Source organism: Sphingomonas sp. DC5200-1 (assembly GCF_049897245.1).
Lineage (GTDB): Bacteria > Pseudomonadota > Alphaproteobacteria > Sphingomonadales > Sphingomonadaceae > Sphingomonas > Sphingomonas aquatilis.
In genome coordinates, this window is the sequence record NZ_JAFCVW010000003.1 from 56,375 (window position 1) to 110,621 (window position 54,247).

The window sequence follows — 54,247 nt, forward strand, 5'->3', positions numbered from 1 at the left end:
GTGCCGTCCGCACGCGCGCGAAGCCGTCGCCGGTCGCCACCATCGACTCAGGCATGCGCGAAGATGTCGATTTCGGGCCAGCCGGCGAGATCGAGCGCGGCGCGAGTCGGCAGGAAGTCGAAACACTGCTGCGCCAGCTCCATGCGGCCTTCGCGGATCAGGCGGCGGTCCAGCTCGGTCTTCAGGCGGTGGAGGAAGCGGACGTCGCTGGCCGCATAATCCTTTTGCGCGTCGCTGAGCTCGGGCGATCCCCAGTCGGACGATTGCTGCTGCTTGCTGAGTTCCTGCCCCAGCAGTTCGCGGACCAGTTCCTTCAGGCCATGGCGATCGGTGTAGGTGCGGACCAGGCGCGAGGCGATCTTGGTGTCGTATGCGGGCGCGGCGACCACGCCGAGATAATGCTGGACCGCGGCGATATCGAAGCGGCCGAAGTGATAGAGCTTCAGGCGAGCGGGATCGGCGAGCACCGCCTTCAGGTTCGGCGCGGCATAATCACTGCCGGGGCCGAAGCGCACGAGATGTTCGTCGGGGCCGCCATCGGACAGCTGCACGACGCACAGGCGATCGCGGGGCGTGATGAGGCCCATGGTTTCGGTGTCGACGGCGATCGATGCGCCGGGAGCGAAGACGTCGGCGGGGAGGTCTTCCTCGTGGAAGTGAACGGTCATGGCGCAGCCCTACGCGGCTCCGCGGCGCGGCTCAACGATTAACATTGTGTCACCGAAACATCGCGATACACGCGCACCGCAGCGATAAACGTGCTGTGGCGGCCACAATGGGCAAGTATCGGCACGACTTGCACCCAAGATACGACGAATTTGTTCGCGGGGACTTGTAATGTGCGCTATGGCAGGTCCCAAGGCGCAATAGGTTTGGCGCCCGGAGGCTCGCGTTCGTCGTCCGGCGCACGGGTTCTTCGACGGATTGGATGCGGGCGAACCGGGAAGACGAATAGGGTTATGAGTTACGACAAAGGTGGCCGCGGCAATCGTGGCGGACGTGGTCGCGACAAGCGCGACGGTTTCGGCGGCGACGATTTCGGTGGCGGCAGCAGCTACGGCGGCGGCGGCTTCGGTGGCGGCGGCTTTGGCGGCGGTGATCGTGGCGGCTTCGGCGGTGGTGGCTTCGGTGGCGGCGGCTTCGGCGGCGGCGACCGTGGCGGCTTCGGCGGCGGCGGCGGTGGTTTCCGCGGCGGCGGCGGTGGTGGCGGCTTCAGCGGCGGTGGCCGCGGCATGCCCCCGCAGGTCGTCGGCGAAGGCACCGGCGTGGTCAAGTTCTTCAACGCGCAGAAGGGCTTCGGCTTCGTCGTCCGTGATGACGGCGGCGAAGACGTGTTCGTCCACATCTCGGCGGTCGAGCAGGCGGGCCTCAGCGCGCTTGCCGAAGGCCAGCCGCTCGGCTTCACGCTGGTCGACCGTGGCGGTCGCATCTCGGCGACCGAGCTGAAGATCGACGGCGAGCCGATGGCGGTGACCGAGCGCGCGCCCCGCGAGCCGCGTGAAGGCGGCTTCGGCGATCGCGGTCCTCGCGCCGGCGGCGCCGGTGGCCCGCAGCGCCAGCTGACCGGTGAGAAGGCGACCGGCACGGTCAAGTTCTTCAACGCGATGAAGGGCTTCGGCTTCATTCAGCGCGACGACGGCCAGCCCGACGCGTTCGTCCACATCTCGGCCGTCGAGCGCGCCGGCATGGGCACGCTGAACGAAGGCGACAAGCTGCAGTTCGAACTCGAGGTCGACCGTCGTGGCAAGTATGCCGCGGTGAACCTGTCGCCGGCTTCGTAATCGTCCCGATTCGCTAATGTGAAAGGCCCGGCCCTGCGATCCGCAGGTGCCGGGCTTTTTGCGTTTCGGGGGCGGAGCGTGGGCAGTGTGGCGGCCGATCTGGTGTTCGGCGCGACCGCCGTCACGAGCAGGACCCACGGCTGATTGCATTCGGCCCATTGGCTTGATCATCCCCTCGCGAGGACGTTCGCATGCCGCAGGCATGACGGAGGGGGAGTGGGGTAGCGCTATGTTATCCGAACGCTCCTGTCCTCCCCCTCCGTCATCGCCTTTGGCGGCGCCACCGCATCGGGATGAACGGCCGGGGGCCGTTCATCCCGATGCGCCCTGGCGGGGGAGGACTGCCGGTCTGTTGGCAATGTCGTTCGAGCCGGGTTCATCACATCGGAAGGGTCGCCCCGGGCAAAGCAAATCCATGCCAGTGCTTCTTCTTTCATGAGCGACGGGCTGCATGTGGTAGGCGGCGCGGTGCTTGCCGGAGCGTAGCGACGAGCACCGCCCGCCTTTTGCGTTTTTCGGGCGGGCGTGCGACGGCATGTGCCGATGATGGCACGATCTTCTCTGGCGGCGATCGCCGCGGCGGTGGCGGTTCTGGGCGCGGCGGGGGCGGCCGTGTCGCGCCAGGCAGCGACAGCTCCGCAGGCTACCCGCACCAGCGCGCCGCGCACGCCTGCCGCACCTCCGGCGGGGCAGGCGGTGCCCACGGCTGCGGTGACCGACGCCGAATCGGGCGTGCCGGTCTATGCCGCCGATGTGGTGGCGCGCTTCCCGCATGATTCGGGGGCATTTACCGAGGGGCTGCTGTTCTGCGGCGGCGCGCTGTACGAAAGCACGGGCAAGGAAGGCGCGTCGGATATCCGGCGGGTGACGCTGGACGACGGCAGGGTGGTGGCGCGCGCGCGGCTGTCGCCCGACCTGTTCGGTGAAGGAATCGCCTGCTGGCAGAAGAACCTGGCCAGCGTGACGTGGAAGACGGGGATCGGATTCCGCTGGGCGCTGCCGGCGCTGACGCAGACGGGCAAGCCGTTCCGCTACGCGGGCGAGGGCTGGGGCATGACCAGCGATGCGACGTCGATCCTGCTGTCCGACGGCACGCCGGTGCTGCGGCGGATGGACCCGGTGCGTTTCGCCGAGCGCGGGCGGATCGCGGTGACGCTGAACGGGCGACCGCTGAAGAATCTGAACGAGCTGGAATATGTCGGCGGCAAGATCCTGGCCAATGTGTGGATGAGCGGCTTGATCGCGCGCATCGATCCGGCGAGCGGCAAGGTGGAGGCGCTGATCGACCTCAGGCCGCTGATCGCGGAGATCAACAATCCCGATCCCGACGCGGTGGCGAACGGCATCGCGTACGATGCGGCGCACGACCGCTTGTTCGTGACGGGGAAATATTGGCCGACGCTGTTCGAGATCAAGCTGGGCGACGAGGTTGGCCGGGCGCGGTAAGGGCGCGCGCCTTCTTCCGTCATCCCTGCCTTGAGCCGGGATCCCGCTTCTTCTTCTGCGGCGGCGGTGGAGAGCGGGACCCCGGATCAAGTCCGGGGTGACGAAGGGGAGTGGTGGTCGGTCGCTGCAAGACGCGAAGCGCGTGGAATGCCGGCAGCGATCACCGGCCGGCCAGATAGCGGGCGAGCGGGTCGATCATCTCTTCGGGAATGCGGCGGGCGATGACGGGCATGGTCGCGTGGCTCTTGCGCGCGTCGACCACGGTCTCGTCGCCGCGCCAGTGGCGCAGGCGCTGGGCGAGGTAGCTGGCGCGCTGGCCGGCGAGGACGGGATAGGGTTTGCCGGTGGCGTGGCAGCTGGCACAGGCGGGCAGTTGCTTCGCGGGCAGGCCCTGTTCGACGATGTGCGCGGCGGCGGCATCGCCCGCAGGCGCGGCGCCGAGGCCGGGCATGGCGGCATAGGCGCGGGCGGCGGCGCGCATCTGTTCGGGCGTCATGCGCATCGCGACCTGCTGCATCACCGCGCTGGAGCGGGTGCCGTTGGCATAGCCTTGCAGCGCGGCGAGCAACGCCGCCTGCGACTGGCCGCCGAGGATCGGCATGTCGGGCGCATTACGACCGCGTCCGTCGCTGCCATGGCAGCCGGCGCATTGCGAGAGCGGCGCGAGGGGGTCCGCTTCGCCGACTAGCGCCTGATATTGCGCGGGCGTCATGCCGGGCAGGCGGCGGACGAAGGCGACCATGCGGCGCACTTCGTCGGGGCGGTCCTGCACCGCCCAGGCCGGCATGCCGGTGTATTTGACGCCGTGCTGGAGGATCCAGAACAGCTGTTTGTCGGTCCATTCCTTCGCGTTGATCGCGAGGTCCGGCGCGGGCGGGGTGGCGGCCTGCATGACGGGCGAGGGCTTCACGCCGGGGGCGCCATGGCAGACCGCGCAGGAATTGGCGAAATGGCCCGCCGCGCTGACGAGGCTGCGCGCGTCGGCCGGGTCGTCGGGCGACGTGAAGGCGGCATGGGTGCGCACCGAGCTGCGCATCGCCCAGTGGAGGAACCAGTCGGTGATCTTCCAATGGCCCGACGAGGCGGCGAGGTTCATAACGCCCGACCAGGCGAACAGCATGCCGGCAGCGCCGAGCAGGATCGCGGCAAGGATGGCGCGCAGCCAGGTGATGCGGATCGTCATGCGGGCGCTCCCTCGCGCGGCTGGAGCAGGCGGCCGAGCATCGCCAGCCCGCCGATCAGATAGGCGATGCCGCCGACGAGCAGCATGACGACGCCGGCGAGTTGCTGGTCGGCGAGCGCGTCCGCGCCATGGTGCATGTAGAGCGGTCGCGGCGCGAGGCCGATCAGCGCGCCGAGCAACGTCATGTGCATCGAGGTGACGAGCAACGCCGCGACGCCGGCCGCGCGGTGGCGGGGGGCGAGGACGGCGGACCAGAGCAGCAGGCCGGCGGCGAGGAACATCGCTTGTTCGACCGCGAGCCACACTGGCGCGTGCGCGATGAGGCGGCGCAGCGCGGGGACATGCCAGCCCCATACAACCACCGCCTCGACGAGTGCGGCGGCGAGCGGGGTGGCGAGGCGGGGGAGCAGATGGGCGGGGTCGTAGCGGCTGCCCTGTACTCCCAGCGCGATCAGCGGCGCGGCGATGGCAACGGCGATCATGTGCGCCGCCATATGCCCGGTCATGCCGAACGGGCTGAGCGCCCAGCCGACCGGAACGAGGGCAAGGCCTGCGAACAGGGGCAGGCGGCTCATCGGCAATCGCTCAGCACGATGACGGGGGCGGCGGTGAAGATGACCGCGACGAAGCTCAATCCCGCAAGCAGCATCGTCGCGTACGCGAGGAAGCGCAGGCGGTCGATGTCGGTGCCTTCATTGTGCGGCGGCGGGTCGCCGGGCGTGCGCGATTGCTGCCAAGCGATCAGGCCTGACGCGACGATGACCATGAGCGCCGCCACCGTGCCAATCGCGAAGGCCGTAGGGAAGCGCGCCCATTGCCCGAGCTTTGCGCAGGAGACGGCGGCCCAGAGGTAGGAGAAGAGGAAGTGGACCGCCCAGGTGGTCGGGGGGACGATCAACGTCCACAGCGTGACGCGCAGGCTGCGCGCGCGGGTGAGGAGGCGCTTCACAGTCCTGCCTCCGGGAACAGGCCGACCGTCAGATAGGTGACGAGCGCGGTGAGCGCGAAGAAATGCTGGTAGACGGTGATGTTGCGCAGGTCGGCGTCATGCTTGGGGGTCATACGGCCGGCAAGGCTGCGCGCGAGCGTGTAGAGCTGCATGACGATGCCCACGCCGGCGTGGACGGCGGTCCAGATGACCAACACCCAGACGATCGCGGGATAGACGTTCGCTTTGGGATCGAGGCCGTCGAGCGATCCCAGCGCCGCGACGATGCTGGCGAGCGCGGCGGCGGCGCCCGCGACGAGCGCCACGCGGGCAAGCGTCACGGCGCCGCGGTGGTTGAGCTCACGGGCGGCGACGGTCGCGACCCAGCTGGCGAGGCTCAGGCCCAGCGCCAACAGCGGCCCACCGGCGCCCGGCCCGGCGAAGCCCGCGCCGAAATCGGGGTGGATCGTCCAGTAGAAATAATAGCCGAAGACGAGGCCCGAAAAGGCGGTGGCGTCGGCCATCATCGTGATGAACATCGCCCACCAGCCGGGCGCGGCGGGGCCGGATATGTAGAGCGGCATCGTCATGCCGTGGCCGATCGGCTTTTCGGGCTTTTCGGGGATTTCGGCGGTGTCCCACAGCCACCAGAGCACGCAAGCGAGCGTGACGACGCCGCTGGCCGCTGCCGCCAGGTAGAGGTGGTAGGTGGTGAGGATGAACACCGCGCCCAGCGCGACGGCGGTGATCATCGGCTTTACGCTGGGCGTGCCGAGGCGGATGACCGAGATGGGCTTGGCATCGAGCACGGAGGTGATGATCGTCTCGCGCCGGCCTTCCTCGGCGTCGGGCAGGAAGAAGCGGCCTTCGTCGACCTTCTGCACGAAATCCTTCTGGTCCCAAATCGGGTAGCGGCTCTCGATCAGCGGCACCGAACGGATGCCCCAATCCTCGTCGTCGGGGTGCGCCAGCCATTCGAGCGTGCCGGCATTCCACGGGTTGCGCGGCGCCTTCTTGCGGGTGGGCGACAGCGCGAGGTCGAGCACCAGCACCAGCACGCCGGTCGCGAATAGGTACGAGCCTGCGGTCGAGGCGAGGTTGAGCCAGCCGATATTGAGGTCGGCGGGGTAGGTGAAGACGCGGCGCGGCATGCCTTCCAGGCCCGACAGGTGCATCGGGAAGAAGGTCAGGTTCACGCCGACGAACATGATCCAGAAGGCGATGCGGCCCAACCGGTCGCTGAGTTTCTTGCCGGTGATGAGCGGCCAGTAATAATAGAGGCCCCCGAACAGCGGCAGCAACGTCCCGCCGATCAGCACGTAATGGAGGTGCGCGACGATGAAATAGGTGTCGTGCGCCTGCCAATCGAACGGTGCGATCGCGACCATCACGCCGGTGAGGCCGCCGATGACGAAGATCGCGAGCGAACCGCTGGCGTAGAGCAAAGGCGTCGACCATTTGACCTTGCCCGCCCACAAGGTTGCGATGAACGCGAAGATCTGCACGCCGGTGGGGATCGCGACGGCTTCGGACGCGGCGGAGAAGAAGGCGAGGCTGATCTTGGGCAGGCCGGTCGCGAACATGTGGTGGACCCACAGGCCGAACGACAGGAAGGCGGTGCCGACTGCCGCGAGCACGATCCACGGATAGCCGAGCAGGTGGCGCTGCGCGAAGGTGGGGATCAGCATCGCGAAGAGGGCGATGCTGGGCAGGAAGACGATGTAGACTTCGGGGTGGCCGAAGATCCAGAACAGGTGCTGCCAGAGCAACGGATCGCCGCCCTTTGCCGCGTCGAAGAATGGCCAGCCGAGCAGGCGCTCCATCTCGAACAACAGGTCGCCCGCGATCAGCGGCGGGAAGGCGAACAGGATCATCACCGCCACGACCAGGATGTACCAGGCGTAGAGCGGCATCAGGTTGAGGCGCATGCCGGGCGGGCGGCATTTGAGTACGCCGACGATCAGCTCTACCGCGGCGGCGACCGACGACACTTCGATGAAGCTGAGGCCCAGCATCCAGATGTCCGCGCCCAGCCCCGACAGGTCGGTGCGGGTGGTCAGCGGCGGATACATGAACCAGCCGCCATCGGGCGCGGCGTTGAAGAAGATCGAGCCGCCGACGAAGACGCCGCCGAGCAGGAAACTCCAGTATCCGAAGGCGGACAGCCGCGGGAACGGCAGGTCGCGCGCGCCGAGCAGCTGCGGCAGCAGGATGATCGACACCGCCTCGAACATCGGGACGGCGAACAGGAACATCATCATCGAGCCGTGCAGCGTGAACAGCTGGTTGAAGGTGTTCGCCGAGACGAGGTCGTTGTCGGGCACCGCCAATTGCGTGCGCATGATGAGCGCGAGCACCCCGGCGAACAGCATGAACCCGAAGGCGGTCAGCGTGTACCACACGCCGATGCGGTTGTTGTTGACGTCGGTCCAGCGGAAGAACCACCCCGTGGGGGCCTTCCACACCGCGCGCAGGCGCTCTTCCTGTGCGGCGCGGAGCTGCGGGTCGTCTTGCGCGTGGAGGCTCATTTCAGGCCCTCGAGATAGCGGGCGATGGCGGTGGCCTCGGCTGGGGTGAGTTGCGGGAAGGCCGGCATGCCGACGCCGGGCTTGGTCTTTTCCGGATGGCGGATGAAGGCGGCGACGTTGGCGGTCGTCATCGGCAGGATACCCGCGGCGAGCGTCGGGCGGCTGCCGAAATGGGTGAGGTCCGGCCCGATGCGGCCTGCGGGGCCGGCGCCGCGGACGGTGTGGCAGGCGTTGCAGCCGTTCTGCGCAAACAGGCGGGCGCCGTCGCTTTGGGACGTGGCCGGGCGGCGTTGGTCGGCGAGCCAGGCGTCGAACGCCGCAGGCTCCATTGCGATGACATCGAGCGCCATCAGCGCGTGGCTGAGGCCACAGAACTCCGCGCACTGGCCGCGGTAGCGCCCCGCCTTGTCGGCGCGCACGACCAATGTGTTGGTGCGGCCGGGGATCATGTCCATCTTGCCGGCGAGGCCGGGGATCCAGAAGCTGTGGACGACGTCCGCCGCGGTCAGGCGGAAGGCGACGGTGCGACCGACGGGGACGCGGATTTCGTTGGCGGTTTCGACCGGGGCGGTGCCGGCCGGGCGATAGGTGACGCGCCACCAGAATTGCTCGCCATCGACCGCGACCTGCAGATCGGCGGGCGCGATGGGGCGGGGACGCATGAAGGGCAGCGAGTAGACGAGCAGGCCGAGCAGCAGAATTGTGGGGATGATGCCGCCGAGCCACAGGACGAGGCGCATGCCGCCGCGCAGGCCCAGCTCGCCTTCGGGCGCGCGCACGGCGTGGCGCATCAGCAGCGCGAGCGCGACCGCGATGACGACTGCGCCGGCGAGCATCAGCAGGAACAGGTGGCGGATGTCGGCGGCGTCGGCGCCGAAGGGCGCAAGCGTCGACTGGTGCGTGTTGCAGCCTGTCAGCAGGATGCAGCCGCCGGTGATGATGAAGCCCCTGATCCCCCGCATCGACGCCGAACGCTTCGGGGCCGAAACGGTTCGAGTTCAATCGTGTAAGGAAAGATTGCTGGGTTTGGGCGGGTATGATCGAGGGCGCGTGCGGGTCCTATCGCTCCGTCATTCCCGCGGAGGCGGGAATCCAGAACCTCTGACGGTGCGGCTCCATCGAAGACCTGCGCGTCTGGATTCCCGCCTGCGCGGGAATGACGGAGTGGGGGTGGCGAGGTTCCACATATCGGGCGGGCTGAATCGGCGGACGACGTCGTTGGAGCCGAGACGCAACGGCTTGACCCCTGCCGCCGCGCGGACGATGCGCCCGCGGCATGACTGCACATACGCTCGGCCTCGATTTCGGCACCACCAATTCCGTCGCCGCAGTGGCGCGCGGGGGGCAGGCGGAGCTGGTGACGCTTGACGCGCCCGACGGCGCCGACGCGGTGTTCCGGTCGGCACTGTGCTTTTGGGAAGACGAGCGCGGGCGCGGCGGCGTGCTGTCGGAGGCGGGGCCGTGGGCGATCCGCGAATATCTCGACTTTCCGCAAGGGAGCCGCTTCCTCCAGTCGTTCAAATCGGTCGCGGCGAATGCGAGCTTCGATACCGCGCCGGTGTTCGATCGGCGGATGCGCTTCGAGGAGCTGGGCCAGCTGTTCGTCGCCAAGATGGCGGCGCGGGCGAAGGGCGCAATGGCACGCGCCGATCGAGTCGTCATCGGCCGGCCGGTGACGTTCGCGGGCGCCAAGCCGGACGAGGCGCTGGCGAAGGCGCGCTACGATGCGGTGTTCGCGCAATTGGGCGCGGAGGTGCATTACGTCTACGAGCCGATCGGCGCGGCGTTCAGCTATGCCGAGCGGCTGGCGGACCCGGCGACGATCCTGGTTGCCGACTTCGGCGGCGGCACCAGCGACTTTTCGGTGGTGCGGATCGCCGCGCCGGGCGCGGGGCGGCGGTGCGAGCCGCTGGGCCATGCCGGCGTCGGCATCGCGGGCGACCGCTTCGACCGGCGCATCGTCGAACATCTGGTGATGCCGATGCTGGGCAAGGGCGGCACCTATCGCTCGTTCGACAAGGTGCTGGAGATTCCGGGCGGCTATTTCGCCGACTTTGCGGACTGGTCGCGCCTCGCGCTGATGCGCAACCGCAAGACGCTGGCCGAGCTGGAGAAGCTGCGCCGCACTGCGACCGATTCGGAGGCGATCGGGCGGATGATCGCGGTGATCGAGGAGGAAGAAGGATACCACCTCTACGACGCGGTCGGACGGCTGAAGCGCGCGCTGTCGGCGGCGGAGGTGGCGGAGTTTCGCTTCGAAGGCGCGGGGCTGAACATCGCGGCGGAGGTGCGGCGCGCGGATTTCGAGGATTGGATCGCGCCCGACGTCGCACGGATCGATGCGGCGGTGGATCAGGCGCTGGTGGCGGCGGGCGTTGCGGCGGAGGGGATCGACCGGGTGTTCCTGACCGGCGGTACGTCGCTGACGCCGCGCATCCGGCGGTTGTTCGCCGAGCGGTTCGGCGAGGACAGGCTGGCGACGGGCGGCGAGCTCACGTCGATCGCGCATGGCCTGGCGCTGATCGGGCAGCAGGCGGACGTGGGGGTGTGGGCGGTGTGATCCTCCCCAAGTCCTCCCCAAGTCCTCCCCCGCCAGGGGGAGGTGGCGCCGGCGAAGCCGGTGACGGAGGGGGAGGTCAGCAGCGTACCTCGTAAAGGCGTCCACCGCCGTCCTCCCCCTCCACCATTCGGCTTGCGCCGAACGGTCCCCCTCCCCCTGGCGGGGGAGGAATTTGGGGGCGCGGCTTGTACCGTGCCGCGTTCCCGCCCTAGCATGCGGCAACATCCCTGCCGGAGATCCCCGATGCGTCGTTCCGTTCTGCTGCTGTCCTCGATCGCGCTTCTGTCGGTGGGGGTGCAGGCCCAGACGCAGACGAACCCGAACTTGCCGCCGCCGGGGGGCGATATCCCGGCGAAGTTCGTGCTGCCGACCGCGGACCATGATTACATCAAGCGCGACGTGATGATCCCGATGCGCGACGGGGTGAAGCTGCACACCGTCATCGTCATCCCGAAGAATGCGACCAATGCGCCGATCGTGCTGACGCGCACGCCGTACAACGCCTCTGGCCGTGCCAACCGCAGCGATTCGCCATCGATGGTCAATGCGCTGCCGCTGTCCGACGAGATCTTTTCGAAGAACGGCTATATCCGCGTCTATCAGGACATCCGCGGCAAATACGGGTCGGAGGGCGACTATGTCGTGACGCGGCCGGTGATCGGCCCGCTGAACCCCACCAAGGTCGATCACACCACCGACGCCTATGACACGATCGATTGGCTGGTGAACAAGGCGAACCTGCCGCAGTCCAACGGACGCGTCGGGATGATCGGGTCGAGCTATGAAGGCTTTACCGTCGTCATGGCGCTGCTCCATCCGCATCCCGCGCTGAAGGTCGCGGCGCCGGAAAGCCCGATGATCGACGGCTGGATGGGCGACGACTGGTTCCATTATGGCGCGTTCCGTCTCGCCAATATCGCCTGGATCGGCGGGCAGACTGGCTACAAGTCGGGCGGGCCGCTGCCGCCGACCGGCGGCTGGGACGATTACGACAATTTCCGGACCGGTTCGGCGGGGGATTGGGCGAAGAAGTCGGGCTACGACCAGCTGCCCTATTGGAAGCGGATGTCGGACCATCCGGCCTATGACGCCTTCTGGCAGGGACAGGCGCTCGACAAATTGCTCGCCGCCAACCCCTCCAATGTGCCGACGATCTGGGAACAGGGCCTGTGGGACCAAGAGGATATGTATGGCGCGATCACCAGCTGGGAAGCGCTGAAGGCCAAGGGGAAGACCGGTAACAACTTCCTCGTCATGGGGCCGTGGCGGCACAGCCAGATCAACCGCGAAGGGCGCAGCCTGGGGCCGTTCCAGTGGGATGGCGACACCGCGGCGCAGTTCCGCGAGCAGATGGTGCTGCCGCTGTTCGACCAGTATCTGAAGGACGGGCCAGCGGCGAACCTGCCGACCGCGGCGATCTACAACACCGGTGAGAACCACTGGGATCGGTTCGCGAACTGGCCGCTCGCCTGCGACAGCGGCTGCGCGTCACCGCTAAAGCCGATGTACCTGCAGGCGAATGGCGGGCTGGGCTTCGACACCGCGGCGGCGGGGGGTGACAGCTATGTCTCCGATCCGTCCAAGCCGGTGCCGCACCTGCCGCGGCCGGTGAATTTCGACGACGGGCGCTGGGGCGACTGGCTGGTCAGCGACCAGCGCCACGCCGATGGGCGGCCCGACGTGATGACCTACATGACGCCGGTGCTGACCGAACCGATGCGCGTATCAGGCGCGCCGATCGCCGACCTGTATGCGACGACGACGGGGACGGACGGCGATTTCGTCGTGAAGGTGATCGACGTCTTGCCCGCGCAGAATGCGACCGATCCGAAGATGGGCGGATACGAGCTGCCGATCAGCCTCGACATCTTCCGCGGGCGCTATCGCGACAGCTTTGCCACGCCTTCGGCGATCCCGGCGGGCAAGGTGCAGCATTACCGGTTCCGCCTGCCGACGGTGAACCACGTGTTCCAGCCGGGGCATCGCGTGATGGTGCAGGTGCAGTCGAGCCTGTTCCCGCTCTACGACCGTAACCCGCAGACCTACGTGCCGAACATCTTCTTCGCCAAGCCGGCGGACTACAAGAAGGCGACGGTGACGATCGAACGCGGTGGCAAGACACCGAGCGCGGTGCTGTTGCCGGTGGTGCCGGTGGAGCAGTCGCAGGCGAAGTAATCCCTCGTCACCCCGGACGTGATCCGGGGTCCCGCTTCTGCCGCCGCTGAAAGACGAAGCGGGACCCCGGCTCTTCGGCCGGGGTGACGGCGTGGGTTAGAGGAGGGGTAGCGTCACGCGGAACGTGGTGGGGTGCGCCTCGACCAGCAAGATCGTGCCGCCGCCTGCCTCCAGCAGCGAGGCTGCGATGGGGAGGCCGAGGCCGGTGCCGCCCTGTCCGCGGCGGGTGGTGAAGAAGGGTTCGAACAGGCGCGCGGCGTCGGCGGGCGCTATGCCGGGGCCGTCGTCGCGGATGGTGAGGACGACCTGCGTCGCGCCCATGGAGGCATCGATGCGGACCGCGTGGGCGCCCGCTTGCCGCGCATTGTCGAACAGCGTCGCCAGCCCCGTTTCGATCGTCGTGGCGGGCAGCGCGACCGGCGGGATCGGGCCAGGTGCCACCTCGACCGCGAAGCTCGCCCCCCGCACCGCATCCGCCGCGCGGGCGATCACCCCGGTGGGATCGGCACAGGGCTTGCCCGGCCCGGTCATGTCGGCGCGGGCGAGGTCGAGCAGGCGCGTCGTCAGCAGCGTCAGCCGCTGCGCATCGGCATCGACATTGGCAAGGAAGCGGGTGCGGTCGGCCGCGGCCATGTCGGGATGGTCGTGCAGCAGCTCGATCGCGCCGCGGATGCCGGCGAGCGGCGTCTTGAATTCGTGGCTGACGGCGTAGGCGAAGTCGCGCAGGTAGCGGGAGCGATGCTCGATCGCGGCGGTCATCGCGGCGAAATCGGCGTAGAGGCCCTGGATCTCGATCGCGGCGGTGGGCGGCACCTCCGGCACGCTGCCGCGGCCGCTGGCGACGGCGCGGGTCGCCTGGCCGAGGCGCTCGATCGGGCGGGTGACGCCGCGTGAGATGACGCCGCTGATGACGATCAGCAGGCCCAGAATCGCAGCGATGCCGATCGCGATCTTGCCGCGATCCTCGTACAGGCCGCGGAACAGCGCGCGCGCCGTTCGCGACAATAGCAGCACACCGACGACGCGGCCGTTCACGACGATCGGGCGGGTATGGTGGATGCGGATCGCGGCGGCGCGGCTGAGCCATTCGAAGCGATAGACCGCGCGATAGGCGCCGTTGCGGCGGAGCGTGGTGGCGGGCCGGCCGTGCAGCGCGGCGGCGACTTCGGGCAAGGTCGCGAGGCTGCCGCCGCCATTGACGAGGCGGCCATTGCGGTCGAGCAGCAGGATCGAGGCAAGCGTCGTCATCTGCGTCGCGCGCAGTACGGGGGCGAGGGTGCGCGCGGCGGCGACCGCATCCGGGGCGGGCGCGGGCGCGGCCGTCGGAGCGGGGCGTTCGGGCAGGATCGGGGTGAGGCTGAGGTCGACACCATATCCGGGCACGACGATACGAGTCGGATAGAGCGGCGTGCCCGGCGTCGCGCCCGGCCAGTCGGCGGCGGCGGCCGCAGCGAGCGCGGCGCCTTGCGCGACCAGCTCCGCTTCGGTCTGGCGGACGAGCGTGTTTTCGTAGACCCGCAGGAACACCGCACCGAAGCCGGGCAGCGCCGCGACCACGAACAACGTCGCGAACAGGATCGTGCGCAGCCGCAGACGCGGCCAGTGGCGCTTCGCCCAGTCCTTCAGCGCGGTGATCACGCGCCCGTGCAGGGGCCGAGGCGGTAACCGATGCCGGCGCGCGTTTCGATCAGATCGGCAGCGCCTGCCGTCGCGAACTTGTGGCGCAGGTTGCGGATGTGGCTGTCGATCGTGCGGTCGGTGATCGCAAAGCCGGGGCCGTGCAACCGATCGATGATCGCGTCGCGGCTGAAGACCTTGGCAGGCATCGAGGCGAGCAGGCGCAGGATCGAAAATTCGGTGACGGTCAGCGCGACCTCCGCGCCGTCCCAGGCGGCGCACCAGCCGTCGAGGTCGAGGGTCAGGCGGCCGTGGCCGAGCATGCGCCCCTCCTCGACTTGCGGCGGGCGGGCGGCGGTGCGGCGCAGGATCGCCATGACGCGCGCCACCACCTCGCGCGGCGAGAAGGGCTTTACGACATAATCGTCGGCGCCGAGTTCGATGCCGAGCACGCGGTCGATCTCGTCGTCGCGACTGGACAGGAACAGGATCGGCGTGTCGCCATCGGTTCGAAGCCGGCGGCAGACCTCGAGCCCGTCCATCCGCGGCATGTTGATGTCGAGGATGACGAGGTCGGGCTTATGCGTCTGCGCCATCGCGAGGCCCGCCTCGCCGTCCGCCGCCTCGACCGGCGACAGGCCGGCCTTGTCGAGCGCGAAGGCGAGCAACTGGCGGATATGGGGATCGTCGTCGACGATCAGCACGGTGCGGGGCATCGGGCACAGGATCATCGTTGCGGGGCCTTCGTCAATGGGGCGGGTGCTGGCGCTGGCTCGGGCGGTGGCGCGATGATGCCGCACCGGCGGCCGTTCGGCGCGGGGCGAAGGCGCGGCGGCGTGGCGCCCATCATCGCTTGCACCCGGGCGAGGCGACGCGCGCCCCGCCACGACCAGCCATAGGGGCCGTCCTGCCACATGAGCGTCTGCTGCGCCTGCCAGCGGAGCGCGGCGATCGCGTCGCGCGCGGCGGGATCGTGGGTCGCCTGCTCCAGCCGGGCAAGCGGCAGGATCGCGGACGGGCCGAGCGTGTCGAGGTAGCATAGATCGAGGTCGGCGAGCGGCGTGTGGCGCCGGATCGCGGTGTCGACATTCCAGGCGGCGGCGGTGGCGCGCAGGTCGACGAGAGTGCAGCCGGTCAGCACGACCGCGGCGGCGAGCGCGTTGGCGTTGACCAGCCATGTCGCCGATCGCTCGCCGAGCAACCGCCACAGGATCAGGATCAGCCCGGTCGCGACCAGCGCCATCCAGATCAGCGCGGACAGGCGCAGCACCGTCATCGAATAGGCATCGACATAATCGAGCGTGCGCAATGCGCTGGACGCGACCAGCAGCACATTCTGGAGGATCCACAATGTCACCAGCCGGCGTACCGCAGGGCTCGCCGCACCGGGGCTGCCCGGGCGGAGCGTCACCAGCACGAACAGCCCGGCGAGCAGCGCGGTGACGATCAGCGCATAGGCGCCGCGATGCGCATAGTCCGCCATCGTCACGCCGGCGGGTAGGGGCGCGCCGCTCCACAGGAAGGCGAGGTCGAGCGCGTTCTGGATCGCGAAGATCGTGTTGAAGGTGGCGAGCGACAGGATCAGCGTCGCGCTACCCACTTGCGGCAGGGCCAAGGTGGGCAGCGTCCCGTCCCAGCCGGTGCCGCGCGGATCGGGGCGCAGCGTCGTCCACACCGGCAGCAGCACGACGATCGCGATCACGCCGCGGAACAAGACGACGCCGATATCGGGCAGGACCACGCCGGCGAAGGCGGATTCGATCAGCGGATTGGCCTGGGCGAACAGCGTCAGGAACAGCGCGCCGCCGGCGATCGGCAAGGCCAGCATGGCGGCAACGGCGCCGGGGCGGATGCCGGGACGGGCGCGGCGCGTGCGGGCGCGCGCGGTGAGGGCGACGTCACGAATCGGCAGCAGCAGCGCGGTCAGCCCGGTCCAGGCAAGGCGCAGGCCCCAGGCGATCGCGGTGTCGAAGCGTCGCCGCGGCAACAATGCGGCGAGCACGATCGCGACGAGGAACAGCAGCACGGCGAGCTCGCTGGGATCGTCGAACAATGCGGCGACGAACAGCGTGGCGGCGGCAAGTGCGACCAGCGCGGCGCGGCTGCGGCGAAGGGCGGGCCGCGTGGCGATCAACGCGACGATCCAGCCGAGCGCGGCGGTCCACAGGAAGGCGGCGGCGTCGAGCACCAGCGCTTCGACGAGGCAGATCACGGCGGCGGTCGCCGCGATCTTGGCGGACAGGGTGGAGAGGCGGTGCGGCATGCGGGCATCCTGTGCGAGGGGCGCGGCAGGGATGGCGGGCAGGCGTCGAGGCGCGATGGCGCGGGTGGTGCGCAGGTGGTGTGCGGGCCGTGCAGATTCGGTGCAGGCGTCGATCGACCGCCCTACGGCCGTTCGCGCTGAGCCTGTCGAAGCGCTGCTGTTCGCAAGCGCGCTGCTCGTTGCGCCCCGCCCTTCGACAGGCTCAGGGCGAACGAGCTGAAACGGATTGTGTTAGGCCTGATTCCTGGCCCGCTTCGCCGAGCCATCGCGCAGCGCCCAGCGTAATACCGACCCGACGCCCGCCATGCCGGCGCGGACCATCGGGCGGCGGCCGGGTGGCGGCGTGAGGTCGTGGAGCGTCACGGCCCAGCGCGGCAGCAGGTCGATGCCCGCGGCCATCAACAGCTTTTGCGCGGAGGCGAGCGCGGGCACCGCGACGGGCTGGTCGAGCAGGGCGCGGGCAACCTCGCGCGTGCGGTGGTCGGCGCGCAGGTGCGGGCGGATCGCGACGAAATACGCGTCCACCTCGGCGCGGCTGCGCGGGACGTCGCGGGCGCCGAGCGCTTCGGCGACGCGGGCATATTCGGTCAGATAGCGGTCCTGCTCCGCCGCGGGATAGTCCGGGTCGCGGTAGCGGCGGTGCGCGGCGAGGAAGCTCGCGACCTCGGCGACATGGACGAAGGTGAGTAGTTCGGGATCGTTCGCGCTATACGGCGTGCCGTCGGGCAGCGTGCCCGCGACGGAATCGTGGATGCGACGGACGCGGGCGATCATCCGTTCCGCCGTCTCGGTCGAGCCATAGGTCGTCGCGGAGATGAATTGCGCGGTGCGCCGCAGCCGGCCGAGCATGTCGGCGCGGAAGTTGGAATGGTCCCATACGCCCGCCAGCGCGCCGGGGTGCAGCATCTGGAGCAGCAGCGCGGCGACGCCGCCCGCCATCATCGCGGTGAAGTCGCCGTGCACCACCCAGGCGGCGGAAGCGGGGCCGAACAGGCCGTCGTCGCCGGGCGGGCGGGTGAGATCGACGGTGCCGTCGTCGAAGCCGACGAGCCGATGCACTTCGCGCTGGATCGCGCCGCGCAGATCGCTCATGCTGCTGTCCGTCAATCTCATGCACGTCCAACCGGTTGAGGGGTACAAAAGATGCGGCTGATCGTATCGATGATCGCAGGCCTCGCGATGACCACCGCCGTCGTGGCGCAGGAAAAGGCTGCGCCCGCCGGCAGCGCGATCGGCCGGGCGCTCGCCGATCCCGCGCGCGCCGACCAGTCGGGCGACGATGCGCGGCGCCAGGCGGCGGCGGTGCTCGCCTTTTCGGGTGTGAAGCCGGGCGACGTCGTCATCGATTATCTGCCGGGTGCCGGATATTGGACGCGCATCTTTTCCGGCATCGTCGGGCCGAAGGGCAAGGTCTATGCGCTGTGGCCGGCGGCGGGGGCGAAATATGCCGCGAAGACGCTGCCCGGCTTGCAGGCGCGCGGCTTGGCCAACGTGACCGCCGAGGTGCAGCCGACCAACCTGCCGACCGTGCCGCAGCCCGTCGACCTGTTCTGGACGGTGCAGAACTATCACGACATTCCCAATAACGGCGCTGGCGAACCCGCGCTGCGCGCGTTCGACGCGGCGGTGTTCAAGCTGCTGAAAAAGGGCGGCACCTATGTCGTCATCGACCATGCCGATGCGCCGGGCACAGGCCTGTCGGGCACCGCGACGCGGCACCGAATCGATCCCGCGGTGGTGCGCCAGCAGATCGAATCGACGGGCTTCCGCTATGTCGGGTCGAGCAACGTGCTCGCCAACCCCGCGGACGATCACACGAAGAACGTCTTCGATCCGGCGATCCGGGGCAAGACCGACCAGTTCGTGATGAAGTTCCGCAAGCCCTGAGAGGCGACGCGTCTATCGATCCGTTCGTGCTGGGCCTGTCGAAGCACGGCCATCCACGTGCGGTGCGGGTGTGGTGACGCGCCCTTCGACAGGCTCAAGGAGAACGGTGGGCGGATAGGCGGCGATATGTCGTCGTGCCCACGAACCTCTCGTTCGTGTGCGGCGTTAGGCGCTGCACATGACCGGGAGAATGCGTGTGTCGTCACTTGCCAACAGCCTGCCCAAGACCCTGCTCGCCGGCGTCGCCGGGGGGATCGTCGCCAGCCTGGCGATGGACCTGTTTCAGAAGGGCGTCGCCGCGGTGGTCGACATGGGCGGCAGCAACGACGATCCCGCGACGGTGAAGGCGGCGGACAGCGTCAGCGAGGCGGTGACGGGCGAGCCGGTGACGCAGAAGCGCCGCGAGAACGCGGGGGTGCTGGTGCATTACGTGACCGGCGCGGCGCTTGGCGCAGGCTATGCGCTGGCGGCGCGGGTGTGGCCGGAAACGACGGCGGGGTTCGGCACGGCGTTCGGCGTCGGCGTCGCGACGCTGCTGGACGACGTGGCGGTGCCCGCGTTCGGCTGGGGACCATCGGCCACCGAGACGCCGCCGGCGATACATGCGTACGGGCTGGCGAGCCATGTCGTGTTCGGGGCGGCGCTGGAGGGAACGCGGCGGTTCGTCGAGGCGGTGGATTGAGGCGGGACTATCGCCTCTGACTCAGCGTCACCCCGGACGTGATCCGGGGTGACGTGGTGGATCGGGTAGGCGCCGCGCTTATGCCATCGCCGCGCGCAGCGTCGCCCTGACGCCCGGCGTGCGGGGTTCGTATTCCACGGCGGAATGCAGGCTTTGCGCCATGGCGCGGATCAGCTTGGTGCCGAGGCCGGTGCCCTTGGGCGTCGCCTCGGCGGGCATGCCGCAGCCGTCGTCTTCGACCGCGAGCAGGAAGATGTCGTCGCCGTCGCGGCGCAGCAGCACGCGGATCTCACCGCCGACGCCGTCCGGATAGGCGTATTTGCACGCGTTGGTGACGAGTTCGGTGACGATCACGCCCAGCGACACCGCCTTGTCGGTCGGCAGGCGGATCGATTCGGCGACGAGGTGCAGCGTGTTCGCGCCATCGTCGCACGACAGCGTTTCGTTGAGTTCGTCGATCAGCGACTTCAGGTAATCGTGCATGTCGACGCTTTCGACGTCGTTCGCCGAATACAGCCGGCGGTGGACCTGCGCGATCGCGCCGATGCGGCGCTGCGTATCGTCCAGCGCGGCGCGCGCGGCGGGGTCGCTGAGCGCGCCCGCCTGCAACCGCACCATCGCCGACACGAGCTGCAGCGAATTGGCGACGCGGTGGTTCACCTCGGACAGCAAGGTTTCGAGCCGCGCGTTGCTGGCGCGCAGATCCTCTTCGGCCCGCGCCTTTTCGCGCGTCAGGCGGCTGCGTTCCAGGACCTGTTCGAAGCTGGCGGTGAGCAGGTCGAAGAAGTCCTCGCCCACCGTCTTGACGACATAGTCCGCGGCGCCCGCCTTCAACGCGGCGATCGCGATCCGTCCTTCGTCCGATCCGGTGACGTAGACCACCGGCGGCGGCTCGGGGAGCGCCTTGAGCCGCTCGAGCGTCTCCAGCCCGTCCATTTCCGGCATGTAATGGTCGACCGCGACCAGATCGAACGGCTGGCCCGCCGCCAGCATCACGCCTTCCGCGCCACTGTCGGCGACCGTCACGCTATAGCCGCGCCGTTCGAGCGTACGCGCCGCGAGTCGGCGCAGACCGGCGTCGTCGTCGATATACAGGACGCTGGCGGGCGCGCTGGGCGGAACCTGGGTCAGGATCAGTGTTCCTCGACCTCGGGGACCTGGATCACCGACAGGAACAGGCCGAGCTGGCGGATCGCCTGCGCGAAGCTTTCGTAATTCACCGGCTTGGTGATGTAGACGTTGCAGCCCAGGTCATAGCAGCGCTGGATCTCGACCTTGTCGTCGGTGGTCGTCAGCACGACGACGGGGGTGCGCTTCAGGGGGCTGTCCTCTGCCTTGATACGGGCGAGGATGTCGGTGCCGCTCATATCGGGCAGGTTGAGGTCGAGCAGCACCAGCGCCGGGCCGTTCCGGGCGGGGCCGTCGGGCGCTTCGAACAGGAAGTGCAGCGCCTGGTTGCCGTCGGTGAAATGCTTGATGTCGTTGTTGATGCCGGCGCGACGGATGTTCTTTTCGATCAGGCGCGCGTGGCCTTCGTCATCCTCGATCATGACGATGCCGACGGATTGATGGGCGTTCATGACGCAATGTCCTGACTGGAAAAGGTGGCGGGAAGGTTGAGGCGGAAGGTCGATCCTTCGCCCAGCGCGCTGTCGACGTCGATCGTGCCGCCGAGGCGATAGGCCAGCGCGCGCACGTGCGCCAGCCCGATCCCCTCGCCGGGCTGGTCCTGCTGGCCCGATCGGCGGAACAGATCGAAAATGCGCTGGTGATCGCGGGCATCGATACCGCGGCCATTGTCGGCGACCGACACGATCACGCGATCGCGGCGCTGCTCCGCCGATACGCTGATCGCGCCGGGGCGACCGGGCTGGAGGTATTTGCTCGCATTTTCGATCAGGTTCGACAGGATCTGTTCGATCGCGACGCGGTCGGTCACCACGCGCGGCATCGGGCGGATGACGGTGAGCGTGACGCCGCGATCGTCGAGGACGTGGCGGATCGACCCTTCGATCGTGTCGACCACGGCGGCGAGGTCGATCGCTTCGGGCGTGATGACGCGGCGGCCTTCGCGCGACAGCTTCAGGATGGCGTTGATCAGCCGGTCCATCTTCTGCGTCGAGGTGCGGATGAAGCCGATCGCTTCGGGCAGGTCCTCGCGCACCGCCAGCCGCGCATCCTCGGTGACGATGTCGGGGCATTGCGCCTCCGCCTGCTCGACCAATGTGGTGAGCGGCGAGATGACCGCGGCGAGTTCGGCGGTGAAGCCCATCACGTTGACCAGCGGCGAACGCAGATCGTGGCTGACGATATAGGCGAAGCGCTGGATTTCCTCGTTCGCCCGGCTGAGGTCGGCAGTGCGTTCGGTCACCGTCTCTTCGAGCCGCTCGTTGAACGAGCGCAGCGAATCGCGCGAGGCGGCAAGGTCGCGCGTGTAGCGCAGCACGGTGAGCAGCGAGGCGAGCACGACGATCGCGAGAATCACCGCGGCCGTCGCAAGGATGCCGTAGAACAGGCGGACGCTGGCGCGCTGCGCGGCGTTGCGCAGCTCGAGCAACCGGCGTTCTTCGCCGCTCATCCGTTCGAACAGCGTGCGGATCATCGTCAGCCGCCGGATGCTGGTTTCCTGTTCGAACGCGGTCACCGCGTCCGCGCGGCGACCGGCATCGACCAGCGCGATCGTGCGACTGCGCTGGTCGAGCAGGGCAGCGACCTCGCGTCGCAGCAGCGTGAAGCTGGTAACCTGGCGCGGATTGTCGTGGGTCAGCGATTCCAGCCGGGCGAGCGCAGGCGCCAGCGCCGCGCTCCATTCCCGGTAGGCGTCGCGATAGCGCACGTCGCTGGTCAGCAGATAGCCGCGCCGCGAGGCTTCGCTCTGTTCGATCAGGCGCCGCGCGGTGCCGATCGCCAGTTCCACCTCATAGGTATGGCCGACCGTTTCGGTGTGCTGTTCGCCGCGCGCGGTGGCGAGGCCGGCGGCGATGCCCGCCACGATCAGCGCGGCGAAACCCATCACCATGAAGGCGATCAGCACACGGCCGAAGCGGCCTTCCCTGACGACGAAACGGTTGCGGATGGTGGCGATCACAGGCGCTGCCTTACGCCAGCGTTACGAACCATTCCAGAGGGGTGAGATTATACTACAGCAAGAGGTCCTGCGCGCTGGCCCGGCCGACGGCGCCGCCACCGCTGCGGCGATCCATTTCGGCATTGGCGGTGAAGCGGATGTCGGGATCGCGATCGGTCAGGAAGGCCATCAGGCTTTCATGGTCGAGCTCGCTCCACGCCTTGCCGCGATGGGGGCCGTAGCGGACGCGTGGGATCAACCCCGGCGTGCGCGACCAATCGAGACATTGCGCGAGGCCCGCTTCGTTGAGCTGGTCGCGCAAATGGTGCGCGGTGACATAGGCGTCGGGGAAGGCGCGATGGACGGGCAGGCCGCGCTGCTGATCGAGCCCCTCGGGGCGGCGATAATAGCGCAGCACCTGATTGGAGAAGCTGGGACTGTCCGGCCACAGGCGCAGCGCGCACTTCCAGGTGCAGATCCACTCCTGGCCGTGGGTCAGGCTGGGCGTGCAGAATTGCTGTTCGAAGTCCGCCCGATGCGCGGCGAGCGCGACGCGGCGCGGATAGGGATCGAGCACGCGGCGTGCGACGTCGTGCCACCAGGGCGCGTCAGCGACATCCTCGTCGAGGATATGATGGATTGCCTGCGTGATCGGCGGGATGGCGCGGCCCGGATTGACCAGGATCGACCCACCCTCGCCCTGTAGCTCCCAGCGGCCATCGGCGCCGAGCGCGACGTCCTGCCAGCCGATCTCGCACACGCCATGCGCAGGCGGCGCGCTGCCGGTGGTTTCGAGGTCGATGACGCGGACGATCTGGGGCTGGGGACGCATTGCTGGGGTAGATGGGGGATGTGGACGGATTCCGCCAGCATTTGGTGAGGGGGGTTATGAGCGGTGCTTGCTATGCAGAGGGCATTCCTGTCCGCCCCTTCCGTCACGCCTTCGGCGCGCCACCTCCCCCTGGCGGGGGAGGACTTTTGTTGTTGGCGTTGACGAGGGTGTGAGGTGGGTGGGGATGCACGCGACGGTTCGTCTCTCCGCCCGTCACCCCGAACTTGGTCCGGGGTCCACCGGGCCGCAAGGGGACGGCAAGAGGCTCAAGCCACCCCCCTCGCCGCGGAGTGGACCCCGGACCAAGTCCGGGGTGACGGTGTGGGCGGGGCGGCCGGTGACAACCCACTCCGTTGCAGATCAGCGATAGTCGTCTTCGTCGATGTCCAGCTCGCGCACCCCGCGCTGCCGCCGGGCGCGGTCGACGAGTTTGCGGATGCCTTCGCGGCGTTCGCGGGCGGCGGGGATGTCGCGCAGGACGAACTGCATATTCTGCGTCGTGCGGTCCGACGAGGTGATGGTGATCGTGCCGATATCCGCGATCTGGTTGATGACCGAGAAATCGACTCGCACGTCCTTGATCCGGTACAGCTCGATTTCGTCGATCGATTTCATGATCAGGCCCCGCTTCACGATCAGTCGCTGGTCGGTGATTTCATAGGCGGCGGACATGTTCTGCAACCAGCGGACCGCGATGATGACGAGGCCGACGCCGATCGCGCAGCTGAGGATCGTCAGCCACCCGGTGAAGCTGCCGAGTAGCCAGCGATTGGTACTCGAGCGGAAGCTGTCGACGGCGCGTTCGGCACTGTAGGACCCAGACATGACAACGACCCTATCGGGCACGGCATGTCTGTCAATCGCGGGCGATTCCGCAGGCCGTCAGGTGCGCATCGACCTCTGCAAGCAAGGCGCCGAGCGCCGCCTGGGAGCGGGCTTCGGCGCGCAGCGTCAGCATGTCCTGCGTGTTCGAGGCGCGCAGCAGCCACCAGCCTGCAGGCGTCGTGACGCGGACGCCGTCGATCGCGACGACGGGCGTGCCGGTCGCCTCGACCCGCGCACGCACCGCATCGATCACCCCGGCCTTGCGCGCCGGATCGATGACGAAGCGCAGGTCTGGCGTGCTGACGAACGGCGGCATCGCGTCGCGCAAGGCGGTGAGCGACTGGCCCGCGCGATGGACCGCGCCGATTAGCTGCACCGCGGCGTACAGCGCGTCATCGAACCCGTACCAGTCGTGCCCGAAGAAGATGTGGCCCGACAATTCGCCCGCGATCGGCGCGGCATGGGCGAGCATCGCTTCCTTCATCGGGCTGTGGCCGGTCGCGCCCATCACCGCGGTGCCGCCGAGTTCCGCGATACGATCGAAGACGTAGGCCGAGGATTTGACGTCGGCGACCACGGTGGCGCCGGGACAGGCGGCAAGGACGGGCTCGATCAGCAGGCCGAGCAGCTGGTCGCCCCACAGCACGCGGCCCTTGCCGTCGACCGCGCCGATCCGGTCGCCGTCGCCATCGAAGGCGATGCCGAAGTCGAGACCGCGTTCCAACACCAGCGCCTTGAGGTCGGCGAGATTGGCTTCCTCGGTCGGGTCGGGGTGATGGTTCGGGAAGCGGCCGTCGACGATGGTGTGGAGCAGATGATGCTCGCCGGGCAGCTGCGCGACGAGCCGCTCCACCGCGGGACCGGCGGCGCCGTTGCCGCAATCCCAGCCGATGCGGAACGCACCGCCGGCATAGCCCGCGAGCAGGCGTGCGACATAAGCGGGAAGGACGTCGTGGTGGGTGACGCTGCCGGTGCCCTCGCTCCACGCGCCGGTGGCGGCGAGGCGGGCGAGATCGACCACATCGGCGCCGTAGAAGGAGCGGTGGCCCAGCACCATCTTGAAGCCATTGTCGTCGCGCGGATTGTGGCTGCCCGTCACATGGATGCCGGCGTCGACGCCCAGCGTCGCCTCGGCGAAATACAGCATCGGCGTGGGGCCGAGGCCGATGCGGACGACGTCGACGCCACCTGCCACGAGGCCGGCGACCAGCGCGGTTTCGAGGTCGGGCGAGGACAGGCGCCCGTCGCGCCCTACGGCGACGCGCGTGCCGCCCGCGGCGCGGATGCGCGTGGCGAAGCTGCGGCCGATCGCGGTCGCGTCGGCGGGGGCGAGGTTGCGCCCCACGGTGCCGCGAATGTCATATTCCCGCAGGATCGCGGGCGAGAGGACATGGCTCATGCGGGGCGGCGCAGGCCCTCGATCAGCAAGTCACGCGCCGCGTTGATTTCACGCGTCGCCGATTCCGATCCGCCGCGATCGGGATGGAATTCGGCGAGCAGGCGGCGATGCGCGGCGCGGATTGCCGCCTCGTCCGCCTCTGCCGCAACGCCCAGGATGCGGCGCGCGCGCTGCTGCGGGCTGACCGCGGGGCGCTTCGGCTTTCGGCCCAGATAGTGCCATGCGAGCCAGATCAACCCGATGACGATCAGCCATTTCATGCGGCGATATCGGGGGTCGGCTCGGCGGCCTGGGACTCGGACGGCTGAGAGTCGGAGGGCTGGGTGGGTTCGGGCAATTGCAGCGCCGCCATCATCTCGCGCAATTCCTGCCGCGAGGCGACATGGCCCAGGCCCATCGCGCCGAATTCCTTGGCGTCGATCATGGTGAGGCCGGTCGGGAACAGCTCGCGATAGATCACGCGTTCGCCCAGACCCGGAATGATGCGGAAGCCGACGCGCTTCGACAGCTGGGTCAGCGCATCCGATACGCGGCGCATGTTGCGCGCCTCGATATGCTGCAGGCGGTTGCGCAGCACGACCCAGTCGATCTGCGTCCCATCGGCACGGGCGCGCTGCTTGCGCGCGTCCCAGATCAGTTCCGAATAGAAGCTGGGCTTGGTGACGTTGAACGTCTCGGGATCGACCTGGCCGATCAGGTCGAAATCGACGAAGCTGTCGTTCATCGGCGTGACGAGCGTGTTCGACAGCGCCGCCGCGGTGCGCGCGAAATAATCGTCGCGACCGGGGGTGTCGACGATCAGGAAGTCGGCGCCTTCGGACAGGCGATGCCACTTTTCCTCGAAGACGTCCTCGTTCGTGCCGTCGTGCGTGTCGTGGACGGGCATGGGCAGCGCGCTGCCCTTGCGCTGCATCGTCGCGGCGCGATTGTCGAGGTAGCGGCCGACGGTGCGCTGGCGGTGATCGAGGTCGAAACAGGCGACCTTCGCGCCCTTCGCAGCGAGCGCGATGGCAACGTGGACCGCCGTCGTCGACTTGCCGGTGCCGCCCTTTTCATTGGCGAAGACGATGACGTGGGGGGAGGGGACATGTGGCCCTGCGGGCACGGCTCGTTCCTTAATGCGATCTTCCGGGTTGCCCGGTTGCTGCCCTCTTCATAGAAGCCGCGCGCTCATTGTTCGAGGGGGTAAACGGTGCAAACAGTTCGAGACCTGGCCGGCTTGCGCGACGCGGTCGCCGCATTCCGCGCCGAAGGGGCGACCATCGCGCTGGTCCCGACGATGGGCGCGCTGCACGCTGGCCATATGGCGCTGATCGAGGCGGCGCGGCGCCCGGGCACGAAGGTGATCGCATCGATCTTCGTCAACCCCAAGCAATTCGGCCCGAACGAAGACCTTGCCCGCTATCCCCGGCGCGAGGCGGCGGACGCGCGCCTGCTTGCCGACCATGGCTGCAACCTGCTGTGGGCACCGCCGGTCGAGGTGATGTACCCCGAAGGCTTTGCGACGAACGTCAGCGTCACCGGCGTCAGCGACGGGCTGGACGGCGCGGCGCGGCCGGGGCATTTCGATGGCGTCGCGACGGTCGTGACCAAGCTGTTCAACCAGACGCGCGCCGACATCGCCTATTTCGGCGAGAAGGATTTCCAGCAGCTCGCTGTGATCCGCCGCTTCGTCGCGGACCTCGACATGGCCATCGAGATCGTCGGCGTGCCGACGCAGCGCGACGATGACGGCCTCGCGCTGTCGTCGCGCAACATCTACCTCGACGAGGAACAGCGGGCGAAGGCGGTCGCGCTGCCGCGCGCGCTGGGCGTCGCGGCGCGCAGCATCGCGCGCGGCGACGATCCCGAAGGCGCGCTGGCCGAGGCGCGCGGCGCGCTGGTCGCGGCGGGGTTCGAGGTCGATTATGTCGCGCTGGCCGATGCCGAAACCCTGGCCGAATCGCCGGCGGCGGACCGGCCGCGGCGGCTGCTCGCAGCGGCGCGGATGGGGACGACGCGGCTGATCGACAACGTGGCGGTCGAGGAAACGCCCTGACGGACATGGTGTTTTTCGCGTTAACCATTTCGTAGCGGTCGGCGCGCCATGGTGGCCCCATGAAAAATAGGGGCGATCCATGGCTAACAGTCTCAAGAGTGCGCAGTTTCTTTTAGAAAGCCGCATCGCCGACGCGATGCGCGGCCGGCCCGAGGCGCTGTTCGACCTCGGCGTGTGCTATCAGACCGGGACCGCGGGGGCGGGGATCGATCTGATCGAGGCGCACAAATGGTTCAATCTCGCCGCCGTGGCGGGCCTTGAGGACGCGGTGGATGCCCGCGCCGACGTGGCCGAGGACATGACGGCCCGCGAGATCGCCGAAGCGCAGCGCCAAGCGCGCGCCTGGCTGATGATGACGCAGCGTCGGGCGGCGTAGGCGGTTCGCTACGACCTGGTGTTCGTCATCCCGGCGCAGGCCGGGATCCATGGACACGCCGCCGCCGATGGTTTGCGAACCACAGCCGTCCCGCCACCATGGATCCCGGCGTGCGCCGGGATGACGATGGGAGGAGCGGCGCCCTATCCCACTGCCGTCATTCCCGCGAAGGCGGGAATCCAGAACCTCTGACCTTTCGGCAAGAAGCGCGACGGTAGCGCGTCTGGATTCCCGCCTTCGCGGGAATGACGAACGTGTGGATCAGTCCGCCTTCTTCTTCGCCGGCGCCTTTTTCGCGGCCGGTTTCTTGGCGGCTGCATCCTTCGCCGCCGGCTTCTTCGCCGCGGCTTTCTTCGTCGGCGCCTTCTTCTTTTTCGCCGGGGCCGCCGCCGCGCGGGCGTCGATCAAGGATGCCGCTTCCTCCAGCGTCAGCGCCTCGGGCGTGATCGACTTGGGCAGCGTCGCGTTCGTCTCGCCGTCGGTGACATAGGGGCCGTAGCGCCCTTCCATCAGCTTGATCTCCGCCTCGGTGCGCGGATGCTTGCCCAACTCCTTGAGCGGCGCGCGTGCGGCGCCACGCGCGGGACGTCCACCGCCGGCCGCCGCCTCGGCGAGCTTGACCACCGCGGCGTTCATGCCGGTTTCGAACACGTCGGCGGTCGATTGCAGCCGTGCGTATTTGCCGCTGTGCGCCAGATAGGGGCCGTAACGGCCGATCGAGGCGGTGATCGGCTCGCCAGTCTCTGGGTGATTGCCGATCGTGCGCGGCAGGCTCAAGAGCTTGAGCGCCCATTCCAGGTCGAGCTCGCCGGGCAGGTCCTTGGGGATCGAGGCGCGCTTGGCGTCCTTGCCCTCGCCGAGCTGGATGTACGGCCCGAATCGCCCCGACTTGCGCTCGACCTCCAGCCCCGTGACCGGGTCCTTGCCGAGCCCCTCGGGACCGCTGTCCTCGCCCGCCTCGGCGCCGGCCTGCGCGAAGCGGCGGGTGTATTTGCACTCCGGATAGTTGGAGCAGGCGATGAACGCGCCGAACCGGCCGCCGCGCAGCGCGAGCTTGCCCACCTCGCACTTGGGGCAGAGCCTGGGATCGCTGCCGTCCGCCTTGTCGGGGAACAGGTAGGGCGCGAGGAACTGGTCGAGCTCCGCGGTGATTGCCGACGGCTGCTGCTCCATCACCTCGCTGGTGCGCGGCTTGAAGTCGCGCCAGAAGGCTTCCAGCACCGCCTGCCATTGTGCGCGGCCGCCGGACACGTCGTCCAGCTCTTCCTCCAGCTCGGCGGTGTAATCGAAGCCGACGTACTTTTCGAAGAAGCGTTCGAGGAACGCCGTCACCAACCGCCCCGATTCCTCGGCGAAGAAGCGGTTCTTCTCGACGCGAACGTAATTGCGGTCCTTCAGCGTCTTGATGATCGAGGCATAGGTCGACGGGCGGCCGATGCCGAGTTCTTCCATGCGCTTGACCAGCGACGCTTCGGAGAAGCGCGGCGGCGGCTGGGTGAAATGCTGTTCGGCAGCGACGTCCTTCTTGGCCGGCGCATCGCCGTCGCGCAGGCGTGGCAGGCGGCGCGCTTCCTCGTCCTGGCTGTCGTCCTGCCCTTCCTCGTAGAGCGCGAGGAAGCCGGGGAAGAGCACGACCTGGCCGGTCGCGCGCAGCACGTTGCGGCCCGTGCCGTCCGCCATCTCGACCGTGGTGCGTTCCATGCGCGCCGACGCCATCTGGCTGGCGAGCGCGCGCTTCCAGATCAGGTCGTACAGGCGCGCGTGATCGCCGCCGCCGACGCGGTCCTTGCTGAAGTCGGTCGGGCGGATCGCCTCGTGCGCTTCCTGCGCGTTCTTCGCCTTGGTCTGGTACTGGCGCGGCGAATCGGGGACGTAGCCAGCGTCGTACCGCTCGGCGATCGCCTTGCGCGCGGCCGAAATCGCGCTGCCGTCCATCTGCACGCCGTCGGTCCGCATGTAGGTGATCGCGCCATCCTCGTAGAGGCCCTGCGCGATCCGCATCGTATGGTCGGCCGAGAAGCCGAGCTTGCGCGCCGCCTCCTGCTGCAACGTCGAGGTGGTGAAGGGCGGCGGCGGGTTGCGCGTCGCCGGCTTGGTCTCGACCGACTGGACCGAGAAGCGCCCTGCCTCGACCGCGGCCTTGGCCTTTTGCGCGTCGCCCTCATTGCCGATCGATAGGCGGTCGAGCTTCTTGCCATCCCACTGGACGAGGCGCGCGGTGAAGGGCGTGCCGTCCTGCTCCATGCTCGCGGTGACCGACCAATATTCCTGCGCGCGGAACGCCTCGATCTCGCGCTCGCGGTCGACGATCAGGCGCAGCGCGACCGACTGGACGCGGCCCGCCGACTTGGCGCCGGGCAGCTTGCGCCACAGCACCGGGGACAGCGTGAAGCCGACGAGATAGTCGAGCGCGCGGCGGGCGCGGTACGCGTCGATCAAATCGGTATCGAGCTCGCGCGGGTTCGCCATCGCGGTGGTCACCGCCGCCTTGGTGATCGCGTTGAAGGTGACGCGCTGGACTTCCTTGGGCAGCGCCTTGCGACCTTTGAGCACCTCCTGCACGTGCCAGCTGATCGCCTCGCCCTCGCGATCGGGGTCGGTCGCCAGGATCAGGCGATCGGCGGTCTTCGACAGATCGGCGATGGCTTTGAGCTGCTTCGTCTTGTCCGCGTAATTCTCCCACTCCATCGCGAAACCCTCGTCGGGGTTCACCGACCCGTCCTTCGCCGGCAGGTCGCGGACATGGCCGTAGGAGGCGAGTACCCGGTAGTCCGAGCCGAGGTATTTTTCGATGGTCTTCGCTTTGGCGGGCGATTCGACGATGACGAGCTGCATGGCGGCGATTACGGTCCTTACGTGTACGCGCGAGGGTGGAAAGCCGCCGGGGCGACTGTCAACAGGGGGATGACACCGATGTGGGGATCGACGGGCGTCGAGGACAAGGCGTGGGCATGAGCAGCGCAGGCGTCGACCATCGCCGCGCGCACCGGGCGCGCGTGCAGCTAGAACGGATGACCTTCTTTTCGGACGCGATCTTCGCGATCGCGATGACGCTGCTGGTGGTCGAGGTGAAGCTGCCCGCGCTGCACCATCCGACCGGGCCGGAACTGGGGCAGGCGCTGTGGGCGCTGCTGCCCAATTATGTCGGCTTCCTGGTCAGCTTCCTGGTGCTGGGCCGGTTCTGGATCATCCATCACGACGTGATGGGGTTGCTCCGCGCCGCGACGCCGCGGCTGGTGATGGCGAACCTGCTGCTGCTGCTCGGCGTCGCCTTCATGCCGTTCCCGACCGCGATCATCAGCGAATATGTGAATTTGCGCGTCGGCATCGGCTTCTACACCGGCTGGCTGATCCTGCTGGGGCTGCTCAACCGCCATCTGATCCAGGTCATCGCCCGCTCGCCCGATCTGCTCGACGACGACATCGGGGCGCATGAGATCACGCCGCTGCTGCACCGCAGCTGGATCCCCGTGATGATCGGCGTCTGCGCCTTCGCCGCGGGCATGGTGACCTGGGTCGCGGCCCTGGTGGTACTGGTGGTGGTGAGCCCGATCATCAGCATCGTCGTCGGCCGCTGGGCGGCACGGGCGGCCGGCTGAACCGAAGCGGTCGGTCTGTCCCCCTAGCGGGCGAGCAGGCGCCGTTCGAGCAACGTCGCCATGTCGCGCCGCCCGTCCGCGATCACGACGACGAAGACGGTCGTCTTGATCGTCCGATAGATGATCCGATAGGGTGCGCTGACGATCTGGCGATAGTCGCGCATGCCGATCGTCTGCAGTTCGGGCGGCACGGCGCCGCGATCCGGGAAGTGGCGCAGCGCGTCGATCCGCCCGACCAATGTGTCGAGTAACGCGTCCGCCGCGGCCTGTCCGCCATGCGCCAGCCGATCGCCATGGATGTGCCGTAGATCCTGTTCCGCACCGCGCGTCAGGCGGACGGCAAAGGGCGCCGTCATCGCGATCAGCCGGCGCGGATCGCGGCGGCGACGTCCTCCAACGCGCGGGTGTCGCCATGTTCGATGTCGATCGTTCCGAGCGCGAGCAACTTGAGCAACGCCAACGTTTCTCGCGTTTCGTCATAGGACGCGACGTCCTGAAGGACCGCCTTCACCTCGCCGTTCTGCGTGATCGCAAGAGGTTCGCGGCTTGCCGTAAGTTCGGTCAGCACGTCGGCCGCGTGGGCCTTGACGTAGCTGATCGGTTTGACCCGTTCCGCAAAGCCCATCATTGCCTCCAAACCAAATACGGACCGAATATGGTTCGCCTCGACCTAGAAGGCAAGGCTGACGCGGCCGCCGGCATGGCGTTCGAGCCGGCCGGCGAGTTCCAGTTCGAGCAATACGGTCTGGAGGATCGCGGGGGCGATGCCGCTTTGGCGGATCAGTTCGTCGACCGTCACCGGCACCGGGCCTAACAACGCGGTCACGCGGCGGCGGTCGGTGTCGTCGGCGTCCGCGGGGGGTGGGCCGCTATAGCTGGAGCTGGGGGCACGGACGCTGCGCGGGTCGATCGGGCGAAGCTGTTCGAGGACGTCGGCGGCGGTCTGGATTAGCGTGGCGCCGTCGCGAATCAGCAGGTTGCAGCCTTGCGCGCGGGGATCGAGCGGACTGCCGGGAACGGCCATGACCTCGCGCCCCGCCTCGCCCGCCAGCCGCGCGGTGATGAGCGAGCCCGAGCGGGGCGCCGCCTCCACCACCACCGTGCCGAGCGACAGGCCGGCGATGATGCGGTTGCGCGAGGGGAAGTTGCGCGCGAGCGGCTGCGTGCCGGGCGGCTGTTCGGCGACCAGCAGCGCGTGGGCCGCGACCTCCTCCTGCAATGCCCGGTTTTCGGGCGGGAAGGTGACGTCGATACCGCTGGCGATGACGCCGATAGTGCGGGGAAGCGCGCCGACGTGCGCGGCGGTGTCGATGCCGCGCGCCAAGCCGGAGACGACCGTCGCCCCTTCGGCGGCGAGATCGTGCGCGAGGCTGCGGGCGAAGCGGCAGGCCGCGGCCGAGGCGTTGCGCGCGCCGACGATCGCGACGCACAGGCGGCTGGCCAGGGTCAGGTCGCCGCGGACGATCAGCGCGGGCGGCGCGGTGTCGGTCTCGGCTAGCAGCGGCGGATAGTCAGGATCGTCAAGGAAGACGTAGCGCGCGCCGAGTCTGGCCGTCGTCGCCAGCTCCCGCTCGACCAGTCCCGCGTCGGCGACACGCGGCGCGTTGCCGCCGCCGCGCCGGGCGAGTGTCGGCAGCATGTCGAGCGCGGCTTCGGGCGTACCGAAGCGGGCGATCAACTGGCGATAGGTGACGGGGCCGACCCCCGCGGTCCGGATCAGGCGAAGGCGCGCGAGATCGCGCTCGGCCATGCTCAGTCGTCCTGCGGGCCGTCCGCCGCGGCGCGCTTGCCGCCGCCGATGCGTGGTTCGGTGCCGTTGGCGATCCGCTCGATATTCTCGCGATGCTTCCACAGCACGATGGCGGCGAGCGCGAGCAGCAGCATGACGAGATCGAACCGGCCGAAGATCGCGCCGCTGACCGGCGCGCTGACCGCCGCGGCCATGCCCGCGACCGACGAGATGCGCACGGTGGCGAGCAGACCCAGCCAGACGACGGCATAGACCAGCCCCATCGGCCAGTGCAGCGCCAGTACGATGCCCATCAGCGTCGCGACGCCCTTGCCACCACGGAACCGCAGCCAGACCGGATAGCAATGGCCGACGAACGCGGCGGCGGCGGCGACCATCTGTTCGCACGGGAACAGCCAGCTGACGAGCCAGACGGCGGCGGCGCCCTTCAGCAGGTCGAGCAGCAGCGTCGCTGCGGCGAGGCCCTTGCGCCCCGTGCGCAGCACATTGGTCGCGCCGATATTGCCCGATCCGATCGTGCGCAGGTCGCCCGCGCCGCCAAGCCGTGTCAGGATCACCCCGAACGGGATCGAGCCCAGCAGATAGCCGAGCACCAGCGCCGCGGTCGGTGCCATCCAGAGGATTTCTGTCTGCAAGTGTGCCCCTTCGTGCCTGGCCCCATCATAGCGGCATCGGACCGGCTTGGCCAAGGGGGGCGGACTTGCGGCGGACGGCGCGGCGGCTATGCACGCGGTCGATGGATATGCGTCCGATCCTGTTCTTCGATTCCGGTGTCGGCGGCCTGTCGGTGGTCGCACCGACTCAAGGACTGCTGCCGTTCGCGCCGATCGTCTATGCGGCCGATTCGGCTGGGTTTCCTTATGGTACGAAAAGCGAGGCCGAAATCGCGGCACGCGTGCCGGCGCTGCTCGGGCGGCTGGTCGAACGCTATCGCCCACGGCTAGTGGTGATCGCGTGCAACACCGCCTCGACGATCGCGCTGCCGGTGGTGCGGGCGGCGCTCGACGTGCCCGTGGTGGGGACGGTGCCGGCGATCAAGCCGGCGGCCGCCATGAGCCTCACCCGCGTCATCGGCGTGCTGGGGACGCAGGCGACGGTGCGGCAGGCCTATGTCGACGATCTGGCGGCGCGCTTCGCCGGCGATTGCACGGTGCTGCGCCATGGATCGGCGGCATTGGTCGAGCTGGCCGAAGAGACGCTGGCCGGGAAGGCGCCCGCGACGGAGCGGTTCGCGGCGGCGCTCACCGGGCTGATCGAGCAGCCGGGGGGCGAGCGAATCGACGTGATCGTCAACGCTTGCACGCACTTCCCGCTGGTCGAGGCGGAGCTGGCGGCGGTGGCGCCCGCGGGGGTGCGCTTCATCGATGGAGGGCCGGGGATCGCGCGGCGGATCGAATCGCTGACCCGGGGGCAAGACTGGCCGGCGGAGGCGCCGGTGCATCGCGCGGTGTTCACGCGGCTGGGCGCGGCGGAGCGGGCGCTGGAACCGGCGCTGGTGCGGTACGGGATTGGGGTGGTGGAGGCGCTCTAGCCTCACCCCCACCGTCACCCCGGACTTGTTCCGGGGTCCACCGGGCCGCGGGGGGATGCTTTGAGCCTCCAGCCGCCCCCCTGGCTGCGGAGTAGACCCCGGAACAAGTCCGGGGTGACGGGGGATTTTTGGGCGGGGCCGCCGCCCACCCCTGGGACAAAATGCCCAACCCTTCGATCACCCTGACCTGTTTTATCCGCTGGCAACACCGCCGCGCGCGCGATACACGAGCATCCCATGAACAGCGACGGCACGGACACGCGCGTGGACTATTCGCGCGTTTTCACCCAGGCGATCGACCGCCTTCATGCCGAGGGACGCTACCGCGTCTTCATCGACATCCTCCGCAACAAGGGGATGTTCCCCAATGCGCGCTGTTTCGCGGGGCATAATGGCCCCAAGCCGATCACGGTCTGGTGTTCGAACGACTATCTGGCGATGGGCCAGCATCCCGATGTGATCGCCGCGATGGAAGAGGCGCTGCACGACGTCGGCGCCGGATCGGGCGGCACGCGCAACATCGGCGGCAATACGCATTATCACGTCGATCTGGAGCATGAACTTGCCGACCTTCACGGCAAGGAAGGCGCATTGCTGTTCACCAGCGGCTATGTGTCCAACGAGGCGACGCTGTCGACGCTCGCCAAGATCCTGCCCGGCTGCGTGATCTTTTCGGACGAGCTGAATCACGCTTCGATGATCGCCGGCATCCGCAACGCCGGCTGCGAGAAGCGGATCTTTCGCCACAACGACCTCGCGCACCTCGAGGAGCTGCTGGCGGCCGAGGACCCGGCGGTGCCGAAGCTGATCGCGTTCGAGAGCGTCTATTCGATGGAAGCCGACATCGCGCCGATCGCCGCGATCTGCGACCTCGCCGACAAATATAACGCGCTGACCTATCTCGACGAAGTGCATGCGGTAGGCATGTACGGCGCGCGCGGCGGCGGCATTTCCGAGGCTGAAGGCGTCGCGCACCGGCTGACGATCATCGAGGGCACGCTGGGCAAGGCGTTCGGCGTGATGGGCGGCTATATCGCTGCGGACCAGACGATCATCGATGTCATCCGCTCTTACGCGCCGGGCTTCATCTTCACCACCAGCCTGTCGCCGGTGCTGGTCGCGGGCGTGCTGGCGAGCGTGCGCCACCTGAAAGCCTCCAGCGTCGAGCGCGAAGGCCAGCAGGCGTCGGCGTCGTTGCTCAAGACGATGCTGAGCGAGGCGGGGTTGCCGGTGATGCTCGGTGACACGCATATCGTGCCGGTGCTGGTCGGCGATCCGGTGAAGGCGAAGCGGATCAGCGACATCCTGCTTGCCGAATATGGCGTGTACGTCCAGCCGATCAATTATCCGACCGTCCCGCGCGGCACCGAGCGGCTGCGCTTCACGCCGGGTCCGAGCCATACGCCAGAGATGATGCGCGAACTCACGCAAGCACTGGTCGAAATCTGGGGCCGGCTGGAATTGCGCAAGGCGGCCTGACCGCCGCCTGAATATCGCTCCACGTGGCATCGCGCCTGGTGAAGCCCGTGCTTCGACAGGCTCAGCACGAACGGTGGTTGCGTGGGTATTCGTTGAGCCGCCTCCTCCTGGGGCGGGCAGGCAGCGAGCGGGCCATGCCAGCCACTGCCGCCGCACGACCGTTCGCCCTGAGCCTGTCGAAGGGCGCTAACCCCGAGCGACGTCGCGCTTGGTGGCGCTGTGTGCTTCGACACGCTCAGTACCAACGGTGGTCGTGGAGCGAGCGATCGCAGGGCGCTGTTCTGTGGTTTCAGGCCGCCAATACCCCGCACAGGGCGCCGATGATGATCGAGAGGCTGCCCAGGCCCAGCGACAACGGCACGCGCAGCGCCATCCAGCCGCTGGGCGTGATCCCCTGTGCGGTGAGCCGGCGGTCGACCAGCAGGGTCAGCAGCACCGCTACGCCCAACAGGACCAACGCCAGCGCCAGCGAGATAACGCCACCGACCGACAGCAGGATCAGGCCGGCCGCTACGATCGAAGGCGCGACCGCCAGACAGGCGATCTCGCCCTGCCGCACGCCGGCGCACATCGCGAAACCCCACCAGATGCCGCCGAGGAAGCTGAGGATCAGCGCGGCATAGCCGAAGGCGAACATGCCACCCGTTTGCGTCGTCTGGTCGAAGGCGCAGGTGGCGGCGGCGGCGATCTGCGGCAGCAGGCCGGCATAGCCGAGGATCATCGCCGATTCGCCGACGGTGCCGGTCATGCCCGGGCTGCCGGCATCGCTGCCGATCGCCTCGGCGGTGGCGGAGTGGCGCTCAGGCATCGGATCGCCAGCGGGATCGCAGGCGGACGCAGCGGCTGCTCGGGGTGCGATCTTGATGCATGTTGTCCAAGCGCGTGACCGGCGCGGGCGTTCCCACGCGCCATCGTGTCCCGATGCCTTTCCCCGCATCGGCTGTGGCATTTGCGTGACGGTGGCGCTAAGGCGCCGCGCATCGCTTCCTCATCACAGCCGGGACGCCGCTTCGCCTTGCGCATCGCCTTCGCCTCCGATCACGCCGCCGTCGCGCTGAAGGCGCTGCTGGTGGAGCACGCCGCCACGCTGGGTCACGAGGTGCTCGACCTGGGTCCGGAGACCGACGCGCGCGTCGACTATCCCGATTACGGCTACAAGCTGGCCGATGCAGTTGCGAACGGTGAGGCTGCGTTCGGCGTGGCGCTGTGCGGATCGGGGATCGGCATCTCGATCGCGGTCAATCGCAACCCGGCGTGCCGCTGCGCGCTGGTCACCGAACCGCTCGCCGCCGCCCTCGCGCGCAACCACAACGACGCCAACGTCATCGCGATGGGCGCCCGGCTGATCGGGCCGGACCTTGCGAAGGCGTGCCTCGAAGCCTTTCTCGCCGCTCCGTTCGAGGGCGGCCGTCATCAGGCCCGTGTCGACAAACTGTCGCAGAAGGATTGATCCCATGAGCACCCAGCCGAACGATCTCAGTGACATCCGCTCCAGCGGCTTCTTCACGCAAGGGTTGGCGGATGCCGATCCCGCCGTATTCGGCGGCGTGGCCCACGAACTCACCCGCGAACAGACGCAGATCGAGCTGATCGCGTCGGAAAACATCGTGTCGAAGGCGGTGCTCGAGGCGCAGGGCTCGGTCTTCACCAACAAATATGCCGAAGGCTATCCGGGCAAGCGCTATTACCAGGGCTGCGCGCCATCGGACGAGGTCGAGAGCCTCGCGATCGAGCGTGCCAAGCAGATCTTCGGCTGCGGCTTCGTCAACGTGCAGCCGCATTCGGGCGCACAGGCGAACGGCGCGGTGATGCTGGCGCTGGTCAAGCCGGGCGAGACGATCCTGGGCATGAGCCTGGACGCCGGTGGCCACCTGACGCACGGCGCCAAGGCGGCGATGAGCGGCAAGTGGTTCAACGCGGTGCAATATGGCGTCGACCCCGACACGCATTTGATCGACTATGACGCGGTCGAGGCGCTTGCGGTCGAGCATCAGCCGAAGCTTATCATCGCGGGTGGCTCGGCCTATCCGCGCGTCATCGACTTCGCCCGCTTCCGTGCCATCGCGGACAAGGTCGGCGCGTACTTCATGGTCGACATGGCGCACTTCGCCGGCATCGTTGCCGCCGGCCTGCACCCGACGCCGTTCGGCCATGCGCATGTCGTCACCACCACGACGCACAAGACGCTGCGCGGCCCCCGCGGCGGCATGATCATGACCGACGACGAGGCGATCGCGAAGAAGATCAACTCGGCGGTCTTCCCCGGCCTGCAGGGCGGCCCGCTGATGCACGTCATCGCCGCCAAGGCGGTCGCGTTCGGCGAGGCGCTGCGCCCCGAATACAAGAGCTACATCGCCGCGGTGGTCGAGAACGCCAAGGTGCTGGCCGCCACGCTGAAGGAGCGCGGCGCCGACGTGATCGCGGGCGGCACCGATACGCACCTCGCGCTCATTGACCTGCGCCCGCTCGGCATCACTGGCAAGGACGCGGACGAGGCGCTGGAGCGTGCGGGCATCACCTGCAACAAGAACGGCATCCCCAACGATCCGCTGCCGCCAATGAAGACCAGCGGCATCCGCGTCGGCTCGCCCGCCGGCACCACGCGCGGCTTCGGCCCGGCGGAATTTCGCGAGATCGGCAACATGGTCGCCGATGTGCTCGACGGTCTTGCAAAGAAGGGCGAACACGGGGACCCCGACGTCGAGGCGAACGTTCGGGACCGTGTGCGCAACCTCTGCGCGCGCTTCCCCATCTACGAAGGATAACAGATGTCGAAGATCGACGAGGTGCAGAGCACCGTGAAGAACACGCCCGGCCTGGGCAAGAAGATGGCTAAATACGGTGCGATCGGCGCCGTGGTGGCGATCCCCGTGCCGTTCGTCGGCCCGGTGCTGGGTGCGCTGGTCGGCGCGGGCGTCGCCTATGCTCGCCGCAACAAGATCTGAGGACGCGTACGACCATTTATGCGTTGCCCGTTCTGCGGCCATGAAGACAGCCAGGTAAAGGACAGCCGCCCCACCGAAGACGGGGCGGCGATCCGGCGCCGGCGCCAGTGCGAAGGGTGCGCCGCGCGTTTCACGACGTTCGAGCGCATCCAGCTGCGCGACCTGTGGGTCGTGAAGAGCGCGGGCGACGGCGGGTCGCGCCGGGAGCCGTTCGAGCGCGAGAAGCTGCAACGCTCGATCGCGATCGCGACGCGCAAGCGCCCGATCGAACCGGTGCGCATCGAAAAGCTGATCAGCGGCATCCAGCGCCAGCTGGAAACGCTGGGCGAGAGCGAAGTGTCGTCGAAGCGGATCGGCGAATTGGTGATGGAGGGGCTGAAGGGCCTCGATTCGGTCGCCTATATCCGCTTCGCCAGCGTCTATCGCGACTTCAGCGAGGCGCGCGACTTCGAGGAGTTCGCCGGGTCGGTCGAACAGGCAGGACGCGGCGCATGAGCGACACCAATCTCCCCGCGATCGTCCTGGTCCGCCCGCAGCTCGGCGAGAATATCGGCAAGGCCGCGCGCGCGATGCTCAATTTCGGGCTGACCGACATGCGCCTCGTCGCCCCGCGCGACGGCTGGCCCAACCCCAAGGCGGGTCCGGCGGCGAGCGGCGCGGACCTCGTGCTGGAACGCGCGCGTGTCTACGAGACGGTTCAGGACGCGATCGCGGATTGCGCGCACGTCTATGCGACCACGGTCAGGAAGCGCGGTATCACCAAGCCGGTGGTGACGCCCGAAGTCGCCGCCAAGGCGATCCACGGCGCGGGCGAACGCTCCGCCATCCTGTTCGGGCCGGAACGGTCGGGGCTGGAAACCGACGACGTCGCGCTCGCCCGCACGATCATCACTGTGCCGATCAACCCCGAATTCGGCAGCCTCAACCTCGCGCAGGCGGTCATCCTGGTCGCCTACGAATGGTCGAAGGGCGTCAGCCTCGCGCAGCCGTCGCTGACCGAGATCGACGCGCCGGCACCGCAGACCGAGCTGGACGGCATGATCGCACAGCTCGACGACATGCTGGAGCGCGCGAACTTCTTCTTCCCGCCCGACCGCGTGCCCGCGACCCGGCGGACGCTTAGGACGTTGCTGACCAAGCCCGGCTGGTCGTCGCAGGAAGTGCGCACGCTGCGCGGCGTGCTGTCGGCGCTGGATGGCGCCAAGGAACGTCGCAGCGAGCGGTAGGGCGGCGGGCCTATCGCCCAGGTTCGTCATCCCCGCGAAGGCGGGGATCCAGACACGCTAACGTTGCGGATGGAGCCGGAAGGGCAGCCCATATGGGTTTCCGCCTCGGCGGGACTGACGGTCGATAACTGGTACGAGCGGCCCCCACTCTCCCCGTCACCCCGGACTCGTTCCGGGGTCCACTCTGCGGCGAGGGGGGAGTCCAGAGCCTCGAACGTTGCCCCAGCGGCCCAGTGGACCCCGGACCAAGTCCGGGGTGACGAAGAGTGCGGGGAGCCATCCTTGCTGCACCGCGTGTGTTGGATCGAAAGCCGCGCACTGCCGTCAAAACAGCATGTCAGGTCACCGTACTAAAACGATGATCTGAAGCCGCGCTTTGCCCCACTGTCCTACACACACCGCCATGGGCTAGCGTCCGTCACAAGCCATATGCCGACAATGGACATGGCGCGCTCTTTGTCAGTGGAGCAAAAACCGAAACGATGGGCCCAGAACATTTCCGTTCAGGTGCCCATATTGTCCATGTTCGCCGCGCGCGCGTCGAACTGCGTCAGCTCATAGGCGATTGAGGCTTCGACCAGCTGCTCCCACAGATCCGCGATCACGTCGCCGGGCAGCCCCGCTGCCTCCGCCGCCGCACGGGCATTGGCGATCACCTGCGCCTTGCGGCCTTCGTCGCGCACCGCACCGCGCGCCGGCTTGATGCGGGCGGCGGCGTCCATATAGGCGAAGCGGCGGGCGAGCAGCGCGACCAGCTCGCGATCGACCTGGTCGACGCCCGCGCGGACCTCGGTCATGGTGGTGCAATCGGGGCCGGGCAGGGTCGTCGTCATGCGCGCTTCTGTAGCGGGGCTGCGGGACTTGTCGAGCATCGGCGCTTCCCTGAGCGGCGGAATTGCGTCATGACTTCTGCCTCTTTTGCCCGGAGGCTTTGCCCATGTCCCTGATCGCTCTCGCCTTGATCGCCACGGCGGCGCAAACGCCAGACCCGGCGCCGACGCCCGCGGCGGACAAGCCGATCTGCCGTCGCGAGCTGCCGATCGGGTCGTACCTGCCGGTGCGCACCTGCCACACCAAGGCGCAATGGGCGCAGATCGACGAAGCGAACGGTCGCGCCGCCAGCGACGCGCGCCGTGCCAACGATGCGCGCAGCGGCACGATCCCCAATCGCTGATCCCGACCGCTCTCCAACGCCCACCGCGATTGACAGCGCGCCGCCCCTCGGCTAGGCGCGCGCCTTCGCAACAGCCCCCGCACCCCGGTGAAGCGGTGGGCCTGCCTCCTTCGGGATCAGCAGCGCGAAACCGGGATCAGCCCCGATCGTGATTCGTCGCGATCGGGATCACGTCGTTACAGTTGCCAAGGAACTATCATGTCGAAGCGCCATAGCGCCAAGCACAAGCTCGACCGTCGTCTCGGCGAGAACATCTGGGGCCGTCCGAAGTCGCCGGTCAACAAGCGCGAATACGGCCCGGGCCAGCACGGCCAGCGCCGCAAGGGCAAGGTGTCGGACTACGGCATCCAGCTGCGCGCCAAGCAGAAGCTCAAGGGCTATTACGGCGACGTCACGGAAAAGCAGTTCCGTGCGTGCTACCACGAAGCCGCCCGCATGAAGGGCGACACCAGCCAGAACCTGATCGGCCTGCTCGAGCAGCGTCTCGACATGATCGTCTATCGCGCCAAGTATGCGCCGACGATCTTCGCGGCGCGCCAGCTGGTCAGCCACGGCCACGTGCGCGTCAATGGCGTGAAGTGCAACGTCGCGTCGCGCCGCTGCTTCGTCGGCGACGAGATCACGCTGGGCACCAAGGCTAAGGAAATGGCGCTGGTGCTCGAGGCGCAGAACCTCGCCGAGCGTGAAATCCCCGATTACGTCGCGCCGGACGGCAACGCCAAGGTGACCTTCGTCCGCGTGCCGACGCTGGACGAGGTGCCCTATCCGGTGAAGATGGAGCCGAACCTGGTCGTCGAGTTCTACTCGCGTTAAGTCGAGCGACAGCGAGACCGGCCGGTGGGGCCAACAGCCCCGTCCGACGACGCGGGATTAATTCCCGCGTCGGTCGAGAGGCACGAAAAGGGCGGTCCCGCGGGGCCGCCCTTTTGCGTTTGGGACAGGCTTCCCAATTCCTCCCCCGCCAGGGGGAGGTGGCGCCGCGAAGCGGTGACGGAGGGGGAGGGCGGCGGCATCCTCGGTCACGGCGTGCGCCGCCTACCTCCCCCTCCACCATTCGGCTGACGCCGAACGGTCCCCCTCCCCCTGGCGGGGGAGGATTTGGTGCCCCCGTGGACAAGCCGCGCCCCCCGCGCCACAAGGCGCAGCAACGCTGACCTTGCCGGAGCTTCCCTTGCGCCGCTTTTTCCTGCCCGCCCTGCTCGCTGCCGTCGCGACCCCGGCCATCGCCCAGACCGCGCCCGACATCTCCGTCGACACAATGAAGGCGGTCACCAAGACGCTTTCTTCCGATGCATTCGAAGGCCGCGCGCCGGGTAGTGCGGGCGAGACCAAGACGCTCGCCTACCTGCAACAGCAGTTCGCCAAGGCGGGGCTGAAGCCGGGCAACAAGGGCCAATGGCTGCAGGACGTGCCGCTGGTCGAAATCACCGCGAAGAACGTCACGCCGCTGACGGTCACTGGCGGCAAGACGCCGCTCAGCTTCGCCTACGGCCCGGACATGGTCGTCGGCACCTATCGCGTCACGCCGCATATCGACGTGACGAACAGCGACGTCGTCTTCGCCGGCTATGGCATCGTCGCGCCTGAGAAGGGCTGGAACGATTATGGCGGGCTGGACGTGAAGGGGAAGACGGTCGTCGTTCTGATCAACGATCCCGACTGGCAGACGCCGGAGGCCAAGGGCCTCTTCAACGGCCGCGCGATGACCTATTACGGGCGGTGGACGTACAAATATGAAGAGGCCGCGCGACAGGGCGCCGCTGCGGTCCTGATCGTCCACCAGACCGAACCCGCCGCCTACGGCTGGAACGTCGTCCGATCGAGTAACACCGGCGCCGAACATGTCGCCGATGCGGCCGACGGGCACATGACGGACAGCGCCGCGCATGGCTGGATCCAGCTCGATGCGGCGCGCAAGCTGTTCGCCAGCGCGGGCAAGGACTTCGACGCGCTCGCCGCCGCTGCAAAGGTGAAGGGCTTCAAGCCCGTCGACCTGGGGCTGAAGGCGTCGGTCAGCTTCGACAACACGATCGCCAAGCAAGTGTCGCACAATGTCGTCGGCATCCTGCCCGGTCGCGAGGCGCCCGACGAATATGTGCTGCTGTCGGCGCATTGGGATCACCTCGGCCGCTGCACGCCGGTGAACGGCGACGACATCTGCAATGGTGCAGTCGACAATGCCGATGGCGTCGCGGCGCTGGTCGCGCTGGCGCAGGCCAATGCCAAGGCGGGGCCGGCGCGCCGATCGATGGTGTTCGTCGCGCTGACCGCCGAGGAATCGGGGCTGCTCGGCTCGGCCTATTATGGCGAGAACCCGGTCTATCCGCTGGCGAAGACGGTGGGCGGCGCGAACATGGATGCGCTCGCCATGTACGGGCCGGCCAAGGACGTGATCGTGATCGGGCCGGGCAAGTCGGAGCTCGACACTTATCTGAACGCCGCGCTGAAGCGGCAGGGCCGGCATGCGACGCCCGAACCGACGCCGGAAAAGGGCTTTTACTACCGCTCCGACCATTTCAGCCTGGCGAAGCATGGCGTGCCGATGGTCTATTTCGAAACGGGGCAGGACCTCGTGAAGGGCGGACTTGCCACCGGCCGCGCCGCCGCCAAGGACTATGAGGAGCATCGCTACCACGCGCCGTCCGACGAATATGATCCGAACTGGGACTGGAGCGGGGTGCAGCAGGACGTCGCGCTCTATTATATGCTGAGCCGCGATCTCGCGGAGAGCCGCGCCTGGCCGAACTGGCTGCCCGGCGATGAATTCCGCAGCATCCGCGACCAGAGCCGTGCCACCGTAACCGGAGTAGCCAAGTGACGACTATCGCCCCGCCGCCCGCCGAATGGGCGCCGCATTCGGCCGTGTGGATCGGCTTCCCGAGCCACGCCGACCTGTGGGTCGAGGATCTGGAGCCGGCGCGCGAGGAGGTCGTCGCCTTCGCCCGTGCCGTCCACGCCGAGGGGCGGGGCGAGAAGGTAATCCTGGTCGCTGCCGATGCCGAAGCGGGCGACACCGCCATGAGCATGGCCCCCTTTGCCGAGGTGGTGGTTGAACCGTTCGGCGACATCTGGCTGCGCGACACCGCGCCGATCCTGCTGAACAGCGAAGAGGCACGCGACTTCGACTTCAACGGCTGGGGCGGCAAATACGATCTGGAGGGCGACGACACGATCGGGCTGCGGCTCGGCAAGTCGATCGGCGCGAAGGTCGGCTATTGCAACTGGGTGCTGGAAGGCGGCGCGATCGACGGTGACGGTGCCGGCACGGTGGTGACGACCGAGCAATGCCTTCTCAACCCCAATCGCAACCCGACGATGACCAAGGCCGATATCGAGTGCCGGCTGCGCGAGGACCTGGGCTATACGCGTGTCGTCTGGCTGGGTGACGGCCTGCTCAACGACCATACCGATGGCCATGTCGACAACCTTGCCCGCTTCGTCGGCGAAGGGCGCGTCGCTCTGCCCAAGGCGGCGGAGAACGACCCCAATTGGCAGGTCTTCCAGCATGCCGAGCGCGATGCGCGCGCCGCGGGGCTGGAGGTGGTGCTGATCCCGTCGCCCGGCCGCGTGCTGCGCGACGAAGAGGTCGTGCCGGCGAGCTACATGAACTTCTACATCGGCAATGCCGCGGTGGTCGTACCGCTGTACGGTAGCGAGAATGACGCTGCGGCGGTGGCCGCGATCCAGGCGATCTTCCCCGACCGCGAGGTGGTGGGCCTGCACGCGGACCATATCCTGACCGGCGGCGGCAGCTTCCACTGCATCAGCCAGCAGATCCCGGCGTAATCGTTCGGCGACGGTCGCCCGCCAAGGGGTGACGTCGCCGTCCGGCGCCATTACATGCGCGCCTATGACCGAGATCACCGTCGCTGCGCTGCAGCTTGCCTTTTCGAACGACATCGACGCGAACATCGCCAATGTGTCGCGCCTGATGCGCGAGGCGGCGGGGCAGGGCGCGAGCGTGATCCTGCCGCCGGAATTGTTCGAGGGCGAATATTTCTGCCGCGTCGAGGACGAGGGCCTGTTCGCCAACGCCGCCCCCGTCGGCGAGCATAAGGCGGTGCTCGCCATGCAGGCGCTTGCCGAGGCGCTGAAGGTGACGATCCCGACCAGCTTCTTCGAAGCGGACGGGCCGCATTATTACAACAGCCTCGCGATGATCGGCCCCGATGGCGAAGTGCAGGGTGTCTATCGCAAGAGCCACATTCCCGACGGCCCCGGCTATGAGGAGAAGTTCTACTTCCGCCCCGGCAACACCGGGTTCAAGGTGTGGCCGGCGCCGCAGACCGCGCCCGGCTGGACGCTGGGCGTCGGCGTGTGCTGGGACCAATGGTATCCCGAAACCGCGCGCGCGATGATGCTGATGGGGGCGGAACTGCTGTTCTACCCGACTGCGATCGGCAGCGAGCCGCATGATACCAGCCTAGACACCGCGCGGCTGTGGCGGCGCGCGATGGTGGGCCATGCGGTCAGTAACGTGGTGCCGATCGTCGCCGCCAATCGCGTCGGCGTGGAACATGACCAGACCTTCTACGGCACCAGCTTCATCGCCGACGAGCGCGGCGACATCCTCGCCGAACTCGATCGCGAGGAAGAGGGCGTGATCGTCGCCACGCTCGACCTTGCCCGTATCCGCCGCCACCGCGCCGCCTTCGGCTTCTTCCGCGACCGCCGGCCGGAGCTGTACGGTCGCCTCGTTCAGGACATCTGAGCGAGCGCCACCGCGCGGGCGAAGACGGCCTCGAACATCTCGTCGTCGACGCGGCCGGTGTTCTGGTTGTAGCGCGACGGGTGGTAGCTATCGATCAGCATCCGCCCGTCCGGCATGCGATGTTCGGCGCCATGGCCGAACGTCGCCTTGGGCAGCCGGCCGCCCAACACCTTCACCGCCGACTGATGCGCGATCTGACCGAGTGCGACGACGACGCGCAGGTTAGGAAGCGCTGCAATCTCGGCGTCAAGATACTGGCGGCAGGTGCGGATTTCCTCCGGAGTCGGCTTGTTGGCGGGCGGAAGGCACTTCACCGCGTTAAGGATGATCGCGCCGGTGAGGGCGATATCGTCGGCCGGGCGGTTGGCGAAAGTGCCGGTGGCGAGGCCTTCCTTCACCAGCGTCGCGAACAGCAGCGTTCCCGAATGATCGCCGGTAAAGGCGCGGCCGGTGCGGTTGGCGCCGTGGAGGCCAGGGGCGAGCCCGACGATCGCGATCGTCGCGTCCGGATCGCCGAAGGCGGGCACCGGGGCATTCCACCACGTCGGGTTCTGCTCGCGCAACGCCTCGCGCGCCGCGACGAGCCGGGGGCAGAGCGGGCAGTCCCGCGGCGGCTCCACGGGAAAAAGGACCGTGGGTGGGGCGGCGTCTAGGCTCTCGGGGAGGCTATCGGATGCGATCGTCATCGGCATCGCCTAAGGCGTGGGAATGGCAACGGCAATCTATGCGATCGGGATCGGATCGAATCGGCGGGGGCGACATGGCGGTCCGGCGGACGAGGTGCGCGCCGCGATCGCAGCGATCGGCAGTGTCGTCGCCACGTCCCCGATCATCGCGACGGCGCCGCTCGGCCCCTCGATCCGTCGCTTCGCCAATGCGGCGATCCTGATCGAAAGCGACGAGGCCCCGTCGATGCTGCTCGCGCGGCTCAAGCGAATCGAGGCGGCGTTCGGGCGCCGGCGCGGACGGCGCTGGGGGGCGCGGGTGATCGACCTCGATATCCTGTTGTGGTCTGAAGGCGTCTGGCGGAGCGACGGGCTGACGGTGCCGCATGTCGCGCTGGCCGAGCGGGGGTTCGTGCTCGCCCCGCTGCGGCGGATCGCGCCGGGCTGGCGGGTGCCGGGCGCGATGCGGACGATCCGCCAATTGGCGCACACGGTTGACCGGCCGCGTCGCCGCCCCTAGGTGCCCCCAATCGATGGCGGGGGTCCGTAGCTCAGTCGGTAGAGCAAGCGACTTTTAATCGAGAGGTCCCGGGTTCGAGCCCCGGCGGACCCACCATCGACGCTTTCCGGGGGCATCTACCCAGTCCCCGATCCGTTCATAAGCCGCAGCATCCGCCAGTTGCGCGTCGCATGGTAGTCCTGTGATCTCGCCGAAGCACGCGCGCACCGGCAGCCGTCCATGCTTGATATGTCGGTATTGCTGACGCATGATCCGACGCGAACAAGAGGGGTGGGGACAATGAAGCGCATCTGGACGATAGCAGTCGTGGCGATCGTGGCCTGTACGGCGCCTGCCGTCGCGCAGTCCGCGGATAGCCAGGTCAAGCCGGCCGAGAAGAAGACCTGCCGCAGGCTGACGCCGACGGGTTCGTTCATGGCGACCCGCGTCTGCAATACCGAGGCAGGATGGCGTCAGTTCGACGGGATCACGCAGCAGGGCGTGAGCGACTTCCGCCGCTCGTTGAACATGAGCGCCACCAACGAGCGCGCTGGCGAAAAGTAAGTCGGTTACGCGGCTGCCCGCCACGCCGGTGGGCGCCGCGATCCGCTGTTTCGGATTCGTCCCGCGCCGAGGTACGGCATTCGGGCTGAGTTCGATCGCGACAGGACACTCGCTCCCGCCATAGTCGGCGCGCTCGATCAGCCGAACAGTCGGCTCCAGAACGACGGCTGCGCCGACCGGGACGCCTGCCATTGTGCGCGCGCGTCTGCTGCACGCTGGTGAAGAGCGCGGATGCACTCGTCGCGGGGGAGGTCGGAAAGCCGCTGCGGAGGGATGGACTGGCCCATAACGCATTGATGAATCGCACGATGAAGCGTGCTTTGGCAACGACGATGCGACGAATTGCAGTCGATCGTCGCAAAAGTCTGGAAAAGCTGCCCAGCTCTTCGGCGGCATCGATCGTGCCCATCATGCGACGCCCCTGAGCCGAATGCGCGGTCGTGCGTTGATCACCACCAGATCCACGCAGGAGAGCGACATGGCCGAAGTGATCGATCCAACCCACGAACCCGAGAGCTATACCGATCTGCCGATGCAGCCGATCGGTTCGGGCCCCGCCGACCTCGAGGTCGCGTACGAGCAGATGCGCCTTGCGGAGGAAGCCGAAGGCACCACTGGTGGCGTGCGCGCTGCGGCGGTGACGGATGCAGCCGTGCCTGTCAGCGACGCGGGCGCCATCGCCGAGAGCGAAGCGCATCCGAGCTGAGGCGGGCGAGGGGGCGCTGAGCGTCCCCCTTCCCAATCATCTCTTGAGGGTGTGTCAGCGGTGGGTGGACCGCCGGTTGACCGGCACCAGAGACAGCTGGCTCGCGCGCGATGGACCCCGGCGCATCTCGAACCCGATGAGGGCGAGGTTCGCGGCGATGAAGGCGGACATGGTGACGTAGAAGGCCATGGATCGTCTCTCTGCGGCATCGGCCTTGCGGCCTGTGAGGAGCAGATCGTTGGCGTTGCAAAGGTTTACCACAGGTGAGCGAGGCCGCGATCGTGGGCGATCGCGCGACAGTCCGAGCCAGCGTCACGGCGAGCGCCTGCTGGCAGTGCCGGGGCGGCGCCAATAACGCGGCACCGCCCCGGCCGGGCATCAACGGCAGACGCGGACGCGGCGGTGATGACGATAGACGATACGGCAGTGTTGGCGGCGATCACGGCCCCAATGGTGGCCGCGGTCGCGGCGGTTGCGGTCATACCCGCGATGGTCGCGGTGATCGCGCTGGTCGTAATGGGGGCGGCCGCGATCATGGCGCTGGGCATCGGCCGTACCGGCGAGACCAGCGGTGCCTGCCATCATGGCCACGGCAGCGAATAGCATCTTGAGCGTCATATACCCTCCTTCGTTAGCGCCATTGCGGCACGTGAGGGGGATTACGCAGGCGACACGGCATCGTTCCTGACCTTTTGCGGAAGTATATGATCGGTAATTTGATCCTAACGGGAGCTTGTCAGGAATCGGACGAAGACGGGATCGTGCAGGTGGCAGGCCTGCCGAATGTCGCGAGCCCGCGCCGCGCTGCCACGCGATGATCGCCCGCCCGACTTTGGTCTTAACCGGTCGCGCGCATCATCATCGGTCGAGCTTTGCCATCTCGATCGATGGGAGCCGGCCGCCCCAGCAGGAACCCCTGCGCTTCGTCGCAGCCTTGCTGGCGTAGGAACTCGAGTTGCTCTGCGGTTTCGACGCCCTCTGCCAGCACGGGGATCGAGAGGCTTTCCCCAAGGGCCAGCACCGCACGAATGATGGCGGCGGACTGCGGACCGCAGTCCAGGTCGAGCATGAAGGACTTGTCGAGCTTGATCTTGTCGAACGGGAAGGAGCGCAGCGTCGACAGCGACGAATATCCGGTTCCGAAGTCATCCATGGCGACCGATACGCCGAGCGCCTTCAACTGGCGGAGGACGTGGGTCGTGCGTGCGTGATCCTCGATCATCGCGGTTTCGGTAATCTCAAGCTCGAGGCGCGACGCCGGCAGACCCGTTTCCAGCAAGATTTGATGAACGAGACTGGGCAGATCGACGTGGCTGAGTTGCACCGGTGACAGGTTGACCGCGATCTTGTGCGGTTCTGCCCACACCGCCGCTTCGGCGCATGCGGTCCGTAACACCCATTCGCCGATCGGTAGGATCAGCCCCGACTGTTCGGCAAGGGGGATGAAGTCCGACGGCGACACGCAGGTGCCGTCCGCCTTCGTCCACCGCAGCAAAGCTTCATAGCCCGTGGTTCTGCCGGTGCGAACGTCGCCCTGTACCTGCCAGTGGAGAGCGAGTTCGTCGTGGTCGAGCGCGTGGCGGAGTTCCTGCACCATGCGCCGCCGATCGCGGACGGCGCGATCCATCTCCTCTTCGTAAAAGCAGACATGCGACGCGATCGACCCCTTGGCCCGGTACATCGCAAGATCGGCATTGTTGATGAGCGCCGAGACATCGTCGGCGTCTTGCGGCCATAGCGCGATGCCGACACTGGCGCCGCAGCTCGCCTCGCTGTGATCCAGCGCGACCGGTTCCATGATCGCGGCGCGCAGCCGTTCGGCAAGGCCCAGCGCATCGGCCGCTTCGCTGACCGGCTGGACCGCCACGAATTCGTCGCCGCCGAGGCGTGCGACGAATTCGCCCGGCATCATCGCCGCCTTCATGCGCTCGCCGATCGTGATCAGCAGATGGTCGCCCGCGGCATGGCCGTGGATATCGTTGACCTCTTTGAAGCGGTCGAGATCGATCGATAGCAAAGCGACGGCAGCGTGCCCGCTGTTGGGCGACGCCTGTTTCGTCAGCCATTCCAGGAAGGACGTCCGGTTCGGCAGGCCGGTCAGACTGTCGTTGCGCGCGAGATGCGTGATCCGGCGTTCCTGCGCGAGCCGAGCCCTGAGATCGCGAATGGAGTAAATGGTGTGTGGTTCGACGCCGCGCGCATCGATGCGGACCGCGATTTCAATCGGGATGGTACTGCCGTCCATGCCGGTCATCGTCGATTGCGTCAGCCGGTCGGCGTCGATTGTCGTGGCGCTGGCGATCCAGCGCTCGATCGGCTGGCCCATGATGTCGGCGGGCGCGAGGCCTGCCAGCGTCGCGAAGGCCGCGTTGGCGGCCACGACGCGGCCGGCGCTGGTGACGACCATGCCATCCACATTGCCCTCCAGCACCTCGTCCAGCCGCCGTTTCGATTCTGCGCTGGCCTGCGCGTCGAGGACATAGGTCGACAGACCCGTGCCGAGCACCAGCATACCGACGCCGGCGACGGCGAACGCCATGATGATTGCGGCATCGTCCGATCCCGCCTGACCCGCTTCGGCTGCGAAGGGGATGATTGCCATCGCGGCCATGCCGGTAAAGTGCAGCACCACGATGGAACCGACCATCAGCCCTGTCGCGAACCAGCCCCCGGCAAACCGCCCGCGCGCGAGGGCTCGATCGAAAGCCGCGGCGCCGAGCAGAACGACGCCCGCGATCGAAACCGTGACATAGTCAGGCGACCAGCTGACGAAGCCCTGCGCCGCGAATGCACGCATTCCGGTGTAATGCATGATCGTGACCGCCAGCCCGAACATCGCGCCGCCGCAGGCCGGCATCCAACGCCCCTTCATCGTCGCCGCCTTGAGCGCGATGGCGCTGCCCGCGATCGCGAAGAGCAGGGATACTCCGGTCAGGCGGGGTTCGTAGCTGACGCGGACGCCAGGCTGATAGGCGATCATCGCAATGAAGTGCGTGCACCAGATCGTCGCGCCGGTCGAAACGCCACCCATGAAGATCCAGGCCAGCCGGGTCCGTGGCTCAGCCTGACGGATGCGCCCCAGAAGCTGAATCGTGATCGCCGACCCGACCAGGCAGAACAGCGCCGCCAGGCCGACCAGCCAGAGGTTGTGATCCTGCGTGAGACAGGTGAGGAAGCGCATCCAGCGTGGCCCTTTTTTTCGGACCATTCTCATTCAAATATCAAATTTGTTTTAATTGCAGTTGGTTTGGGCGACCTTGCTGGCAGCCCCACCCCTATTGCGCGCTAGATCGACGTCAGTTCGGCGCCACCTGCTGCCTCGCAATTATCACCCAGAATGCGTTTGATCGTCGTCGATCACGCGCGTGATGCTGTCTGAGCGGCCCTGCGGTCGAAGGCGGGCGCTATGGATTACGCCGCCAGGTCGAGGCCCAGCATCGCAACCGTCGCCATGAGCGTGTCACCGGTGACGAGGCATGCCAGCTGCGATCGATACAGGCTGGCCAGATCGCAGTGCATGGCGCGGACCGCATCGTCGGTCGCCAGCGCGGCCAATGCCATCTGATCCTCGATGCGGCGATCCAGTATCTCGCGGGTGAGGCCTGTGTCCATCCATCGCCTCTCCGCCCCGAAGCGTTACGCGGCGATGCATCAGATTGGTTAATCGCCCTCGGTCCGTGCATCGAAGTGGGTGACAAACACGGCCTCCATGCGCGATGAGCGTGCACGTCGAGCCCATGTGCCGGCACGTCGCATCATGTCATGGTGGCTGCCGTGATCCTGTCCTATGGTGCGCGCCGTTTCGGTGGCTGTGGGGGAAGGGCATGAGGACCGATCTGAGGATCACGACGGCGATCGCCGCGGCGCTGCTGGCGTCGGGGTGTGGCCGGTCGGAACCCGAGCCGGATGGCTGGACCGCGCAGACCGATACCGCGATCTGTACCGATCGCGAGGGGCGGCGCGTTGCCGACGACCAATGCCCGCGGCAGGCGCTGGCGAGCGGGTATCATGGCGGGGGCGGCAGCAACGCGTTCCTGTGGTATTTCCTGGGGCGCAACAGCGTGATCCCGCCCTATGGCGAGACGGCGCGCGGCGGATCGTTCAGCCGCGCGGGCGGCGTCAGCTATGCGCGGGCGCCGGCCAATACCTTCGTCAGCCGATCGGGCGCGATCAGCCGCGGCGGGTTCGGCGCATCGGCGCACAGCTTCGGCAGCGGCCGGGCATGATCCGCGTCGCGACCGATCCACGCCCCGACTGGCAGGCGAAGGTGGAGGCGGAGGGGCTGGTCTGGCACAGCGTCGATGGCCGCCCCTATTGGGACGAGAGCGTCCATTACCGCTTTTCCGCCGCGCAGATCGCTGAGATCGAGGGGGCGACGGCGGAGCTGTACCGACTGTTCCTCGCCGCCGGGCAGGCGATCGTCGACGATCCCGCGCTGCTCGACCGGTTCGGCATCCCGGCGCCCTTCCATCAGGCGATTCGCGATGCGTGGGAGGCGGAGCCGCCGGCGCTGAATTACGGGCGATTCGATCTAGGGTATGACGGGGCCGGCCCGCCCAAGCTGTTCGAATTCAATTGCGATACGCCGACGTCGCTGCTGGAAGCCGCGGTGATTCAGTGGAGCTGGAAAGAGGAGCGCTTCCCGCACCTCGACCAATTTACCAGCCTGCACGAGCGGCTGGTCGCCAAGTGGCGCGACATCGCGCCGCTGCTGCCGCCGGTCGTCCATTTCGCGCATGTCTCGGACGAGGCGGGCGAGGATATCGTCACGACATCCTATCTGCGCGACACGGCGGAGGCGGCGGGGATCACGACCGTGCCGATCCTGGTCGACGATCTGGGCTGGGACCATGACCGGCGCTGTTTCGTCGATCTGGCCGAGCAGCGGATCGAGGCGCTGTTCAAGCTGTATCCGTGGGAATGGCTGACCGCGGAGGCGTTTGCGGCGCCGCTGCTCGAGAGCCTCGACGATACGCTGTGGATCGAACCGATCTGGAAGATGATCTGGTCGAACAAGGCGATCCTCGCGATCCTATGGCAGCTGTTTCCGGGGCATCCTAATCTGCTGCCCGCCAGCTTCGACATCCCGGAGGGCGACGCCGTCGCCAAGCCGCTGCTGGCGCGCGAGGGCGCGAACGTATCGATCCGGCAGAACGGGCACGTCGTCGCCGAAGCGGCGGGGGATTATGGCGACGAGGGCTATGTCTATCAGGCGTTGTACCGGCTGCCCGAGACCGCGCCCGGATGTTTCCCCGTGATCGGCAGCTGGTTGGTCGATGGCGAGCCCGCCGGGATCGGCATTCGCGAGGACGGGCTGATCACCGGCAACACCGCGCGCTTCGTGCCGCATGTGATCGAAGGGTAAGCCGGAACCGCTGGGTGCAGTGCGGCATTGATGCGGCAGCGCGCGGGAATGATCCCGCTGCCCTGTCCGAGGAATCTATGAGCCGTACCACGCTGGGCCTGTTCGGTGCCGCCCGTCCCCGTCCCGTCGCACAGGATCGCCTGATCGCGACGAGCGATACCGCTGCGGATGCGTATCGGGCGGAACGGCTCTCGGGCCTGACCCCGGTGGAGCGAGCGCTGGCCGAACCCAAGGGTTCGGCCGCAGCCCTGCTGGCCTGATACCCCTCAGCGCGCCGCCAGTTCGGGGCGGCCGGCGTGGTGGATGAAGACCTTTTCGTCGGCCCAGCGCTCACGGCTTTGGCAGGTGATGGCACTGCGTCCGGGATGGGCATCGGCGGCGAGGGCATCCGAGAAGAAGCGGATGCAATAGACATCGCGGTTGGCATCGTACCGGACCGTATAAGC

Annotated in this window: 59 protein-coding genes and 1 tRNA gene (2 of these 60 cut by a window edge); 29 read left to right on the top strand and 31 right to left on the bottom strand. The window is 68.0% G+C overall.

Going from position 1 to position 54,247, the window contains the following annotated elements; genetic code table 11:
- Both lptC and ACP7A3_RS06470 read right to left on the bottom strand, forming a co-directional pair.
- On the bottom strand, nt 1–55 hold the start of the coding sequence (lptC, locus tag ACP7A3_RS06465) for an LPS export ABC transporter periplasmic protein LptC (protein WP_426256484.1). The gene continues 605 nt to the left of window position 1, outside the view; the window shows 55 of its 660 coding nt (coding positions 1–55); its start codon is at nt 53–55; its stop codon lies off the left edge, out of view.
- Complete coding sequence (locus ACP7A3_RS06470) at nt 48–668, bottom strand: ribonuclease D (protein ID WP_426256485.1); 621 nt, start codon at nt 666–668, stop codon at nt 48–50. The genes lptC and ACP7A3_RS06470 overlap by 8 nt, the downstream gene beginning before the upstream one ends.
- A gap of 291 nt (nt 669–959) precedes the next feature.
- Here ACP7A3_RS06470 and ACP7A3_RS06475 point away from each other — a divergent pair, with 291 nt between their 5' ends.
- Both ACP7A3_RS06475 and ACP7A3_RS06480 read left to right on the top strand, forming a co-directional pair.
- Complete coding sequence (locus ACP7A3_RS06475; protein WP_024310419.1) at nt 960–1,781, top strand: cold-shock protein; 822 nt, start codon at nt 960–962, stop codon at nt 1,779–1,781.
- 543 nt (nt 1,782–2,324) lie between these two features.
- Entirely contained in the window at nt 2,325–3,227 is a 903-nt protein-coding gene (locus tag ACP7A3_RS06480; RefSeq protein ID WP_426256486.1) for a glutaminyl-peptide cyclotransferase, read from the top strand.
- Nucleotides 3,228–3,387: 160 nt separating this feature from the next.
- On the opposite strand, the gene ACP7A3_RS06485 is transcribed toward ACP7A3_RS06480, so the two are convergent.
- From ACP7A3_RS06485 to coxB, 5 genes are read right to left on the bottom strand one after another with little or no spacing between them, the layout of a single operon-like run.
- On the bottom strand, nt 3,388–4,410 hold the full coding sequence (locus ACP7A3_RS06485) for a c-type cytochrome (protein ID WP_426256487.1): 1,023 nt from the start codon (nt 4,408–4,410) through the stop codon (nt 3,388–3,390).
- Nucleotides 4,407–4,985, bottom strand: coding sequence for a cytochrome c oxidase assembly protein (locus ACP7A3_RS06490; RefSeq protein ID WP_426256488.1), 579 nt, complete (start codon nt 4,983–4,985; stop codon nt 4,407–4,409). Before ACP7A3_RS06490 ends, ACP7A3_RS06485 begins: the two co-directional genes overlap by 4 nt.
- Nucleotides 4,982–5,359 (bottom strand): hypothetical protein, encoded by a 378-nt coding sequence (locus tag ACP7A3_RS06495; protein WP_426256489.1) that lies wholly within the window; start codon nt 5,357–5,359, stop codon nt 4,982–4,984. Before ACP7A3_RS06495 ends, ACP7A3_RS06490 begins: the two co-directional genes overlap by 4 nt.
- Complete coding sequence (gene ctaD / locus ACP7A3_RS06500; protein ID WP_426256490.1) at nt 5,356–7,866, bottom strand: cytochrome c oxidase subunit I; 2,511 nt, start codon at nt 7,864–7,866, stop codon at nt 5,356–5,358. The genes ACP7A3_RS06495 and ctaD overlap by 4 nt, the downstream gene beginning before the upstream one ends.
- Nucleotides 7,863–8,828, bottom strand: coding sequence for a cytochrome c oxidase subunit II (gene coxB / locus ACP7A3_RS06505; protein ID WP_426256491.1), 966 nt, complete (start codon nt 8,826–8,828; stop codon nt 7,863–7,865). The genes ctaD and coxB overlap by 4 nt, the downstream gene beginning before the upstream one ends.
- A 314-nt stretch (nt 8,829–9,142) precedes the next feature.
- On the opposite strand from coxB, the gene ACP7A3_RS06510 reads away from it, so the two are divergent.
- Nucleotides 9,143–10,426: an Hsp70 family protein gene (locus ACP7A3_RS06510; RefSeq protein WP_426256492.1), complete on the top strand. Its 1,284-nt coding sequence runs from the start codon at nt 9,143–9,145 to the stop codon at nt 10,424–10,426.
- Between the two features lie 243 nt (nt 10,427–10,669).
- Nucleotides 10,670–12,601: a CocE/NonD family hydrolase gene (locus ACP7A3_RS06515; protein WP_426256493.1), complete on the top strand. Its 1,932-nt coding sequence runs from the start codon at nt 10,670–10,672 to the stop codon at nt 12,599–12,601.
- Nucleotides 12,602–12,697: 96 nt separating this feature from the next.
- On the opposite strand, the gene ACP7A3_RS06520 is transcribed toward ACP7A3_RS06515, so the two are convergent.
- The 4 genes from ACP7A3_RS06520 to ACP7A3_RS06535 form a co-directional block, all read right to left on the bottom strand.
- Nucleotides 12,698–14,239 (bottom strand): sensor histidine kinase, encoded by a 1,542-nt coding sequence (locus tag ACP7A3_RS06520; RefSeq protein ID WP_426256494.1) that lies wholly within the window; start codon nt 14,237–14,239, stop codon nt 12,698–12,700.
- Nucleotides 14,236–14,949 (bottom strand): response regulator transcription factor, encoded by a 714-nt coding sequence (locus ACP7A3_RS06525; RefSeq protein ID WP_426256495.1) that lies wholly within the window; start codon nt 14,947–14,949, stop codon nt 14,236–14,238. Before ACP7A3_RS06525 ends, ACP7A3_RS06520 begins: the two co-directional genes overlap by 4 nt.
- On the bottom strand, nt 14,946–16,481 hold the full coding sequence (locus tag ACP7A3_RS06530; RefSeq protein ID WP_426256496.1) for a DUF4153 domain-containing protein: 1,536 nt from the start codon (nt 16,479–16,481) through the stop codon (nt 14,946–14,948). The genes ACP7A3_RS06525 and ACP7A3_RS06530 overlap by 4 nt, the downstream gene beginning before the upstream one ends.
- A gap of 231 nt (nt 16,482–16,712) precedes the next feature.
- Entirely contained in the window at nt 16,713–17,573 is an 861-nt protein-coding gene (locus tag ACP7A3_RS06535; RefSeq protein ID WP_426256497.1) for an oxygenase MpaB family protein, read from the bottom strand.
- A 51-nt stretch (nt 17,574–17,624) separates the two neighbouring features.
- On the opposite strand from ACP7A3_RS06535, the gene ACP7A3_RS06540 reads away from it, so the two are divergent.
- Together ACP7A3_RS06540 and ACP7A3_RS06545 are read left to right on the top strand one after the other, a co-directional pair.
- Nucleotides 17,625–18,368, top strand: a complete 744-nt coding sequence (locus tag ACP7A3_RS06540) for a class I SAM-dependent methyltransferase (RefSeq protein ID WP_426256498.1) — start codon at nt 17,625–17,627, stop codon at nt 18,366–18,368.
- A 178-nt stretch (nt 18,369–18,546) separates the two neighbouring features.
- Nucleotides 18,547–19,050, top strand: coding sequence for a DUF1440 domain-containing protein (locus ACP7A3_RS06545; RefSeq protein ID WP_426256499.1), 504 nt, complete (start codon nt 18,547–18,549; stop codon nt 19,048–19,050).
- 78 nt (nt 19,051–19,128) lie between these two features.
- On the opposite strand, the gene ACP7A3_RS06550 is transcribed toward ACP7A3_RS06545, so the two are convergent.
- From ACP7A3_RS06550 to ACP7A3_RS06585, 8 genes are all read right to left on the bottom strand, one after another.
- Nucleotides 19,129–20,181, bottom strand: coding sequence for a sensor histidine kinase (locus ACP7A3_RS06550; protein WP_294212016.1), 1,053 nt, complete (start codon nt 20,179–20,181; stop codon nt 19,129–19,131).
- Nucleotides 20,182–20,183: 2 nt separating this feature from the next.
- On the bottom strand, nt 20,184–20,630 hold the full coding sequence (locus ACP7A3_RS06555; RefSeq protein ID WP_017977314.1) for a response regulator: 447 nt from the start codon (nt 20,628–20,630) through the stop codon (nt 20,184–20,186).
- A complete protein-coding gene (locus ACP7A3_RS06560; protein WP_426256500.1) occupies nt 20,627–22,138 on the bottom strand; it encodes a sensor histidine kinase in 1,512 nt (503 codons plus the stop codon). The genes ACP7A3_RS06555 and ACP7A3_RS06560 overlap by 4 nt, the downstream gene beginning before the upstream one ends.
- Nucleotides 22,139–22,190: 52 nt before the next feature.
- Nucleotides 22,191–22,949 carry an exonuclease domain-containing protein gene (locus ACP7A3_RS06565; protein WP_116462869.1) on the bottom strand — a complete coding sequence of 253 codons (759 nt, stop codon included), beginning with the start codon at nt 22,947–22,949 and terminating at the stop codon, nt 22,191–22,193.
- Between the two features lie 360 nt (nt 22,950–23,309).
- Nucleotides 23,310–23,774: a PH domain-containing protein gene (locus ACP7A3_RS06570; protein WP_063687218.1), complete on the bottom strand. Its 465-nt coding sequence runs from the start codon at nt 23,772–23,774 to the stop codon at nt 23,310–23,312.
- A 31-nt stretch (nt 23,775–23,805) separates the two neighbouring features.
- Nucleotides 23,806–25,173: a phosphoglucomutase/phosphomannomutase PgmG gene (pgmG, locus tag ACP7A3_RS06575; protein WP_426256501.1), complete on the bottom strand. Its 1,368-nt coding sequence runs from the start codon at nt 25,171–25,173 to the stop codon at nt 23,806–23,808.
- Nucleotides 25,170–25,433: a J domain-containing protein gene (locus ACP7A3_RS06580; protein ID WP_426256502.1), complete on the bottom strand. Its 264-nt coding sequence runs from the start codon at nt 25,431–25,433 to the stop codon at nt 25,170–25,172. Before ACP7A3_RS06580 ends, pgmG begins: the two co-directional genes overlap by 4 nt.
- Entirely contained in the window at nt 25,430–26,278 is an 849-nt protein-coding gene (locus ACP7A3_RS06585) for a division plane positioning ATPase MipZ (RefSeq protein WP_426256503.1), read from the bottom strand. Before ACP7A3_RS06585 ends, ACP7A3_RS06580 begins: the two co-directional genes overlap by 4 nt.
- Nucleotides 26,279–26,365: 87 nt before the next feature.
- Between ACP7A3_RS06585 and panC the strand changes: the two genes are divergently transcribed.
- Together panC and ACP7A3_RS06595 are read left to right on the top strand one after the other, a co-directional pair.
- A complete protein-coding gene (gene panC / locus ACP7A3_RS06590) occupies nt 26,366–27,211 on the top strand; it encodes a pantoate--beta-alanine ligase (RefSeq protein ID WP_426256504.1) in 846 nt (281 codons plus the stop codon).
- 79 nt (nt 27,212–27,290) lie between these two features.
- Nucleotides 27,291–27,587 (top strand): SEL1-like repeat protein, encoded by a 297-nt coding sequence (locus ACP7A3_RS06595; protein WP_018250550.1) that lies wholly within the window; start codon nt 27,291–27,293, stop codon nt 27,585–27,587.
- A 261-nt stretch (nt 27,588–27,848) separates the two neighbouring features.
- Here ACP7A3_RS06595 and topA read toward each other — a convergent pair whose 3' ends face one another.
- The gene (topA, locus tag ACP7A3_RS06600) at nt 27,849–30,422 is read right to left on the bottom strand and encodes a type I DNA topoisomerase (RefSeq protein WP_426256505.1); all 2,574 of its coding nucleotides are present in this window, start codon (nt 30,420–30,422) and stop codon (nt 27,849–27,851) included.
- Nucleotides 30,423–30,538: 116 nt separating this feature from the next.
- On the opposite strand from topA, the gene ACP7A3_RS06605 reads away from it, so the two are divergent.
- The gene (locus tag ACP7A3_RS06605) at nt 30,539–31,186 is read left to right on the top strand and encodes a TMEM175 family protein (RefSeq protein WP_426256506.1); all 648 of its coding nucleotides are present in this window, start codon (nt 30,539–30,541) and stop codon (nt 31,184–31,186) included.
- A 23-nt stretch (nt 31,187–31,209) separates the two neighbouring features.
- Here the strand turns inward: ACP7A3_RS06605 and ACP7A3_RS06610 are convergent, their stop codons facing one another.
- The 4 genes from ACP7A3_RS06610 to plsY are packed head-to-tail and all read right to left on the bottom strand — an operon-like array spanning nt 31,210 to nt 33,550.
- Nucleotides 31,210–31,542, bottom strand: coding sequence for a type II toxin-antitoxin system RelE/ParE family toxin (locus ACP7A3_RS06610; protein WP_426256507.1), 333 nt, complete (start codon nt 31,540–31,542; stop codon nt 31,210–31,212).
- 5 nt (nt 31,543–31,547) lie between these two features.
- Nucleotides 31,548–31,814, bottom strand: coding sequence for a type II toxin-antitoxin system Phd/YefM family antitoxin (locus tag ACP7A3_RS06615; RefSeq protein WP_426256508.1), 267 nt, complete (start codon nt 31,812–31,814; stop codon nt 31,548–31,550).
- 42 nt (nt 31,815–31,856) lie between these two features.
- Entirely contained in the window at nt 31,857–32,936 is a 1,080-nt protein-coding gene (gene dprA / locus ACP7A3_RS06620) for a DNA-processing protein DprA (RefSeq protein WP_426256509.1), read from the bottom strand.
- A 2-nt stretch (nt 32,937–32,938) separates the two neighbouring features.
- Nucleotides 32,939–33,550, bottom strand: coding sequence for a glycerol-3-phosphate 1-O-acyltransferase PlsY (gene plsY / locus ACP7A3_RS06625; protein ID WP_426256567.1), 612 nt, complete (start codon nt 33,548–33,550; stop codon nt 32,939–32,941).
- A 122-nt stretch (nt 33,551–33,672) separates the two neighbouring features.
- Between plsY and murI the strand changes: the two genes are divergently transcribed.
- Nucleotides 33,673–34,467, top strand: coding sequence for a glutamate racemase (gene murI / locus ACP7A3_RS06630; RefSeq protein ID WP_426256510.1), 795 nt, complete (start codon nt 33,673–33,675; stop codon nt 34,465–34,467).
- A gap of 237 nt (nt 34,468–34,704) precedes the next feature.
- On the top strand, nt 34,705–35,946 hold the full coding sequence (gene hemA, locus ACP7A3_RS06635) for a 5-aminolevulinate synthase (protein ID WP_426256511.1): 1,242 nt from the start codon (nt 34,705–34,707) through the stop codon (nt 35,944–35,946).
- Nucleotides 35,947–36,235: 289 nt separating this feature from the next.
- On the opposite strand, the gene ACP7A3_RS06640 is transcribed toward hemA, so the two are convergent.
- Entirely contained in the window at nt 36,236–36,754 is a 519-nt protein-coding gene (locus tag ACP7A3_RS06640; protein ID WP_426256512.1) for a DUF3429 domain-containing protein, read from the bottom strand.
- A gap of 207 nt (nt 36,755–36,961) precedes the next feature.
- On the opposite strand from ACP7A3_RS06640, the gene rpiB reads away from it, so the two are divergent.
- The 5 genes from rpiB to ACP7A3_RS06665 are packed head-to-tail and all read left to right on the top strand — an operon-like array spanning nt 36,962 to nt 40,117.
- Complete coding sequence (gene rpiB, locus ACP7A3_RS06645) at nt 36,962–37,396, top strand: ribose 5-phosphate isomerase B (protein ID WP_426256513.1); 435 nt, start codon at nt 36,962–36,964, stop codon at nt 37,394–37,396.
- A gap of 4 nt (nt 37,397–37,400) precedes the next feature.
- Nucleotides 37,401–38,711: a serine hydroxymethyltransferase gene (gene glyA, locus ACP7A3_RS06650; protein WP_017977333.1), complete on the top strand. Its 1,311-nt coding sequence runs from the start codon at nt 37,401–37,403 to the stop codon at nt 38,709–38,711.
- Between the two features lie 3 nt (nt 38,712–38,714).
- Complete coding sequence (locus ACP7A3_RS06655; protein WP_017977334.1) at nt 38,715–38,891, top strand: small multi-drug export protein; 177 nt, start codon at nt 38,715–38,717, stop codon at nt 38,889–38,891.
- 18 nt (nt 38,892–38,909) lie between these two features.
- Entirely contained in the window at nt 38,910–39,386 is a 477-nt protein-coding gene (gene nrdR, locus ACP7A3_RS06660) for a transcriptional regulator NrdR (protein ID WP_017977335.1), read from the top strand.
- Nucleotides 39,383–40,117, top strand: a complete 735-nt coding sequence (locus ACP7A3_RS06665; RefSeq protein ID WP_017977336.1) for an RNA methyltransferase — start codon at nt 39,383–39,385, stop codon at nt 40,115–40,117. The genes nrdR and ACP7A3_RS06665 overlap by 4 nt, the downstream gene beginning before the upstream one ends.
- A 503-nt stretch (nt 40,118–40,620) precedes the next feature.
- Here ACP7A3_RS06665 and ACP7A3_RS06670 read toward each other — a convergent pair.
- Nucleotides 40,621–40,950: a chorismate mutase gene (locus ACP7A3_RS06670; RefSeq protein WP_294283229.1), complete on the bottom strand. Its 330-nt coding sequence runs from the start codon at nt 40,948–40,950 to the stop codon at nt 40,621–40,623.
- Nucleotides 40,951–41,054: 104 nt separating this feature from the next.
- Here ACP7A3_RS06670 and ACP7A3_RS06675 point away from each other — a divergent pair, with 104 nt between their 5' ends.
- The 5 genes from ACP7A3_RS06675 (at nt 41,055) to aguB (ending at nt 46,002) form a co-directional block, all read left to right on the top strand.
- Nucleotides 41,055–41,291 carry a hypothetical protein gene (locus ACP7A3_RS06675; RefSeq protein ID WP_018250546.1) on the top strand — a complete coding sequence of 79 codons (237 nt, stop codon included), beginning with the start codon at nt 41,055–41,057 and terminating at the stop codon, nt 41,289–41,291.
- A gap of 198 nt (nt 41,292–41,489) precedes the next feature.
- On the top strand, nt 41,490–42,104 hold the full coding sequence (rpsD, locus tag ACP7A3_RS06680) for a 30S ribosomal protein S4 (RefSeq protein ID WP_017977340.1): 615 nt from the start codon (nt 41,490–41,492) through the stop codon (nt 42,102–42,104).
- A 358-nt stretch (nt 42,105–42,462) separates the two neighbouring features.
- Nucleotides 42,463–44,109 (top strand): M28 family metallopeptidase, encoded by a 1,647-nt coding sequence (locus ACP7A3_RS06685; RefSeq protein WP_426256514.1) that lies wholly within the window; start codon nt 42,463–42,465, stop codon nt 44,107–44,109.
- Nucleotides 44,106–45,077: an agmatine deiminase family protein gene (locus ACP7A3_RS06690; RefSeq protein ID WP_426256515.1), complete on the top strand. Its 972-nt coding sequence runs from the start codon at nt 44,106–44,108 to the stop codon at nt 45,075–45,077. Before ACP7A3_RS06685 ends, ACP7A3_RS06690 begins: the two co-directional genes overlap by 4 nt.
- A 64-nt stretch (nt 45,078–45,141) precedes the next feature.
- Nucleotides 45,142–46,002: an N-carbamoylputrescine amidase gene (gene aguB, locus ACP7A3_RS06695; RefSeq protein WP_426256516.1), complete on the top strand. Its 861-nt coding sequence runs from the start codon at nt 45,142–45,144 to the stop codon at nt 46,000–46,002.
- Here the strand turns inward: aguB and ACP7A3_RS06700 are convergent.
- Nucleotides 45,990–46,688, bottom strand: a complete 699-nt coding sequence (locus tag ACP7A3_RS06700; protein WP_426256517.1) for a uracil-DNA glycosylase — start codon at nt 46,686–46,688, stop codon at nt 45,990–45,992. The genes aguB and ACP7A3_RS06700 overlap by 13 nt on opposite strands.
- 22 nt (nt 46,689–46,710) lie before the next feature.
- Between ACP7A3_RS06700 and folK the strand changes: the two genes are divergently transcribed.
- From folK to ACP7A3_RS06720, 4 genes are all read left to right on the top strand, one after another.
- Entirely contained in the window at nt 46,711–47,187 is a 477-nt protein-coding gene (gene folK, locus ACP7A3_RS06705) for a 2-amino-4-hydroxy-6-hydroxymethyldihydropteridine diphosphokinase (protein ID WP_426256518.1), read from the top strand.
- 20 nt (nt 47,188–47,207) lie between these two features.
- Nucleotides 47,208–47,283: transfer RNA gene (locus ACP7A3_RS06710), tRNA-Lys, on the top strand.
- Between the two features lie 183 nt (nt 47,284–47,466).
- Nucleotides 47,467–47,730: a hypothetical protein gene (locus ACP7A3_RS06715; RefSeq protein WP_426256519.1), complete on the top strand. Its 264-nt coding sequence runs from the start codon at nt 47,467–47,469 to the stop codon at nt 47,728–47,730.
- Between the two features lie 478 nt (nt 47,731–48,208).
- Nucleotides 48,209–48,436 (top strand): hypothetical protein, encoded by a 228-nt coding sequence (locus ACP7A3_RS06720; protein WP_426256520.1) that lies wholly within the window; start codon nt 48,209–48,211, stop codon nt 48,434–48,436.
- 54 nt (nt 48,437–48,490) lie between these two features.
- Here ACP7A3_RS06720 and ACP7A3_RS06725 read toward each other — a convergent pair whose 3' ends face one another.
- A complete protein-coding gene (locus ACP7A3_RS06725) occupies nt 48,491–48,625 on the bottom strand; it encodes a hypothetical protein (protein WP_294211315.1) in 135 nt (44 codons plus the stop codon).
- A 216-nt stretch (nt 48,626–48,841) separates the two neighbouring features.
- Here ACP7A3_RS06725 and ACP7A3_RS06730 point away from each other — a divergent pair, with 216 nt between their 5' ends.
- A complete protein-coding gene (locus ACP7A3_RS06730) occupies nt 48,842–49,039 on the top strand; it encodes a hypothetical protein (RefSeq protein ID WP_426256521.1) in 198 nt (65 codons plus the stop codon).
- Between the two features lie 235 nt (nt 49,040–49,274).
- Here the strand turns inward: ACP7A3_RS06730 and ACP7A3_RS06735 are convergent, their stop codons facing one another.
- Nucleotides 49,275–51,617, bottom strand: a complete 2,343-nt coding sequence (locus ACP7A3_RS06735) for a bifunctional diguanylate cyclase/phosphodiesterase (RefSeq protein ID WP_426256522.1) — start codon at nt 51,615–51,617, stop codon at nt 49,275–49,277.
- 230 nt (nt 51,618–51,847) lie between these two features.
- Nucleotides 51,848–52,048: a hypothetical protein gene (locus tag ACP7A3_RS06740; RefSeq protein WP_426256523.1), complete on the bottom strand. Its 201-nt coding sequence runs from the start codon at nt 52,046–52,048 to the stop codon at nt 51,848–51,850.
- Nucleotides 52,049–52,260: 212 nt separating this feature from the next.
- On the opposite strand from ACP7A3_RS06740, the gene ACP7A3_RS06745 reads away from it, so the two are divergent.
- The 3 genes from ACP7A3_RS06745 to ACP7A3_RS06755 all read left to right on the top strand — a co-directional run bounded on the left by ACP7A3_RS06745 (nt 52,261) and on the right by ACP7A3_RS06755 (nt 54,061).
- Complete coding sequence (locus tag ACP7A3_RS06745) at nt 52,261–52,662, top strand: hypothetical protein (protein ID WP_017977354.1); 402 nt, start codon at nt 52,261–52,263, stop codon at nt 52,660–52,662.
- Nucleotides 52,659–53,801, top strand: coding sequence for a glutathionylspermidine synthase family protein (locus ACP7A3_RS06750; RefSeq protein ID WP_426256524.1), 1,143 nt, complete (start codon nt 52,659–52,661; stop codon nt 53,799–53,801). Before ACP7A3_RS06745 ends, ACP7A3_RS06750 begins: the two co-directional genes overlap by 4 nt.
- A 77-nt stretch (nt 53,802–53,878) precedes the next feature.
- On the top strand, nt 53,879–54,061 hold the full coding sequence (locus tag ACP7A3_RS06755) for a hypothetical protein (RefSeq protein ID WP_426256525.1): 183 nt from the start codon (nt 53,879–53,881) through the stop codon (nt 54,059–54,061).
- A 6-nt stretch (nt 54,062–54,067) separates the two neighbouring features.
- Here the strand turns inward: ACP7A3_RS06755 and ACP7A3_RS06760 are convergent, their stop codons facing one another.
- Nucleotides 54,068–54,247, bottom strand: partial view of a hypothetical protein gene (locus ACP7A3_RS06760; protein ID WP_426256526.1) — the 3' portion only. Its footprint extends 87 nt past the window's final position; only the last 180 of its 267 coding nucleotides appear in the window; its start codon lies off the right edge, out of view; the stop codon is at nt 54,068–54,070.

What these genes read in the sequence shown, in the direction of transcription:
- ACP7A3_RS06545 (WP_426256499.1), top strand. Translation starts at nt 18,547, where the DNA reads ATGACCGGGAGAATGCGTGTGTCGTCACTTGCCAACAGCCTGCCCAAG.
- ACP7A3_RS06515 (WP_426256493.1), top strand. Translation starts at nt 10,670, where the DNA reads ATGCGTCGTTCCGTTCTGCTGCTGTCCTCGATCGCGCTTCTGTCGGTG.
- ACP7A3_RS06530 (WP_426256496.1), bottom strand. Translation starts at nt 16,481, where the DNA reads ATGCCGCACCGCCTCTCCACCCTGTCCGCCAAGATCGCGGCGACCGCC.
- ctaD (WP_426256490.1), bottom strand. Translation starts at nt 7,866, where the DNA reads ATGAGCCTCCACGCGCAAGACGACCCGCAGCTCCGCGCCGCACAGGAA.
- ACP7A3_RS06470 (WP_426256485.1), bottom strand. Translation starts at nt 668, where the DNA reads ATGACCGTTCACTTCCACGAGGAAGACCTCCCCGCCGACGTCTTCGCT.
- ACP7A3_RS06485 (WP_426256487.1), bottom strand. Translation starts at nt 4,410, where the DNA reads ATGACGATCCGCATCACCTGGCTGCGCGCCATCCTTGCCGCGATCCTG.
- ACP7A3_RS06735 (WP_426256522.1), bottom strand. Translation starts at nt 51,617, where the DNA reads ATGCGCTTCCTCACCTGTCTCACGCAGGATCACAACCTCTGGCTGGTC.
- nrdR (WP_017977335.1), top strand. Translation starts at nt 38,910, where the DNA reads ATGCGTTGCCCGTTCTGCGGCCATGAAGACAGCCAGGTAAAGGACAGC.
- ACP7A3_RS06750 (WP_426256524.1), top strand. Translation starts at nt 52,659, where the DNA reads ATGATCCGCGTCGCGACCGATCCACGCCCCGACTGGCAGGCGAAGGTG.
- ACP7A3_RS06730 (WP_426256521.1), top strand. Translation starts at nt 48,842, where the DNA reads ATGACGATAGACGATACGGCAGTGTTGGCGGCGATCACGGCCCCAATG.
- ACP7A3_RS06540 (WP_426256498.1), top strand. Translation starts at nt 17,625, where the DNA reads ATGCGGCTGATCGTATCGATGATCGCAGGCCTCGCGATGACCACCGCC.
- ACP7A3_RS06745 (WP_017977354.1), top strand. Translation starts at nt 52,261, where the DNA reads ATGAGGACCGATCTGAGGATCACGACGGCGATCGCCGCGGCGCTGCTG.
- ACP7A3_RS06725 (WP_294211315.1), bottom strand. Translation starts at nt 48,625, where the DNA reads ATGGCCTTCTACGTCACCATGTCCGCCTTCATCGCCGCGAACCTCGCC.
- ACP7A3_RS06535 (WP_426256497.1), bottom strand. Translation starts at nt 17,573, where the DNA reads ATGAGCGATCTGCGCGGCGCGATCCAGCGCGAAGTGCATCGGCTCGTC.
- ACP7A3_RS06700 (WP_426256517.1), bottom strand. Translation starts at nt 46,688, where the DNA reads ATGACGATCGCATCCGATAGCCTCCCCGAGAGCCTAGACGCCGCCCCA.
- pgmG (WP_426256501.1), bottom strand. Translation starts at nt 25,173, where the DNA reads ATGAGCCATGTCCTCTCGCCCGCGATCCTGCGGGAATATGACATTCGC.
- ACP7A3_RS06475 (WP_024310419.1), top strand. Translation starts at nt 960, where the DNA reads ATGAGTTACGACAAAGGTGGCCGCGGCAATCGTGGCGGACGTGGTCGC.
- plsY (WP_426256567.1), bottom strand. Translation starts at nt 33,550, where the DNA reads ATGGCACCGACCGCGGCGCTGGTGCTCGGCTATCTGCTGGGCTCGATC.
- ACP7A3_RS06605 (WP_426256506.1), top strand. Translation starts at nt 30,539, where the DNA reads ATGAGCAGCGCAGGCGTCGACCATCGCCGCGCGCACCGGGCGCGCGTG.
- murI (WP_426256510.1), top strand. Translation starts at nt 33,673, where the DNA reads ATGGATATGCGTCCGATCCTGTTCTTCGATTCCGGTGTCGGCGGCCTG.
- aguB (WP_426256516.1), top strand. Translation starts at nt 45,142, where the DNA reads ATGACCGAGATCACCGTCGCTGCGCTGCAGCTTGCCTTTTCGAACGAC.
- coxB (WP_426256491.1), bottom strand. Translation starts at nt 8,828, where the DNA reads ATGCGGGGGATCAGGGGCTTCATCATCACCGGCGGCTGCATCCTGCTG.
- ACP7A3_RS06675 (WP_018250546.1), top strand. Translation starts at nt 41,055, where the DNA reads ATGTCCCTGATCGCTCTCGCCTTGATCGCCACGGCGGCGCAAACGCCA.
- topA (WP_426256505.1), bottom strand. Translation starts at nt 30,422, where the DNA reads ATGCAGCTCGTCATCGTCGAATCGCCCGCCAAAGCGAAGACCATCGAA.
- ACP7A3_RS06565 (WP_116462869.1), bottom strand. Translation starts at nt 22,949, where the DNA reads ATGCGTCCCCAGCCCCAGATCGTCCGCGTCATCGACCTCGAAACCACC.
- ACP7A3_RS06595 (WP_018250550.1), top strand. Translation starts at nt 27,291, where the DNA reads ATGGCTAACAGTCTCAAGAGTGCGCAGTTTCTTTTAGAAAGCCGCATC.
- ACP7A3_RS06510 (WP_426256492.1), top strand. Translation starts at nt 9,143, where the DNA reads ATGACTGCACATACGCTCGGCCTCGATTTCGGCACCACCAATTCCGTC.
- hemA (WP_426256511.1), top strand. Translation starts at nt 34,705, where the DNA reads ATGAACAGCGACGGCACGGACACGCGCGTGGACTATTCGCGCGTTTTC.
- rpsD (WP_017977340.1), top strand. Translation starts at nt 41,490, where the DNA reads ATGTCGAAGCGCCATAGCGCCAAGCACAAGCTCGACCGTCGTCTCGGC.
- ACP7A3_RS06525 (WP_426256495.1), bottom strand. Translation starts at nt 14,949, where the DNA reads ATGATCCTGTGCCCGATGCCCCGCACCGTGCTGATCGTCGACGACGAT.
- ACP7A3_RS06480 (WP_426256486.1), top strand. Translation starts at nt 2,325, where the DNA reads ATGATGGCACGATCTTCTCTGGCGGCGATCGCCGCGGCGGTGGCGGTT.
- ACP7A3_RS06715 (WP_426256519.1), top strand. Translation starts at nt 47,467, where the DNA reads ATGAAGCGCATCTGGACGATAGCAGTCGTGGCGATCGTGGCCTGTACG.
- ACP7A3_RS06610 (WP_426256507.1), bottom strand. Translation starts at nt 31,542, where the DNA reads ATGACGGCGCCCTTTGCCGTCCGCCTGACGCGCGGTGCGGAACAGGAT.
- ACP7A3_RS06670 (WP_294283229.1), bottom strand. Translation starts at nt 40,950, where the DNA reads ATGACGACGACCCTGCCCGGCCCCGATTGCACCACCATGACCGAGGTC.
- dprA (WP_426256509.1), bottom strand. Translation starts at nt 32,936, where the DNA reads ATGGCCGAGCGCGATCTCGCGCGCCTTCGCCTGATCCGGACCGCGGGG.
- ACP7A3_RS06580 (WP_426256502.1), bottom strand. Translation starts at nt 25,433, where the DNA reads ATGAAATGGCTGATCGTCATCGGGTTGATCTGGCTCGCATGGCACTAT.
- ACP7A3_RS06615 (WP_426256508.1), bottom strand. Translation starts at nt 31,814, where the DNA reads ATGATGGGCTTTGCGGAACGGGTCAAACCGATCAGCTACGTCAAGGCC.
- ACP7A3_RS06720 (WP_426256520.1), top strand. Translation starts at nt 48,209, where the DNA reads ATGGCCGAAGTGATCGATCCAACCCACGAACCCGAGAGCTATACCGAT.
- ACP7A3_RS06490 (WP_426256488.1), bottom strand. Translation starts at nt 4,985, where the DNA reads ATGAGCCGCCTGCCCCTGTTCGCAGGCCTTGCCCTCGTTCCGGTCGGC.
- ACP7A3_RS06570 (WP_063687218.1), bottom strand. Translation starts at nt 23,774, where the DNA reads ATGTCTGGGTCCTACAGTGCCGAACGCGCCGTCGACAGCTTCCGCTCG.
- ACP7A3_RS06655 (WP_017977334.1), top strand. Translation starts at nt 38,715, where the DNA reads ATGTCGAAGATCGACGAGGTGCAGAGCACCGTGAAGAACACGCCCGGC.
- ACP7A3_RS06740 (WP_426256523.1), bottom strand. Translation starts at nt 52,048, where the DNA reads ATGGACACAGGCCTCACCCGCGAGATACTGGATCGCCGCATCGAGGAT.
- ACP7A3_RS06640 (WP_426256512.1), bottom strand. Translation starts at nt 36,754, where the DNA reads ATGCCTGAGCGCCACTCCGCCACCGCCGAGGCGATCGGCAGCGATGCC.
- ACP7A3_RS06755 (WP_426256525.1), top strand. Translation starts at nt 53,879, where the DNA reads ATGAGCCGTACCACGCTGGGCCTGTTCGGTGCCGCCCGTCCCCGTCCC.
- ACP7A3_RS06555 (WP_017977314.1), bottom strand. Translation starts at nt 20,630, where the DNA reads ATGAACGCCCATCAATCCGTCGGCATCGTCATGATCGAGGATGACGAA.
- glyA (WP_017977333.1), top strand. Translation starts at nt 37,401, where the DNA reads ATGAGCACCCAGCCGAACGATCTCAGTGACATCCGCTCCAGCGGCTTC.
- folK (WP_426256518.1), top strand. Translation starts at nt 46,711, where the DNA reads ATGGCAACGGCAATCTATGCGATCGGGATCGGATCGAATCGGCGGGGG.
- ACP7A3_RS06665 (WP_017977336.1), top strand. Translation starts at nt 39,383, where the DNA reads ATGAGCGACACCAATCTCCCCGCGATCGTCCTGGTCCGCCCGCAGCTC.